General features: G+C 68.0%; 46 protein-coding genes and 3 pseudogenes (1 of these 49 running past the window's edge). 25 read left to right on the top strand and 24 right to left on the bottom strand.

Annotated features, from left to right (window positions below; genetic code table 11):
• Together OO70_RS38170 and OO70_RS38165 are read left to right on the top strand one after the other, a co-directional pair.
• Positions 1-1,014 carry the final stretch of a carbohydrate-binding module family 20 domain-containing protein gene (locus OO70_RS38170; RefSeq protein ID WP_043682170.1) on the top strand. The gene continues 1,065 nt to the left of window position 1, outside the view, so 1,014 of the gene's 2,079 nt are visible here — the last part of the coding sequence; its start codon lies beyond the left edge, outside the window; the stop codon is at positions 1,012-1,014.
• Positions 1,015-1,151: 137 nt separating this feature from the next.
• Positions 1,152-1,754, top strand: coding sequence for a DUF4232 domain-containing protein (locus OO70_RS38165; RefSeq protein ID WP_043682168.1), 603 nt, complete (start codon positions 1,152-1,154; stop codon positions 1,752-1,754).
• Positions 1,755-1,757: 3 nt separating this feature from the next.
• On the opposite strand, the gene OO70_RS38160 is transcribed toward OO70_RS38165, so the two are convergent.
• The 5 genes from OO70_RS38160 to OO70_RS38140 form a co-directional block, all read right to left on the bottom strand.
• Positions 1,758-3,134 (bottom strand): alpha-amylase, encoded by a 1,377-nt coding sequence (locus tag OO70_RS38160; RefSeq protein WP_043682166.1) that lies wholly within the window; start codon positions 3,132-3,134, stop codon positions 1,758-1,760.
• A 127-nt stretch (positions 3,135-3,261) separates the two neighbouring features.
• Positions 3,262-4,998 carry a glycoside hydrolase family 13 protein gene (locus tag OO70_RS38155; protein WP_043682164.1) on the bottom strand — a complete coding sequence of 579 codons (1,737 nt, stop codon included), beginning with the start codon at positions 4,996-4,998 and terminating at the stop codon, positions 3,262-3,264.
• Positions 4,999-5,170: 172 nt separating this feature from the next.
• Positions 5,171-6,037, bottom strand: a complete 867-nt coding sequence (locus OO70_RS38150; RefSeq protein ID WP_043682161.1) for a sugar ABC transporter permease — start codon at positions 6,035-6,037, stop codon at positions 5,171-5,173.
• A 13-nt stretch (positions 6,038-6,050) separates the two neighbouring features.
• Positions 6,051-7,055 carry a carbohydrate ABC transporter permease gene (locus tag OO70_RS38145; protein WP_043682158.1) on the bottom strand — a complete coding sequence of 335 codons (1,005 nt, stop codon included), beginning with the start codon at positions 7,053-7,055 and terminating at the stop codon, positions 6,051-6,053.
• Positions 7,056-7,182: 127 nt separating this feature from the next.
• Positions 7,183-8,457 carry an extracellular solute-binding protein gene (locus OO70_RS38140; RefSeq protein ID WP_043682156.1) on the bottom strand — a complete coding sequence of 425 codons (1,275 nt, stop codon included), beginning with the start codon at positions 8,455-8,457 and terminating at the stop codon, positions 7,183-7,185.
• A gap of 362 nt (positions 8,458-8,819) precedes the next feature.
• On the opposite strand from OO70_RS38140, the gene OO70_RS38135 reads away from it, so the two are divergent.
• Positions 8,820-9,854, top strand: a complete 1,035-nt coding sequence (locus OO70_RS38135) for a LacI family DNA-binding transcriptional regulator (RefSeq protein WP_043682393.1) — start codon at positions 8,820-8,822, stop codon at positions 9,852-9,854.
• Between the two features lie 131 nt (positions 9,855-9,985).
• Entirely contained in the window at positions 9,986-10,846 is an 861-nt protein-coding gene (locus tag OO70_RS38130; RefSeq protein ID WP_043682154.1) for a phosphatase PAP2 family protein, read from the top strand.
• On the opposite strand, the gene OO70_RS38125 is transcribed toward OO70_RS38130, so the two are convergent.
• Complete coding sequence (locus OO70_RS38125; RefSeq protein WP_043682151.1) at positions 10,843-11,733, bottom strand: LysR family transcriptional regulator; 891 nt, start codon at positions 11,731-11,733, stop codon at positions 10,843-10,845. The genes OO70_RS38130 and OO70_RS38125 overlap by 4 nt on opposite strands.
• Before the next feature lie 71 nt (positions 11,734-11,804).
• Here OO70_RS38125 and OO70_RS38120 point away from each other — a divergent pair, with 71 nt between their 5' ends.
• On the top strand, positions 11,805-12,737 hold the full coding sequence (locus OO70_RS38120) for a DMT family transporter (protein WP_043682148.1): 933 nt from the start codon (positions 11,805-11,807) through the stop codon (positions 12,735-12,737).
• Here OO70_RS38120 and OO70_RS38115 read toward each other — a convergent pair.
• Complete coding sequence (locus tag OO70_RS38115; RefSeq protein ID WP_043682146.1) at positions 12,734-15,736, bottom strand: bifunctional [glutamine synthetase] adenylyltransferase/[glutamine synthetase]-adenylyl-L-tyrosine phosphorylase; 3,003 nt, start codon at positions 15,734-15,736, stop codon at positions 12,734-12,736. The genes OO70_RS38120 and OO70_RS38115 overlap by 4 nt on opposite strands.
• Before the next feature lie 171 nt (positions 15,737-15,907).
• Between OO70_RS38115 and OO70_RS38110 the strand changes: the two genes are divergently transcribed.
• The 4 genes from OO70_RS38110 (at position 15,908) to OO70_RS38095 (ending at position 19,049) form a co-directional block, all read left to right on the top strand.
• Positions 15,908-16,420: a pyridoxamine 5'-phosphate oxidase family protein gene (locus OO70_RS38110; RefSeq protein ID WP_043682143.1), complete on the top strand. Its 513-nt coding sequence runs from the start codon at positions 15,908-15,910 to the stop codon at positions 16,418-16,420.
• A gap of 45 nt (positions 16,421-16,465) precedes the next feature.
• On the top strand, positions 16,466-16,906 hold the full coding sequence (locus OO70_RS38105) for a VOC family protein (protein WP_043682140.1): 441 nt from the start codon (positions 16,466-16,468) through the stop codon (positions 16,904-16,906).
• Between the two features lie 130 nt (positions 16,907-17,036).
• Positions 17,037-17,963: an alkaline phosphatase family protein gene (locus OO70_RS38100; protein WP_043682137.1), complete on the top strand. Its 927-nt coding sequence runs from the start codon at positions 17,037-17,039 to the stop codon at positions 17,961-17,963.
• A gap of 66 nt (positions 17,964-18,029) precedes the next feature.
• Positions 18,030-19,049: a TolB family protein gene (locus tag OO70_RS38095; protein ID WP_043682135.1), complete on the top strand. Its 1,020-nt coding sequence runs from the start codon at positions 18,030-18,032 to the stop codon at positions 19,047-19,049.
• A 48-nt stretch (positions 19,050-19,097) separates the two neighbouring features.
• Here the strand turns inward: OO70_RS38095 and OO70_RS38090 are convergent, their stop codons facing one another.
• Positions 19,098-19,466 (bottom strand): VOC family protein, encoded by a 369-nt coding sequence (locus OO70_RS38090; protein ID WP_043682133.1) that lies wholly within the window; start codon positions 19,464-19,466, stop codon positions 19,098-19,100.
• A gap of 63 nt (positions 19,467-19,529) precedes the next feature.
• On the opposite strand from OO70_RS38090, the gene OO70_RS38085 reads away from it, so the two are divergent.
• Positions 19,530-19,988: a MarR family winged helix-turn-helix transcriptional regulator gene (locus OO70_RS38085; protein WP_043682130.1), complete on the top strand. Its 459-nt coding sequence runs from the start codon at positions 19,530-19,532 to the stop codon at positions 19,986-19,988.
• 115 nt (positions 19,989-20,103) lie between these two features.
• Here OO70_RS38085 and OO70_RS57130 read toward each other — a convergent pair.
• Positions 20,104-20,193, bottom strand: a pseudogene (locus OO70_RS57130) (glutamine synthetase); the annotation flags it as partial.
• A gap of 391 nt (positions 20,194-20,584) precedes the next feature.
• Between OO70_RS57130 and OO70_RS38080 the strand changes: the two are divergent.
• Positions 20,585-21,097 carry a hypothetical protein gene (locus tag OO70_RS38080; protein WP_158711568.1) on the top strand — a complete coding sequence of 171 codons (513 nt, stop codon included), beginning with the start codon at positions 20,585-20,587 and terminating at the stop codon, positions 21,095-21,097.
• Positions 21,094-24,624: a tetratricopeptide repeat protein gene (locus OO70_RS38075; RefSeq protein WP_051742012.1), complete on the top strand. Its 3,531-nt coding sequence runs from the start codon at positions 21,094-21,096 to the stop codon at positions 24,622-24,624. Before OO70_RS38080 ends, OO70_RS38075 begins: the two co-directional genes overlap by 4 nt.
• A 1,684-nt stretch (positions 24,625-26,308) precedes the next feature.
• Here the strand turns inward: OO70_RS38075 and OO70_RS54835 are convergent.
• Complete coding sequence (locus OO70_RS54835; RefSeq protein WP_158711567.1) at positions 26,309-26,932, bottom strand: hypothetical protein; 624 nt, start codon at positions 26,930-26,932, stop codon at positions 26,309-26,311.
• 245 nt (positions 26,933-27,177) lie between these two features.
• Here OO70_RS54835 and OO70_RS56280 point away from each other — a divergent pair.
• Together OO70_RS56280 and OO70_RS38070 are read left to right on the top strand one after the other, a co-directional pair.
• A pseudogene (locus OO70_RS56280) lies at positions 27,178-27,441 on the top strand (GntR family transcriptional regulator); the annotation flags it as partial.
• A 120-nt stretch (positions 27,442-27,561) separates the two neighbouring features.
• Positions 27,562-28,128 carry an HD domain-containing protein gene (locus tag OO70_RS38070; protein WP_043682125.1) on the top strand — a complete coding sequence of 189 codons (567 nt, stop codon included), beginning with the start codon at positions 27,562-27,564 and terminating at the stop codon, positions 28,126-28,128.
• On the opposite strand, the gene OO70_RS38065 is transcribed toward OO70_RS38070, so the two are convergent.
• From OO70_RS38065 to OO70_RS38050, 4 genes and pseudogenes are all read right to left on the bottom strand, one after another.
• A complete protein-coding gene (locus OO70_RS38065; RefSeq protein WP_043682123.1) occupies positions 28,116-28,589 on the bottom strand; it encodes an NUDIX domain-containing protein in 474 nt (157 codons plus the stop codon). The two genes, OO70_RS38070 and OO70_RS38065, sit on opposite strands and share 13 nt — an antisense overlap.
• Positions 28,590-28,591: 2 nt before the next feature.
• Positions 28,592-29,350 (bottom strand): XRE family transcriptional regulator, encoded by a 759-nt coding sequence (locus tag OO70_RS38060; RefSeq protein ID WP_043682120.1) that lies wholly within the window; start codon positions 29,348-29,350, stop codon positions 28,592-28,594.
• Positions 29,351-29,547: 197 nt separating this feature from the next.
• Positions 29,548-30,923: pseudogene (locus tag OO70_RS38055) on the bottom strand (IS1380 family transposase).
• A 118-nt stretch (positions 30,924-31,041) separates the two neighbouring features.
• Positions 31,042-31,482 carry a hypothetical protein gene (locus tag OO70_RS38050; protein ID WP_158711566.1) on the bottom strand — a complete coding sequence of 147 codons (441 nt, stop codon included), beginning with the start codon at positions 31,480-31,482 and terminating at the stop codon, positions 31,042-31,044.
• A gap of 262 nt (positions 31,483-31,744) precedes the next feature.
• Between OO70_RS38050 and OO70_RS53000 the strand changes: the two genes are divergently transcribed.
• Positions 31,745-32,914: a restriction endonuclease gene (locus OO70_RS53000; RefSeq protein ID WP_199827493.1), complete on the top strand. Its 1,170-nt coding sequence runs from the start codon at positions 31,745-31,747 to the stop codon at positions 32,912-32,914.
• A gap of 141 nt (positions 32,915-33,055) precedes the next feature.
• Entirely contained in the window at positions 33,056-33,652 is a 597-nt protein-coding gene (locus tag OO70_RS54830; RefSeq protein WP_158711565.1) for a hypothetical protein, read from the top strand.
• A gap of 89 nt (positions 33,653-33,741) precedes the next feature.
• Here OO70_RS54830 and OO70_RS38045 read toward each other — a convergent pair whose 3' ends face one another.
• Together OO70_RS38045 and glnA are read right to left on the bottom strand one after the other, a co-directional pair.
• Entirely contained in the window at positions 33,742-34,020 is a 279-nt protein-coding gene (locus OO70_RS38045) for a hypothetical protein (RefSeq protein ID WP_158711564.1), read from the bottom strand.
• A 558-nt stretch (positions 34,021-34,578) separates the two neighbouring features.
• Complete coding sequence (glnA, locus tag OO70_RS38040) at positions 34,579-35,940, bottom strand: type I glutamate--ammonia ligase (protein ID WP_043682384.1); 1,362 nt, start codon at positions 35,938-35,940, stop codon at positions 34,579-34,581.
• A gap of 364 nt (positions 35,941-36,304) precedes the next feature.
• Between glnA and OO70_RS38035 the strand changes: the two genes are divergently transcribed.
• The 4 genes from OO70_RS38035 to OO70_RS38020 all read left to right on the top strand — a co-directional run bounded on the left by OO70_RS38035 (position 36,305) and on the right by OO70_RS38020 (position 41,942).
• Positions 36,305-36,976, top strand: coding sequence for a DUF3105 domain-containing protein (locus OO70_RS38035; protein ID WP_043682110.1), 672 nt, complete (start codon positions 36,305-36,307; stop codon positions 36,974-36,976).
• Positions 36,973-37,602, top strand: coding sequence for a DUF305 domain-containing protein (locus OO70_RS38030; protein ID WP_043682107.1), 630 nt, complete (start codon positions 36,973-36,975; stop codon positions 37,600-37,602). Before OO70_RS38035 ends, OO70_RS38030 begins: the two co-directional genes overlap by 4 nt.
• Before the next feature lie 226 nt (positions 37,603-37,828).
• Complete coding sequence (locus OO70_RS38025; protein WP_043682104.1) at positions 37,829-39,805, top strand: S53 family peptidase; 1,977 nt, start codon at positions 37,829-37,831, stop codon at positions 39,803-39,805.
• A 100-nt stretch (positions 39,806-39,905) separates the two neighbouring features.
• Positions 39,906-41,942: an NAD(+) synthase gene (locus OO70_RS38020; RefSeq protein ID WP_234337033.1), complete on the top strand. Its 2,037-nt coding sequence runs from the start codon at positions 39,906-39,908 to the stop codon at positions 41,940-41,942.
• Between the two features lie 138 nt (positions 41,943-42,080).
• Here OO70_RS38020 and OO70_RS38015 read toward each other — a convergent pair whose 3' ends face one another.
• From OO70_RS38015 to OO70_RS38000, 4 genes are all read right to left on the bottom strand, one after another.
• Positions 42,081-43,295 carry an MFS transporter gene (locus OO70_RS38015; RefSeq protein ID WP_043682100.1) on the bottom strand — a complete coding sequence of 405 codons (1,215 nt, stop codon included), beginning with the start codon at positions 43,293-43,295 and terminating at the stop codon, positions 42,081-42,083.
• A gap of 104 nt (positions 43,296-43,399) precedes the next feature.
• Positions 43,400-44,452, bottom strand: a complete 1,053-nt coding sequence (locus OO70_RS38010; protein WP_043682098.1) for an endonuclease/exonuclease/phosphatase family protein — start codon at positions 44,450-44,452, stop codon at positions 43,400-43,402.
• Between the two features lie 188 nt (positions 44,453-44,640).
• Entirely contained in the window at positions 44,641-45,267 is a 627-nt protein-coding gene (locus OO70_RS38005) for a TetR/AcrR family transcriptional regulator (protein WP_043682095.1), read from the bottom strand.
• Positions 45,268-45,321: 54 nt separating this feature from the next.
• Complete coding sequence (locus OO70_RS38000; protein WP_043682092.1) at positions 45,322-46,911, bottom strand: MFS transporter; 1,590 nt, start codon at positions 46,909-46,911, stop codon at positions 45,322-45,324.
• Between the two features lie 202 nt (positions 46,912-47,113).
• On the opposite strand from OO70_RS38000, the gene panB reads away from it, so the two are divergent.
• The 3 genes from panB (at position 47,114) to OO70_RS37985 (ending at position 50,123) form a co-directional block, all read left to right on the top strand.
• On the top strand, positions 47,114-47,989 hold the full coding sequence (gene panB / locus OO70_RS37995; RefSeq protein WP_043682089.1) for a 3-methyl-2-oxobutanoate hydroxymethyltransferase: 876 nt from the start codon (positions 47,114-47,116) through the stop codon (positions 47,987-47,989).
• A gap of 296 nt (positions 47,990-48,285) precedes the next feature.
• A complete protein-coding gene (locus tag OO70_RS37990; RefSeq protein WP_043682087.1) occupies positions 48,286-49,305 on the top strand; it encodes an ATP-binding cassette domain-containing protein in 1,020 nt (339 codons plus the stop codon).
• Positions 49,302-50,123, top strand: a complete 822-nt coding sequence (locus tag OO70_RS37985) for an ABC transporter permease (protein WP_043682084.1) — start codon at positions 49,302-49,304, stop codon at positions 50,121-50,123. Before OO70_RS37990 ends, OO70_RS37985 begins: the two co-directional genes overlap by 4 nt.
• A gap of 37 nt (positions 50,124-50,160) precedes the next feature.
• Here the strand turns inward: OO70_RS37985 and OO70_RS37980 are convergent, their stop codons facing one another.
• Positions 50,161-53,541 (bottom strand): AfsR/SARP family transcriptional regulator, encoded by a 3,381-nt coding sequence (locus OO70_RS37980; RefSeq protein WP_043682081.1) that lies wholly within the window; start codon positions 53,539-53,541, stop codon positions 50,161-50,163.
• Between the two features lie 223 nt (positions 53,542-53,764).
• Here OO70_RS37980 and OO70_RS37975 point away from each other — a divergent pair, with 223 nt between their 5' ends.
• Complete coding sequence (locus OO70_RS37975) at positions 53,765-54,565, top strand: site-2 protease family protein (RefSeq protein WP_043682078.1); 801 nt, start codon at positions 53,765-53,767, stop codon at positions 54,563-54,565.
• Here OO70_RS37975 and OO70_RS55545 read toward each other — a convergent pair.
• The 3 genes from OO70_RS55545 to OO70_RS37965 form a co-directional block, all read right to left on the bottom strand.
• A complete protein-coding gene (locus OO70_RS55545) occupies positions 54,555-54,725 on the bottom strand; it encodes a hypothetical protein (RefSeq protein WP_199827492.1) in 171 nt (56 codons plus the stop codon). The genes OO70_RS37975 and OO70_RS55545 overlap by 11 nt on opposite strands.
• Positions 54,726-54,812: 87 nt before the next feature.
• Positions 54,813-55,553, bottom strand: a complete 741-nt coding sequence (gene npdG / locus OO70_RS37970) for an NADPH-dependent F420 reductase (RefSeq protein WP_043682075.1) — start codon at positions 55,551-55,553, stop codon at positions 54,813-54,815.
• A 79-nt stretch (positions 55,554-55,632) separates the two neighbouring features.
• On the bottom strand, positions 55,633-56,706 hold the full coding sequence (locus OO70_RS37965; RefSeq protein WP_043682072.1) for a sialidase family protein: 1,074 nt from the start codon (positions 56,704-56,706) through the stop codon (positions 55,633-55,635).
• 105 nt (positions 56,707-56,811) lie between these two features.
• Between OO70_RS37965 and OO70_RS37960 the strand changes: the two genes are divergently transcribed.
• Positions 56,812-57,414, top strand: coding sequence for a hypothetical protein (locus OO70_RS37960; RefSeq protein WP_043682069.1), 603 nt, complete (start codon positions 56,812-56,814; stop codon positions 57,412-57,414).
• Positions 57,415-57,536 lie beyond the last annotated feature (122 nt).

The following is a 57,536-nucleotide window of genomic DNA, read 5'->3' as shown; positions in this document are numbered from 1 at the left end:
CAGAGCGACCAGGCCCCGCCGAACTCCTCCGGCTTCGTCAGCAACACAGACTGCTCCAGCGGCAGTTGGTACTGCCTGGACCGGGACACCGGGGTCGTCGGCATGGTGGCCTGGCACAACGCGGTGGACACGGCGGCGGTCTCCAACTGGCAGACCAAGTCGTCGAGCGTGATCGGCTTCGGCCGTAGCGGAGCGGGGTTCTTCGCCCTCAACAACGGTTCCTCGTCGGCGACTTACAGCTTCACCACGGGCATGGCCGACGGCACGTACTCGAATGTCGTCGACGGTGGCGCGTCCACGGTGACGGTCTCGGGCGGCAGCGCGTCCCTCACCATCCCGGCGAAGAGCGCCATCGCCTTCTACAACTCCTCCTACACCTGCACGGTCGGCTGCGACGACACGGGCGGCGGTTCGTCCGGTTCCACGGTGACCGCGACCTTCAACGAGTACGCGTCCACATCGTCCGGCACGAGCGTCTACGTCGTCGGCTCCATCGACGCGCTCGGTGCCTGGGACACGTCGAAGGCGGTCGCGCTGTCGTCGTCCGGGTACCCGGTCTGGTCCGGGGCGGTGAGCGTGCCGACCAACACGTCCTTCACGTTCAAGTACATCAAGAAGGACTCGTCCGGAAACGTCACGTGGGAGTCGAACGCCAACAGGTCGGCCACGACGACCACTTCGGCGGTGTCACTCAACAACTCCTGGAACGTGGCGGACAGTGACTCCACCGACGTCACCTTCAACGAGTACGCGACCACCGACTACGGCACCAACGTCTACGTCGTCGGCTCCGTCGCGTCGCTCGGCTCATGGAACACGAGCGACGCGATCCCGCTGTCGTCGGAGTCGTACCCGACGTGGAGCAAGCTCGTCATCGTCCCCAAGAGCACGACCTTCACGTACAAGTACATCAAGAAGGACAGCGCTGGGACCGTGACCTGGGAGTCCGGCACGAACCGCTCGTACACGACGGGAACGGCGTCGGGTTACACGGCGAGCGACACCTGGAAGTAGCTCTCTCTCGATCTCCTGCGCATTTCTCCGAACAAATCCGCGGTAGCGCGCATCGGACTCAGTGCACGACACCAAAGGAGGGCGCGGGGCGCACACAGCGGCCCGCGCCGCGGAGCAGGAGTGGGAGCACCATCACCGTGAACGAGGACCTGAACACCACCGGCCGGCCCGGCACCACCAAGCCCCGGCACCGCGCCGACCGACGCTTCGGGCGTACGGTCATCGGTCTGGCCGCCGTCGCCGGGCTGGGGCTGGCGGCCTGGGCGACCACCGCCAACGCCGCGACCACCACGAGCGCCGCGAGGGCGACGCCGACCTGCTCCGCCGCCGCGCTCAAGGCCGGCTTCGGCCGCCGGCTCGCGGGCGGCATGAACCACCAGGGTGTCGTCATCACGCTGCGCAACCTGAGCGGCAAGACATGCGCGCTGCGCGGCTACCCCGGCCTCGGCCTGGAGAACTCCGCGCACAAGAAGCTCACGACCCACACCCACTGGGGCAACACCTGGTACGCGCACAACCCCGGCAAGAAGACTCTCATCCTCAAGGACGGGCAGAGCGCCGAGGCCGTCGTCGCCTGGACCCACGCCAACACGGGCACGTCGGGCGCGGTGCGTGCCTCCTTCCTGGAGATCACCCCGCCCGGCTCCACTCAGCACAAGACGCTGGCCTTCCCCCAGTGGGTCGACCACGGCGACCTGTCCGTCACCGCGCTGGCGAGGCACATCACGATCACTTCCTGACGGTCAGCAGGACGTCTTGCCCGTGTAGATCGCCAGTGCCGTGTTGGAGCCCAAGGTGGCCGTGAACTGCCCGCTGGAGTTCACGGTCACCGTCGTGCTGTTCTGGACGTTGCAGTACGTGCCCGCGGCCATCGACGTCTGGTACGTCTGCGTCAGCGAGCTGGACTCGTGGTTGATGGCCACATAGCCCTTGCTGCCCCGGCCGAACGCGATCGCGTCGTTGCCGTCGTCCCACCAGTTGGTGAGGGACTGGCCGCTCGTCGCGTTGCGGAAGGCCACCATGGACTTGATCTCCGGCCAGGCGTGCTGGCACTTCCAGCCGTCCTGCCAACAGGCGGTCACCGCACCGTTGTTGGGCGGTCCGGCGTCCGCGTCCGACCACTCGTAGCCGGAGTTGATGTCCGGGGCGCCGTAGGGGTAGGCGAGCATGAAGACGTTGGCCAGCGTGTAGTTGGCGCCGTCCTTGTAGTTCAACGTGCTGCCGTTGCGCTCGGTGTCGTGGTTGTCGACGAAGACTCCGGCGACCGAGCTGCTCATGTAGCCCCAGCCCTCGCCGTAGTTCTTCAGGTAGGCGAGGTTCTCGTTGTTGAAGACGCGCTTGAGGTCGTAGGCGTAGCGGAACTCCTGGACGTCGCCGTTGCCGGTGTACTCGGTGGGCTGGACGGCCTCGCCGGCGCCGTAGATGACCTCCTGCTTCCAGTACACGGAGGGGTTGCTCAGGCGCGTCTTGATGTTCGCGAGGTCGGTCGCCGGTATGTGCTTGGCCGCGTCGATGCGGAAGCCGTCGGCGCCGTAGCCGAGGAGGGTGTTCATGTAGCCGGCGATGGTGGCGCGGACGTACTCCTCGCCGGTGTCCAGGTCGGCCAGGCCGACGAGTTCGCAGTTCTGGACGTTGGCGCGGTTGGTGTAGTCGCTGACCAGCGACGTGCAGTCGTCCATGTCGTACGAGGAGTACAGGCCGGGGTAGTTGTACTTCGTGTACGACGAACCGCCGGTGCCGGTGCCGCTGCCCGCCGACATGTGGTTGATGACGGTGTCGACGACGACCTTCACGCCCGCCGTGTGGCAGGTGCTGATCATGTTCTGGAAGGCGGTCGCGTCGCCGAGCCGCCCGGCGATCTTGTAACTCACCGGCTGGTACGACGTCCACCACTGCGAGCCCTGTATGTGCTCGGCGGGCGGGGAGACCTGGACGTAGCCGTAACCGGCCGGGCCGAGGGTGTTGGTGCACTCCTTGGCGACCGAGGCGAAGTTCCACTCGAAGAGGACCGCGGTGACGTCCTTGGTGCCGGGTGGGGAGGCATGTGCGGTGCCGGGCACCAGGACGGCCGTCGCGGCGGCGAGGGCGAAGGCTCCTGCAAGTGATCTGCTGCTGGCCATGTGGGGGTTCCTTCTCCGTTGAAGGTTCTTGCTGAAATGCGATGGAAATCTTGCGGTGGCCAGATGTTAAAGGCCCGCCGCCCAAAAGGGCAGCGGGCCGTGTGAAGTTGATGCAAGAACTTTCGCGCTACGGGGTGGTGGTCCACCAGACCGTCGTGTCGGCCGGCAGCTTCGCCTCGCCGTCCGCCTCGGTCACCTCACCGCTGGCGAGCAGGAGACGGCCGTACGCCGACGTCGTCACCGACTCCCCACTGGTGTTCGCGACACACACGAACTCCCCACGCCGGAAGGCGAGTACGCCCTCGGGCGCCCGCAGCCACTCCACCGAGTCGCCCGCGCCGAGGTCGGGCTGGTTACGGCGGGCGGCGAGCGCGGCGCGGTACAGCTCGAGCGTCGAGCCGGCTGCCCCGGTCTGCGCCTCGATGCTCAACTCGCCCCAGCCGTCCGGCTGCGGCAGCCAACTCCCGCCGTTCCCGAAGCCGTACGACGAGCCCTCGCGCGTCCACGGGATCGGCACCCGGCACCCGTCACGGAAGCCGTCCTGGCCCGCGCCCCTGAAGTAGGCGGGGTCCTGGCGGACTTCGTCCGGAAGGTCGACGACGTCGGGCAGGCCCAGTTCCTCGCCCTGGTAGACGTACGCCGAGCCGGGCAGCGCCAGCATCAGCAGCGAGGCCGCGCGGGCCCGGCGCAGGCCCAGCTCCCGGTCCCCGGCCGTGCGGATCTGGGTGCCGAGGCCGGGCGGGTTGGCGAAGCGGGTGGCGTGCCGGGTGACGTCGTGGTTGGAGAGGACCCAGGTGGCCGGGGCGCCGACCGGACGCATGGCTTCCAGCGTCCGGTCGATGACCGTACGGAGCTCCTCGGCGTCCCAATCGGTCGACAGGTACTGGAAGTTGAAGGCCTGGTGGAGTTCGTCGGGACGGACGTAGTTGGCCGTCCGCTCCACGGTGGGCGTCCATGCCTCGGCCACGAAGATACGCCCGCCCGTCTCCCGCCCCCGCCCTTCCAAGGAAGGCCCTTCAGGCCCCAACTTATTGCCCGCGTACTCGTCCAGGACCGTGCGCCACTGGCGGTACACGTCGTGCACGCCGTCCTGGTCGAAGAACGGCATGACATCGTTGCCCAGGAGCTTGAGTTGGTCGTGCGAGCCGAGGTCGGGCAGCCCCTCCGCCTTGACGAGGCCGTGGGCCACGTCGATCCGGAAACCGTCGACGCCGATGTCCAGCCAGAAGCGGAGGATCGAGCGGAACTCGTCGCCGACCGCCGGGTGTTCCCAGTTGAAGTCCGGCTGCTCGGGGGCGAAGAGGTGCAGGTACCACTCCCCCGGCGAGCCGTCCGGTTCGGTGACCCGCGTCCAGGCCGGGCCGCCGAAGATGGACTCCCAGTCGTTGGGCGGGAGTTCGCCGTGCTCGCCCTTTCCTGGGCGGAAGTGGTAGCGCTCCCGCAGCGGCGAGCCGGGGCCTTCGCGCAACGCCCGCTTGAACCACTCGTGTTGGTCCGAGGAGTGGTTCGGGACGAGGTCGACGATGATGCGCAGGCCGAGTCCGTGGGCGTCACGGATCAGCGCGTCGGCGTCGAGCAGGTTGCCGAACATGGGGTCCACGGCACGGTAGTCGGCGACGTCGTAGCCCGCGTCCGCCTGCGGGGAGGCGTAGAACGGGCTGAGCCAGACGGCGTCGATGCCGAGGTCACGCAGATACGGGAGGCGGCCGCGTACGCCCTCCAGGTCGCCCATACCGTCGCCGTTGCTGTCGGCGAAACTGCGCGGATAGACCTGGTAGATCACCGCGTCCCTCCACCAGTCGCCGCGCTTGGCTTGGGCGGGGGTTTTCGGTGCCGGGGCGATGGCCGAGTGCTGCTGGGTCATGGCGTCCTTGGTACGTAACGGGGGTCTGGTTGTGGGGAGTTGGTGACGAGGCGGCCGTGAGGTCAGCGGGGTCGGATGGACGTCACGGCCGCCTCGAGTTTTGGGTGCGGCTTCGTGGGGGCTGGGCGCGCAGTTCCCCGCGCCCCTTTGGGGCGCCCCCGTCACCGGCGATCTATCCCTTGGTTCCGCCTGACGTCAGGCCGCTGACCAAGTTCTTCTGCACCAGGTAGAAGAACGCGGCCACGGGTATCGCGATCAACACCGCCGTCGCCGCCATCAGGTTGCGTTGTGCGTCGTGTTCGCTGACGAAGGTCTGAAGCCCGACCGCGAACGTGTACTTCGTGTCGGACAGCATGAACGTCGAGGCGAACGCGACCTCGCCGAAGGCCGTGAGGAAGCTGTAGAACGCGGCGACCGCCAGACCCGGCTTGGCGAGCGGCAGGATCAGTCGCGCGAACGTGCCGAAGGGGTTCAGCCCGTCGACGCGTCCGGCCTCGTCGATCTCGAACGAGATCGTGTCGAAGTAGCCCTTGAGCAGCCAGGCGCAGTAGGGCACCGCAGTGGAGCAGTAGACGAGGATGAGACCAAGGTAGCTGTCGATGAGCTGGAGGTCGGCCAGAATCTGGTACATCGGCACGATGAGTACCGCTATCGGGAACATCTGGGTGACCAGCAGCACCCACATGAACTTCCGGTAGCCGGGGAAGCGCATGCGCGAGACGGCGTAGCCGGTGGTGGCCGCGATGGTGACGCCGATGACCGTGGTGCCGAGCGAGACGATCAGCGAACTCTTCAACCAGTCGAAGAACTCGGTGTGTTGGAGGACGAACGAGTAGTTGCCGAACGTCATCTTCTTCCAGATGCCGGCCGGGTGGAGGTAGTCGTCCGAGTCCGGGCCGAGGGAGAGGAAGACCAGCCAGGCGATCGGGAAGAGGGCGATCAGGCTCGCGACGATCAGGATGCCGTGGGAGGTGAGGGAGCCTGCTCGGCTCAACTCGCCCCGGCGGCGGGTCCGTTGCGGTGTGGTCGTGGTGCTCATGGGGACTCCTGCCTCAGATCGCGAGCTGTTGGTCATTGCGGTTCAGCCAGCGGCGGTAGAAGGAGGTGAAGACGATCAGGATGGCCAGCAGCAGGATGCCGTAGGCGGCCGACTGGGCGAAGTCGCGCGGCTGTTGGCCGAAGCCGAGGAAGTACGACCAGGTGACGAGGATCTGCGCGTCGGGGGCGGTGTTGCCGAACAGCAGGAAGATCACGGCGAACTGGTTGAACGTCCAGATGATGCCGAGGAGTACGACGGTGGAGCTGACCGACCTCAGGCCCGGCAGGGTGACGTAGCGGAAGCGCTGCCAGGGGCTCGCGCCGTCCATCTCGGCGGCCTCGTAGAGCGAGGTGTCGATGGACTGGAGGCCGCCGAGCAGCGAGACCATCATGAAGGGCACACCGCACCAGGTGTTGACCATGATGGCGGCGAACCGCTGCCAGAACGTGCTCTCCAGCCAGTCCGGTTGGGGCAGATGCAGGCTGTGCAGCGCGGAGTTGATGATGCCGCCGTCGGCGAGCATGAAGCGCCAGCCGAAGACCGTGACGAAGGTGGGGACGGCCCACGGCAGGATGAGGATCAGCCGGTAGAAGGTGCGGGCGCGCAGCTTCTGGTTGAGCAGCAGGGCGAGCGCGAGTCCGACCGTGTAGTGGAGGGCGACACAGAGCGCGGTCCAGACGATCGTCCAGATGAAGTGCGACCAGAAGCGGTCGTACGACGTCGGGCCGAACAGGATGTCCTTGTAGTTGTCGAGCCCGATGAACTTGTAGGTGGCGTCGATGTGGTTGACGCCGATCGTGCGCGCGGTGTTGAGGCTGTTGGCGTCGGTGAGCGTCAGGTAGAGGCCGTACGCCAGGGGGTAGAGCACGAGGACGCCGAGCACGACGACCACGGGGATGATCATCGCGTACGCGTACCAGTGCTTCTGGTAGCCGCGCCTGAGGCGCCCGCCGGGGCCGGGTCGGGGTGCGCGGTCACCGTGGCGCTTGCCGGTCGCGCGGTCGATGGCGACTGTCATGGTTCGTTCGACACCTTCTGGAAGTTCAAGCGGGTACGGCAAGTTCGAGGCCTACGGCGGCGCAGGCCGATGGCCGCCGGATCTGTCCCCCCACGCTCTCGCTGGCAGATCCGGCGGCCACTCATGGCTACTTGCTGAAGTCCGGGACCAGCTTGGCGATCGCCAGCTCGGCGTTGCTCAGGCCCTTGTCGAGGGACTCCTTGCCACCGGCGACCTTGGGCAGTTCGGTGTCCAGCGGGCCCCACAGCGAGCTGTACTCGGCGAGCGCCGGGCGCGGCTGGGCGGCGCCGAGGACGCTCTGGAAGCCGGCGATGCCCGGGTCGGCCTTGACGGCGGCGGTGTAGGCGTCGTCCCGGGTCGGCAGCGTCGAGTTCTTCAGCGCGATCGTCGACTGGGAGGCGGCCGAGGTCATGAAGTTCAGGAACTTCAGGGACGCCTTCTGGTGCGCGGAGTCCGAGCCGGCGTAGACCGAGAGGTTGTGACCGCCGGTCGGGGCACCGGACTTGCCGGTGGAGCCGGCCGGGATCTGCGCGATGCCGAGGTTGGACTTGTCCTTGAAGGCCGAGCCCTTGTAGAAGTTCGTGATCTCCCAGGGGCCCTGGATGATCGCGGCGACCTTGCCGGTGACGAACGCGTCCTGGATGTGGGCGTAGGCGTCGGCGGTGGTGTCGGCCTTGTGCAGGCCGGTGCCGGAGAAGAGGCTCAGCCAGGTGCCGTAGGCCTTCTTCGCGGCGGCGGAGTCCACGGTGATCTTCTTGGCGGAGGCGTCGACGGTGTCGGTGCCCTCACCGTAGAGGAAGGTCTGCGCGTAGTAGGCCTGGGTGGAGCCCCAGTAGCCGTCGACCTTGGCCTTGGCCTTGATCTTCGCGGCGTCGGCCTTCAACTCGTCCCAGGTGGTGGGCGCGGCGGTGATGCCGGCCTGCGCGAAGAGCGCCTTGTTGTAGACGAGGGCGAGGGTGTCGGTGACCAGCGGCACGCCGTACGTCTTGCCCTCGTACTGGGCCTGCGTGATCAGGTTCGACTTGAACTTGGCCTGGTCCGCGAGGGCTTCGGTGCCGTCGAGCGGCAGGAAGTAGCCCTTCTTCGCGAAGGCGGGGGTCCAGCCGACCTCCGAACGCAGCACGTCCGGGGCGCCCTTGGAGCCGGCGGCGGTGTCGAACTTGTTCTGCGCCTGGTCGAAGGGCACGTTGACGTACTTGACCTTGATGTTCTTGTTGGCCGCCTCGAACTTGGCGACGAGGGCCTTGTACGTCGGTGCCTCATTGGTGGCGTTGGAGGTGTCCCACCAGGTGATGGTGACCGGCCCGTCCGACTTGCCGCTGTCACTGTCGCTGCTGCCGCAGGCCGTCGCCGCGAGGGCGAGGGACGCCACCAGCGCGGTGGCCGCTATGCCACGCCGCATGAGTTCTCCTTGAGGGTGAAAGCCCGTGAGGTGCAGGGCAGCGGTCCCGTCCGCCACCCTGTCGACTTGCCGACTGCGCCGTTGCGTCCGCCGGGCGTCGCCGAACGTAACAGCGATGCAAGCGTGGCGAAAGTCCTTGCTGCAAAAAACTGCAAGACGGCGGGAGAGTTACCCGCCTGTGACCTCTCCTCGACCCTCGCGAAACCCAGTACTGGTGCGGCTGAGCGGGCAAGGGGACACTTGTGCAAGACTCTGCAAGCTCTTGCCGCATGCCGTACGTCGACCATCGGCCGACCAGAACACGAGGGATCGCGATGACGCAGCAACCCGCAGCGCGCCGACGGCCGGTACAGTCCACTCCCGTGACCACACGGCTTGCCGACATCGCCGCGCAGGCGGGGGTGAGCGAAGCGACCGTCAGCCGCGTCCTCAACGGCAAGCCTGGCGTCGCCGCCACCACCCGTCAGTCCGTCCTCGCCGCGCTCGACGTGCTCGGCTACGAGCGTCCGGTGCGGCTGCGGCAGCGCAGCGAGGGTCTGGTCGGTCTCATCACGCCGGAGCTGGAGAACCCCATATTTCCCGCCCTGGCGCAGGTCATAGGGCAGGCGTTGACGCGGCAGGGCTACACACCGGTGCTCGCCACCCAGACCCCGGGCGGGTCGACGGAGGACGAGCTGACCGAGATGCTCGTCGACCGCGGGGTCGCGGGCATCATCTTCGTCTCCGGGCTGCACGCGGACACCTCCGCCGACATGCAGCGCTACGAGCAACTGCGGGCGCAGGGCGTGCCGTTCGTGCTCGTGGACGGCTTCTCGCCCAAGGTGCAGGCGCCGTTCATCTCCCCGGACGACCGCGCGGCGATGACCCTCGCGGTCACGCATCTCGTCTCGCTCGGCCACACCCGCATCGGTCTGGCGCTGGGTCCCAAGCGCTTCGTCCCCGTACAACGCAAGATCGAGGGCTTCGTCCGCACGATGCAGGACCAACTGGCCCTGACCGCCGAGGACGTGGAGACCCGGCTCGTCCAGCACTCGCTGTACACGCTGGAGGGCGGGCAGGCCGCCGCCGCCGCGTTGATCGACCGCGAGTGCACGGCGATCGTGTGCGCGAGCGACATGATGGCGCTCGGCGCGATACGGGCGGCCCGGCAGCGGGGTCTCGAGGTGCCCCGGGACGTCTCTGTCGTGGGCTTCGACGACTCCCCGCTGATCGCGTTCACCGACCCGCCGCTGACGACGATCCGCAAGCCGGTGCCGGCGATGGGGCAGGCGGCGGTACGGACGTTGCTGGAGGAGATCGGCGGGACGCCCGCGCCGCACAGTGAGTTCGTGTTCATGCCGGAGCTGGTGGTGCGGGGTTCGACGGCTTCGGCGCCCGGGGAGCGGAATCGTCCCTAAGGGGGAGGAAACGCGGCGACATCCCCTGCGCTGGTAGTAGTACGGGGACTCTTCTCGTCGTAGAACATGCGAGCCGGACCCGACCAGGGGATGATCGGTCGCGGAAGCCTTTTCTGGCAGACTTCGTGTCTATGGGTGAGACCACCGTGACGACATTGGAAGGCCGTGAAGAAGCCGTTCCGAGCCCCGTCGCGGACGCCGCGGGGCCGGGCTTTCTGCGCCGGCTGCGGACCCCGCGCCGCCCCCGGTTGTGGTTCGAGATCCTGCTGATCGCGGTGAGTTACTGGACGTACTCACTGATCCGCAACGCGGTTCCGGAACAGCGGTCCGAGGCACTGCGCAACGCCGACTGGATCTGGCGCGTCGAGAACGATCTCGGGATCGCCGTCGAGCAGTCGGTCAACCACGCGCTCAACTCGGTGACTTGGCTGATCGTCGGCATGAACTACTACTACGCGACACTGCACTTCGTGGTAACGCTGGGTGTCCTGGTGTGGCTGTACCGCAGTCATCCGGGCCGCTATGCGGCGACGCGCCTGGTGCTGTTCGCGACTACGGCTGTGGCCCTGGTCGGTTACTACCTGTTCCCCCTGGCTCCGCCCCGCCTCATGAACGGCAGCCACTTCGTCGACACCGTCATGGTCCACCAGACCTGGGGTTCGATGGCGTCCGGCGACCTGAAACACGTGTCGAACCAGTACGCCGCGATGCCGTCCATGCACATCGGCTGGTCCCTGTGGTGCGGCCTGACGATCTTCGCGCTGGCCAAGCTCCCCTGGGTCCGCATCCTCGGCCTCCTCTACCCGGCCGTGACCCTGACGGTCATCGTCGCCACCGCCAACCACTTCTGGCTCGACGCGGTGGGCGGCATGATCTGCCTGGCCTTCGGCTTCACGGTGGCCCGCCTCTGGTACGGCACGTTCCCGTACGCCCTGCCGAGGACGGTGGCGGTACGGGGAGCGGGCGGCTCCTTGCTGCCCACCAGGGCCTAACCCTCGCCCGCCGCGTCCCGCAGTGCCGCCAGAAACGCCCGCAGGGCCGGCTGCGGCGGCGCGGTCTCCCGTACGGCCGCGTAGATGCTCCGCACCGGCTCCGGATCCCGTACGACCCGTACGACCACGTCCGGATGCCGGCTCCCGAGCCCCAGCCGGGGAATCAGGCTCACCCCGAGGCCCGCCGCGACAAACCCCTGCGCGGTCACGTAGTCCTCGCTCTGGACGGCGAACCTCGGCCGGAACCCCGCCGCCTCGCACGCGTCGAGCTGAGCGTCGAGGCAAGGCCCCGGCCACTCACTGCCGACCCAGGTCTCCCCCGCCAGCTCCCGCAGCTCCACGCTCCGCCGCGCGGCCAGCCGATGCCCCTTCGGCAGTACGGCGAGATACGGATCGTCGAGCAGCTTCACCAGCCGTACGCCGTCATGGCCGCCGGACGCCCCGACCACCAGCGCGACATCCGCGCGCCCCTCCTTCACCTCCGGCAGCGGATCCTCCGGGTCGGACAGCCTCAACTCCAGCTGCACGCCCGGGTGTTCGACGCGGAGCCGGGCCACGGCGGGGGCGACCAGGGCGGCGCCGGCGGTGGCGAAGTAGCGGACCGTGAGCCGTCCCGTGCGCCCGGCCACCAGGTCCGCCAGCGCCGTCTCCGCCTCGGCGACCTGCCCGGCGATCGCGTCCGCGTACCCGGTGAGCAGCAGTCCCGCCGCCGTGGGCCGCACCCCGCGCCCGACCCGCTCCAGCAGCGCGGTCCCGGCCTCCTTCTCCAGCGCCCCGATCTGCTGACTCACGGCCGACGGGGTGTAACCGAGCCGGGCCGCCGCCGCGGTCACCGACCCGCTGCCCACCACCGCCCGCAGGACCTGCATGCGCCGCACATCAAGCATGTAGCCGAGGTTAACAGTGACTGTAGAATCTTTCACTTGTCCTCACACGTCCCCTGCCCGACCGTAGACCCATGCAGCCCGCCTCCACACTCCGCATGGCCGCGCTCGCCCTCCTGTGGGGCTCGGGCTTCCTGTGGATCAAACTCGCCCTGAACCACGGCCTCTCCCCCGCCCAGATCACCATCACCCGCTGCGCCCTGGGCACGGCCGTGCTCCTGGCACTGGCCCGCGCGGCAGGCCAACGCCTGCCCCGCGACCGCACGACCTGGGCCCGGCTCGCGGTGGCCGCCCTGTTCTGCAACGCCATCCCCTTCGCCCTGTTCAGCGTGGGCGAGCAGACCGTCGACTCCGGCGTCGCGGGCGTCCTGAACGCCACAACTCCCTTGTGGTCCCTGCTGATCGGCATCACCCTGGGCACCGACCGCGGCCTGAGCCGAGCCCGCCTGACCGGACTCCTCCTCGGCTTCGCCGGTACGGTCCTGATCTTCGCCCCGTGGCACCGCTCGGGCCTGCTGAGCTGGGGCGCGCTCGCTCTCCTGGGCGCCGCCGCGAGCTACGCCGTGGCCTTCGCGTACATGGCCCGCAAACTCACCACGGGCCAGGCCCCGTTGGCGATGTCGGCGGCCCAACTGATGGCGGCAACGGCCTGGACCACGCTCGCCGTACCAGCCTCCGGCCCGGTACACCCCGACCTCACGGCCCTGCTCGCGGTGACCACCCTGGGCATCCTGGGCACCGGCGTCACCTTCTACCTCAACTACCGCCTGATAGCCGACGAGGGCGCGACGAGCGCGGCAACGGTCGGTTATCTACTGCCAGTTGTGTCGGTATCACTGGGTGCGGTGCTGCTGGACGAGAAGGTGGGGTTGCGGATGGTGACGGGCATGACGGTAGTCCTGGTGGGCGTAGCCCTGACAAGACACCGCTCAGTGAAGGCTTTTAGGGGCGCGGGGAACTGCGCGCCCAGCCCCCACCGGCCCGCAGCCAAAAACCAACCCGCTTAAGCCGCCCCGTAAAACAGCAGATCCACCACACCCCGAGCCCGACGAGTCGTACGCCGATAGTCATCGAGCATGTCCCCCACATGCCCCGGCCCATACCCCAAGTACCGCCCCACCGCAGCAAGTTCACGCGGCTCAGACGGAAACGTATCCCCCGCCCGCCCCCGCACCAACATCACCGCGTTACGAACCCGCGTGGCCAACACCCACGCCTCGTCCAACGTCGACGCATCCTCCACCGAGATCAGCTCGGCCGCACACGCCGCGGCAAGAGCCTCCCGCGTACGAGTGGTCCGCAACCCCGGCTCGCTCCAGCCATGCTGCAACTGCATCAGCTGCACGGTCCACTCGACGTCCGAGAGCCCCCCACGCCCCAGCTTGGTGTGCAGCGTCGAGTCCGCGCCGCGAGGCATCCGCTCGGACTCCATACGGGCCTTCAGCCGCCGAATCTCCCGTACGGCGTCGTCCCCGAGCCCCTCCGCCGGATACCGCAGAGGATCGATCAGCTCGATGAAGCGCCGCCCCAACTCCTCGTCCCCGGCAACAGGTTCCGCCCGCAACAACGCCTGGGACTCCCAAACCAGCGACCACCGGCGGTAGTAGGCCTCGTAGGAGTTCAACGACCGCACGAGCGGCCCCGATTTACCCTCCGGCCGGAGATCCGCGTCGATCAGCAGGGGCGGGTCAGAACTGGCGACCTGGAGCAGTCGGCGCATCTCGGAGACGACCTTGTTGGCCGCCTCGGAGGCCTCACGCTCCGGCACGCCCTCGCGGGGTTCGTGCACGAACAGGACGTCCGCGTCGGAGCCGTAGCCCAGTTCGTGGCCGCCGAAGCGGCCCATGCCGATGACGGCGAAGCGGGTGGGGAGGGTGTCGCCCCAGCCCTCGCGGACCACCGCGCGCAGGGTGCCGGCGAGGGTCGCGGCGGTCAGGTCGGAGACGGCGCCGCCGACCCGGTCGACGAGGGCGCCCTGATCCGCTTCGACGGGCTGGGTCTCGGTGCCGTAGGAGCCGACGATGTCGAAGGCGGCCGTACGGAAGAGTTCGCGGCGGCGGACGCCCCGGGCGAAGGTGACCGCCTGGACGGCGTCGTCGGCACGGCCCACCGCGGCCAGTATCTCCTGCTCCAGGTGGGCGCGGTCGCGGGGTTCGAGGCCGCTGCCGCCGTCGCCGTCGCCGAGGAGGGCGACCGCTTCGGGGGCGCGCATGAGGAGGTCGGGGGCGAGGCGGCCGGCGGACAGGACGCGGGCGAGGTTCTCGGCGGCGGCGCCCTCGTCCCTCAACAGCCGTAGGTACCAAGGGGTCTTGCCGAGGGCGTCGGACACCTTGCGGAAGTTGAGCAGGCCCGCGTCCGGGTCGGCGGAGTCCGCGAACCAGCCCAACAGGACGGGCAGCAGGGTGCGTTGGATGGCGGCCTTGCGGGTGACGCCGGAGGCGAGGGCCTCCAGGTGACGCAGGGCGGCGGCGGGGTCGTGGTAGCCGAGCGCGACCATGCGCTCGCGGGCCGCCTTGGGACTCAACCTGGTCTCGCCGGGGGCGAGTTGGGCGACCGCGTCGAGCAGCGGACGGTAGAAGAGCTTCTCGTGCAGGCGTCGTACGACGGTGGCGTGGCGCTTCCACTCGCGGTTCAGCTCGGCGACCGGGTCGGTGCGCAGGCCCAGCGAGCGGCCGAGGCGGCGCTGGTCGGCCTCCTCGACGGGGACCAGGTGGGTGCGGCGCAACCGGTAGAGCTGGATGCGGTGTTCCATCGTGCGCAGGAAGCGGTAGGCGTCGTCGAGCCGGGCGGCGTCCTCGCGGCCGACGTAGCCGCCGGCGGCGAGGGCCTCCAGCGCGACGAGCGTGGTGCCGCTGCGCAGCGAGGTGTCGGCGCGGCCGTGCACCAACTGCAGGAGCTGGACAGCGAATTCGACGTCCCGGAGGCCGCCGGGGGCGAGCTTGAGTTCGCGGTCGATCTCGGCGGCGGGGATGTTCTCGATGACGCGACGGCGCATCTTCTGCACGTCGGTGACGAAGTTCTCGCGCTCGGCCGCCGTCCACACGAGGGGTTCGAGGGCGGTGACGTACTCCTCGCCGAGCGCGAGGTCGCCGGCCACCGGGCGGGCCTTGAGCAGGGCCTGGAACTCCCAGGTCTTGGCCCAGCGTTGGTAGTAGGCGAGGTGGCTGGCGAGGGTGCGGACCAGCGGGCCGTTGCGGCCCTCGGGGCGGAGGTTGGCGTCGACGGGCCAGATGGACCCCTCGACGGTGGTCTCGGAGCAGATCCGCATCATGTGCGCGGCGAGCTTGGTGGCCGCGCGCAGCGCCTTGCCCTCGTCGGCACCGTCGACGGCCTCGCCGACGAAGATGACGTCGACGTCGGAGACGTAGTTCAGCTCGTGGCCGCCGCACTTGCCCATCGCGATCACCGCGAGCCGGCACAGCGCGGCGTCCTCGGGCGCGGCGGCACCGGCGATGGCGAGCGCGGCGCGCAGGGTGGCGGTCGCGAGGTCGGCGAGTTCGGCGGCGGTCTGCGCGAGGTCGGTGGTGCCGCACACGTCACGGGCGGCGATGGAGAGCAGGCAGCGGCGGTAGGCGACACGGAGGGCGACGGGGTCGGTGGCCTCGGCGAGCCCGCGCTCGAACTCCTCCACCCCGGGGTGGAGGTCGCGCGGCTCGTACATCACGAGGGCGTGCCAGTCGCGCGGGTGCCGGGCGAGATGGTCGCCGAGGGCGGCGGAGGCGCCGAGCACCCCGAGCAGCCGGTCCCGTAGGGGTTTCGCCGCGATCAGCGTGTCCAGCAGCTCACGGCGCGGGGTGTCCTCGGGCTGCGCCTCCAGGAGTCGTACGAGACCCTGAAGGGCCAGGTCGGGGTCGGCGGTGGCGCCGAGGGCCTCCAGCAGGACCGGGTCGTTCCTTATCGGCGCCAGCTCCGCGCTCTCCAGGAGCCGCTCGGCCGCCGAGGGATCGGTGAAGCCGTGCCGCAGCAGTCGCGAGAAGGTGCTGCTTCTGCGCCCCGGCGCCGTCATCCTCGGCCTCCCTCGGATCAAGGTCGTGCGGATCTAGGTCGTAACGTCCCGAGCCTAACCGCAGGTACGGGCGGTGGCCCCGGGGCGTGCGGCGATGAGTTCCGGCGCGGTACGGGGTCTGTCCTGTGGGAACCACTGAAACCACCGACAGGCAGAAACAGGGAGTAGCCGATGACCCACAAGGAACCGCGAACCCGTCTCGACCCCCGCTACAGCGACCCGGCGGCCACCGCGACCGACTGGGCCACGGCCGAGGCACACCTGGAGGCGGCCGAGCTGTTCTGGATCTCGACGGTACGGCCGGACGGGCGGCCGCATGTGACGCCCTTGCCGGCGGTGTGGGCGGACGGGGCACTGCACTTCTGCACCGGCCCCGAGGAACGCAAGGCGCTCAACCTCGCCGGCAACCCGCACGTCGTGCTGACGACCGGCACGAGCACCATCGACAAGGGGTACGACCTGGTCGTCGAGGGCGCGGCGGTGCGGGTCGTGGACGAGGGCAGGCTGCGGGAGCTGGCCGCCGCATGGGAGGCCAAGTACGGCAGTTTCTGGCACTTCGAGGTGCGGGACGGAGCCTTCCACCACGGTTCCGGGCACGCGTTGGTGTTCGCTGTGGCGCCCCGCACGGTTTTCGGCTTCGGTAAGGGGGAGCCGTTCAGCCAGACGCGGTGGCGGTTCGAGTGATGCCTGACAGACGGTTCGTGTGATGCCTGACAAAGGAGTCAAGCCATGGACATGACCCTCGAAGTGATCCTTCTCCCCGTCTCCGACGTGGACCGGGCCAAGGAGTTCTACCGCGACAAGGTCGGCTTCCATGTCGATCTCGACGGCGAGGTGATGGAGGGCGTACGGATCGTGCAGCTCACGCCGCCCGGGTCCGGATGTTCCATCGCTCTGGTGGACGGGCTGCAGATCCCCACCGGGACCCCGCAGCCGGGGACGTACCACGGCATGCAGTTGTGCGTGCAGGACGCGAAGGCGGCGTACGACGAGCTCACCGCGCGCGGGCTCGACGTCAGTGAGCCGGTGCAGTTCGCGCCGCAGGACGGTGCCACCTTCATGTACTTCAAGGACCCGGACGGGAACGGCTGGGCGATCCAGGAGTACCGGAAGCGGGCCGCCGAGCCGCTGCACCAGGTGCTGGCTCAACTGGCCGCGCCGCCGCACTAGTTCATCGTCGGCGGCATTAGTTCACCACTTCTTCATCCATCGGGTTGAGCATGGTGGGATGCGGGCATTTTGGCGTGTGCATGCTCTGTCCGCACCGTCACCCCCGTCCTCCCCCCACCCGGAGGTAGAAGTGTCCGGCAGTGAAGAAGTCTCCGGCAGTTCCAGCGGTTCCGTTGGTTCCGTATATCGCCGCAGCCGCGCCGTCGTGGCGTCCGCGCTCGCCTTCTCGGCAGCCGCCGTCGGGGTCTGGACCGGTTTCGGAGGCACCTCGACCGCGCACGCCGCGACCGGGGTGCCGACCCCGGACCACGTCGTCGTCGTGGTCATGGAGAACCACGCCTACAGCCAGGTGATCGGCTCCTCCAGTGCCCCCTACATCAACTCGCTCGCGTCCGGCGGCGCCGCCCTCACCCAGTCGTACGGGATCACCCACCCGAGCCAGCCGAACTACTTCGCCCTGTTCTCCGGCTCCACCCAGGGCATCACCAGCGACAGTTGCTACACGGCCGGCTTCTCCTCGGCCGCGAACCTCGCCTCCGAGGTGACGGCGGCGGGCGGCACATGGGCCAGCTACAACGAGACACTGCCGAGCCAGGGTTCGACCACGTGCAGCAGCGGCACCTACGCGCGCAAGCACAACCCGTGGTTCGGCTTCTCCAACGTCGCGACGTCGACCGCGAAGACCTTCGCGCAGTTCCCGACGGACTACACGACCCTCCCCGACATCTCCTTCGTCACCCCGAACCTGTGCAGCGACATGCACGACTGCTCGGTGGCGACCGGCGACACCTGGCTGAAGAACAACCTCGGCGCGTACGCCACTTGGGCAAAGACCCACAACAGCCTGCTCGTCGTCACGTTCGACGAGGACAACCTGCTCAGCGGCAACCGCATCCCGACGGTCCTCTACGGCCAGCCGGTGACCGCGGGCGCCACGTCCTCGACCACGTACAACCACTACAACCTGCTGCGGACCCTGGAGGACACCCAGGGCCTGTCCACCCACGCGGGCAACGCGGCGTCGGCCGCCGACATCACCGGAATCTGGGCGTCCTGAGGTGTACGGGGCGGACAGCCGCGCCGGTGCGGGTGCCGGTGCCGGGCCAGTTCCGGAGCCTGTCTCATGACCCTGCGCAACCGCATCCTGGTGCTCCTCGCCGCCGTCGCCGCACTCGCCGCGGTGGCGGTGGCCTCGGTCCTGCACGCGTCCGCACGCGCCGAGCGACGCAACGAGGCGCAGCCCGGCGGCCCGAAGATCACTACGGGCCAGGTCATGCTGACGACCCCTTCCCGGATGGTGTTCCGCAACATGGCATGGGGCCCGCACCGAGACGAACTGACCACGGTCCCGGCCGCCGACCCCTCCGGCCCCCGCACGGCCTCGGGCCTCAAGTGCCTCCGCTTCTACGCCAGTTCGGGCACGGGAGTCTGCCTCCAGGCGGTCCACGGCACGGTCACGGACACCTACCGCGCCCTGATCCTCGACGCCCACCTCAAGGAGACGGCCCACTACGACGTCCCCGGCATCCCCTCCCGCGCCCGCGTCTCCCCTACGGGGCACTACGCGGCCTGGACGGCATTCGTCGGCGGCGACTCGTACGCGGGCACGAACTTCTCGACGCGGGCGGCGATCGTGGACACCCGCACGGGCCGGTTGACCCCGACCCTGGAGTCGTTCCGCATCCTCAAGGACGGCCACGTCTACCACGCGGCGGACGTCAACTTCTGGGGCGTGACCTTCGCGGCGGACGACCGCACGTTCTACGCGACGCTGGCGACGAAGGGCAGGACGTACCTGGTCAGGGGCGACCTGCGCGCCCACACGGTCACCACCGTGCACACGAACGTGGAATGCCCGTCCCTGTCCCCCGACGGCACACGCATCGCCTTCAAGAAACGGGTACCGGGCCTCCCGAAGGACGCCCCCTGGCACCTCTACGTCCTCGACCTCCGCACGATGCGCGAAACGCCGCTGGCGGAGCCCCGGAGCGTGGACGACCAGGCGGTGTGGAGGGACGACCACACGATCGTCTACGCACTGCCGGGCGACTACGGAGCGGACCTGTACGAGGTACCGGCGGACGGCACGGGGAGGGCCCGGCGGATCAGTACGGCGGCGGTGTCGCCGGCGTACGTCAACTGAGGCGCGCGCTCGAAGGGGCGCGGGGGGGCGTCGGCAGCGTTCGGCTTGTCAGGCGCGGTCGTGGAGAGTGACGTGGTAGCCGTCGGGGTCGGCGAAGGTGAATGTCCGGCCGAACGGGCCGTCGATCGGTGCGGAGACGATCGTGTGACCGTCGGCGACGAGAGCATCGTGGATGGCCTGGACGTCGGTGGCATGGAGCCAGATCGCGGCACCGATGCCGGGCCGGGCGACGGATGCGAGATCGGTGCCGGGAACGACGTCACGGAGTGCGAACGCGATCGGCTTCGTCTCGAAGACGACGGCGTGCGGAGGTCCGGCCTGCGAACGGACGAGGCCGAGGTACTGCTCGTAGAACGCCTGCGAAGCGTCGAGGTCGCGTGCCTGGAGCGAGAGGAAGTCGGGGCCGGTGACGGGCATGATGAAGCTCCTTCTCTTCGTGTCAGCTTCCTGACACAGGCCAATGTATGTCAGAATGCTGACATGAGTCAAAACGGCGCCGGCATCGACCTGGACAAATCGCTGGGCTACCTGCTGAAAGAGGCCTCCAGCGCCCTGCGCGCAGCCATGGAGGAGGTGCTGCGGCCACTCGGGATGACCGTGACGCACTACTCCTGCCTCGAACTGCTGGCTCAACGGCCGGGCTTGTCGAACTCCGAGCTCGCGCGCGGCGCGTTCGTGACCCGGCAGTCGATGAACGTGCTGCTCCAGGCCCTGGAACGGGACGGCTACGTGACCAGGCCCGCGGCGGCGCCCGTCGGGAAGGTCCTTCCCGCACGGCTCACGCCTCGCGGCCGACGAAGCCTGGAGAAGGCGACCGTGGCGGTCCGGTCCGTCGAGGTCAGAATGCTGGCCGGCCTGACCGAGACCGAGCAGTCAGGCGCGTTCCGGATCCTGCAGAGCATGATTCATTCCCTGCGCGACGACAACGCCGGCGCATAGCCCGTTCCCCGACCACACCGATCTCCATGACGAACCCCCAAAACGTGATGGGGCCGACGGTCCATGACCGTCGGCCCCACCCACCGAATCAGCGGGAAACCTCGCTGACCTGCCCCTACAGCACCGGCAAGTTCTTCCGAAGCTCGAACGCCGTGACCTCGCTGCGGTACTCCTCCCACTCCTGGCGCTTGTTGCGCAGGAAGTGACGTCGGCTTGGAGCGATCTCGGACGACCGACGTCGATGCAGCGCTGGCCGTTGGCTGAGCAGTCGTCGTTGGTCGTCGTTGGTCGCCTTGGGCCGCCCTTCGACGGCCCACAGACGGCCCCGCTCATACGCAACGGCAGATCTACAGACCGCGCGAAGTTCGTCTCGCTACCTGCACACTTTCGCCTACGAGTATCCCACTGCCCCCCGAGTACCCCAGAGACTGCCCACGCGTTAGCTCCGTTCGCACCGCCGCCACTGCTGCTCGCCCACCAGCTATACGCTCGCGGGGCCGGTGATATGCCTGCCCCTCCTGCCATTCTGGGTCCAGGTGGGCGTAGTAGGCGGGAACCGGGCACCCACACCTGGTCGTATATCAGGCAAATACGCCGTGTCCGCACCGATTGAGCGCTACGGTCTCTGTCCGACCACATGCAACGAGGCACAGCAGGGGGACGGGATGTTGCCTGAGGCGTTCACGGCATTGGCCGCGGCAGGGGGCGCTGCGGTGGTACAGGCGGCGGGCACCGATGCATGGGAAGGACTGCGCAACCGGCTGGCGCAATGGTTCGGACGCGGCGATCCGGAGCGTGAACGCGGCGAGCTGGAGCGGCTCGACCGTAGCGCTGCCGATCTTGCCGACGCCGATCCCGGCACAACCGAGCGGATCAGGTCACGGCAGGAGTCCGTCTGGCAGACCCGCATCGAAACCCTGCTCGAAGGCCTGGACGATGATGAGCAGCGCGCCCAGGCCACCGACGCCCTAAAGCGATTGCTGGAGGAGGCCGCACCAGCCGCTTCCGGTGAGATCGGGCTGGTATCCGGCAACACCTTCAACGGAGACACCGCCGTCCAGGCTGGTAATCGCAACCAGCAGTATGTCCGCTTCGACCCTCAGTCATGACCAACTCCGGCGCCGTCCCGCCCGACAAGCCCGATGTCCGCGACAATACGTTCAACGGACCCACCGCCATCCAGGTCGGCCCAAACACCACTCAGCGTGTTCAGTTCATCTACCAGTGGAAGCCCGCTTACCGGGTTGAGGGCTTTCCCGCCCAGCCGCGGCCGGTCTTTGCCCGAACGCTGGCGCAGCAGCCCTCCCGGCTGCTTCGTGCGGCGCATCAGGTGGTGCCCTTCAGCGGCCGCCGTCACGACCTCGACAAACTGGCCCGCTGGCGTGACGATCCAGAGCCGGGGCTGTCCATCCGGTTGGTAAATGGCCCCGGCGGGCAAGGCAAGACCCGACTCGCCAGCCACTTCGTCGGCCTGAGCGACGCAGAGGGATGGACGGTGTGGCAAGCAACCATCAATGAGACCGGCACCGACCCCATCGCCACCAGCCCGCCACCCAAGACTGGAACCGGCGTCTTGCTGGTAATCGACTACGCCGAACGGTGGCCCATACCCGACCTGCACAAACTCCTGCAGGAACCGCTCTTACACGGCGCCGGTCTTCCCGTGCGCATCCTGTTGCTGGCCCGCCCCGCAGGTATCTGGTGGGAGAGCCTAGAAACCTGGATCAGTGACACGCTCGACGCCCTGACCGTGGCTCATCCCCTGCTGCCGCTGGCCTCCGACCCAACCGCACGCGCCCACTCATTCCGCCAGGCTCGCGACCGCTTCGCCGACTACCTCGGTCTGGCCTCTGGCCACGCCAGTCGTATCGACCCGCCCCCAGACTTGGGCACCAACGAGGACTATGCCCAGATCCTGACCATTCACATCGCCGCCCTCGCTGCCGTCGATGCTCACCTGCACCACGAAGGCGCCCCCACCAACCCCGCACGTGCCAGCGCCTACCTCCTCAAGCGCGAACGCCTCCATTGGAGTGCCCTGCATCAGCGCCCGGCCCAGCAGCTATCCACATCCCCGGAGGCAATGGGCCGCACCGTACTGACTGCCACCCTTACGCGCCCCTTGGCCCGAGCCCACGGCCAGACCGCCCTCAGATGGATCGGGCTCGCCGACTCCACCGCCGATGCCAACACCATCCTGGACGATCACCGTTACTGCTATCCCCCGCCCCACGCCGAACCAGCCCACACCGTCACCGTGTTGGAACCGCTCTATCCTGACCGCCTCGGTGAGGACTTCCTCGGCCTGATCACCCCGGCCAGCCCGAATGACACCGGCATGTCCCACCCAGTGCCCGGGGCCATAACCGACGACTGGGCCCACCAGGCCGCCGAGCGCCTCCTTTTCAACCCCACAGACTCCAACTCGGTCGCACCTTGGACCCGCGACGCCCTGACTATCCTGATCGAAACCGCCCGCCGCTGGCCCCACATCGCCACCGGCCAGCTCTACCCCCTACTCAGGAGACATCCCGAACTCGCCCTCCATGCCGGTAGTACCGCGCTGGCCACCCTGGCCAGCCTCAAAACCATCGACCCCACCATCCTGGAAGCCATCGAGCCGCACCTCCCTCCAGGCCGACACACCGACCTGGACGTCGGCATCGCGGCCATCACCGCGCGTCTGGCCCGTCACCGCCTTGCCGCCACGGACGACCCCGCCACTTGCGGTCGCATCCGCGACAGACTCGCGATACGCCAGTCCCACGCCGGACTTCGCGATGAAGCCGTTACCACCGGTGAAGCGGCTCTTCGGGCCTGGCGCGACCTCACCCGCGCCAACCCCGCCAACGAACCCGACCTCGCCGCCTCACTGACCAACCTCGGCGGTTCCCTGTCGGCGGTGGGGCGGCACGACGAAGCCCTCACCACCACCGAAGAGGCCGTCGACACCTACCGTCGGCTGGCGGCGAGAAACCCAGCCGCCCACCAATCCAACCTCGCCGCCTCGCTGATCAACCTCGGCGTTCACCTATCGGCGGTGGGGCGGTACGACGAAGCCCTCACCACCGCCCAAGAGGCCGTCGACACCTACCGTCGGCTGGCGGCGAGAAACCCAGCCGCCCACCAATCCAACTTCGCCTCCGCGCTGATCAACCTCGGTAACTGGCTTTCGGCAGTGGGGCGGGAGGAAGACGCTCTCATCGCTACCCAGGAGGCTGTGCGGATCCGGCGTCGGCTGACGGCGAGCAACCCCGCCGCCCACGAACCCGACCTCGCCGGCTCGCTTAACAACCTCGGCAACCGGCTGTCGGCGGTGGGACGAAGGGAGGACGCTCTCACCGCCGCCGAGGAATCGGTGCAGATTCAACGTCGGCTGACGGCGATCAACCCAGCCGCCCACGAACCCGACCTCGGCGAGTCGCTGACCAACATGGGCAACCTGCTGGCGATGGTGGGACGACTGGGGCAAGCCCTCACGACCAGCGAGGAGGCTGTGCAGATCCGGCGTCGGTTGGCGGCGAGCAACCCAGCCGCCCACGAACCCGACCTCGCCGCCTCGCTGTCCAACCTCGGCTTACGGCTAGCTGAGATGGGACGGCGGGAGCAAGCCCTCGCCGCCGAACAGGGGGCACTAGACATCCGGCGTCGGCTGGCGGCGAGAAACCCAGCCACCCACGAACGCACCCTCGCCGCCTCGCTAACCAACCTCGGCGCTCTCCTGTCGGCGGTGGGACGAAGGGAGGACGCTCTCAACGCCGCCGAGGAATCGGTGCGGATCCGGCGTCGGCTGACAGCCAGCAACCCCGCCGCCCACGAAGACGACCTCGCCGCCTCGCTGAACAACCTCGGCATACGGCTATGGAAAGTCGGGCGGAGGGAGGAGGCTCTCACCGCCACCGAGGAATCGGTGCGGATCCGGCGTCGGCTGACGGCGAGCACCCCCGCCGCCCACGAACCCGACCTCGCCGACTCCCTGACCAACCTCGGTGCTTTCCTGGCGCAGGTGGGAAGGCACGAGGAAGCCCTCACCACCGGCGAAGAGGCTGTCGACGTCTACCATCGGCTGGCGGCGATCAACCCAGGCGCCCACGAACACGACGTCGCCGACTCCCTGACCAACCTCGGTGCTTTCCTGGCGCAGGTGGGAAGGCACGAGGAAGCCCTCACCACCGGCGAAGAGGCGGTGCGGATCCGGCGTCGGCTGACGGCGAGCACCCCCGCCGCCCACGAACCCGACCTCGCTGGCTCCCTGAACAACCTCGGTGCTTTCCTGGCGCAGGTGGGAAGGCACGAGGAAGCCCTCACCGCCACCGAAGAGGCGGTGCGGATCCGGCGTCGGCTGACGGCGAGCACCCCCGCCGCCCACGAACCCGACCTCGCCGACTCCCTGACCGGTTGGGCAAGGCGTTGTGCCGTGCAGCAGGATCTGCCTGGGGCGCTTCGGGCAACGGGGGAAGCAGTTGAGATCTACCGCAAGCTCATGACAGTCGCACCTGCACGGTTTCTTTCACCGCTGCGCTCTGCGTTGAGCCTGCAGGAAGACGTACTTCTGAAGCTCGGACGCGTGCAGGAGGCTCAAGAAATCTCAGCATGGCTCACTGTGAATGCCTCTCTTCCTGGTTCGCTGAAATAACAGCCCATCACCAGGCATGGACGACACCGACATGTCGCAGACCGGGGGGGGTACCGTCGGTCACACGCATCTCGGCGACGCCATGCACTTGAGCAGCGAAGCGGCCGCCGGTCCCAACGCTGGGCGGGACTAGGAACACTCCCTGCCCATGTGCCCAGCCTTGGCGACTCGCCAACCGGCGCATACGCGGCGTCGACGAGTACGCCAACACCGCCAGACGCGGAGGTTTGACAGGCAGATTTACAGCGGGCTGACTCATCCGCTGCTGACCAGCCACTTCTCCTTCGTCAACTCAACTCGGGGGGCCTGGAAGATGCCTCCCGTGCGATCATCCGCTGACGCCGAGCGGGCACCCGGCGGCTGCGGTAGGTCGGCAACACGGAGCTGCGCATGCCGTACACGGACACCCACACACCGAGAATCGACGGCAGTCGCCTGCTTCCCTGACCAAGAGGCCGACTTCACCCGTTACTTCCAATCCGACCCGAAGCTCAAGGCACGACTGTCATGATCTGACGGTGATAGCGGCGACGCGACGGCAAGTGCGGCGGAAGCGCCGCGAAGCAGGGGACAAGGTCATCGAGAGCCTGGAGAGCGACCTTCTCACCCTGAGGGCGCCACGCCCTTCCCTGCGGGTCAGAGTAGCCCTGCGGACCTGCACACTGGGAAGAATTACAGTCCCACTCATATCGATCGGATGGGCCTTCTTCGCTTCCACGTGGTGCGACGCATTGATACACGAGATAGCCACAGGGGACATGCGTGATACGTACTCGAATTTCACCAATGAACCCCGCCGCGACTGGGAATCAGTTCGTGGCAGTCATTTCAACGACGCGATTGGCAGCCTAGTTCCACCCACTATATTGGCAATTGCTATCGCCTTGTTTTTTACCATCTTCCTTCTGGCGCCACCCTTTTTCGCTTTTGAAACAATCATGGGACTGAGATGGTCGCTCTCTAGGACGACACGCATGCGACGCCGATACGACGTAGCAAATTGCGCAGCACGAGCAATTTCCGCATGCGCCAAGGCTCACGCGACCAATTGGAGAAATCGACCTCGCACCCTGCTTCACCTAGCGGAAGCGTTGAGACCAGTGGAGGCCGCCATCATGAGGCTGCGCCGCACTAGCGGACACTTGCCTGCGCGATCACATCGAAACCATCAACTGAGGCTTCACGCTGGCCTTGTTGTAGCCGCTCTCCGCTCGGCCGAGGCTCGCATAGACAGCGAAGCTGACGCTGCCTTGATCGAACTGGCGCACCTACTCGTGAAAATATCAGAGAGAGCCACTGACGGACGAATTGGCGCACTTCTCGATCCTGAAAATATAGACGAGAACCTTACGCCGGCACGCGATTGGGAACCTTTTCGGCTCGCAACAGCCGCAATCCTAGTAGCCGCATCTGGCGTGGGGGTTGGGCTTCTCAACCTCCCCGAGGGCGCCGACACTTATGTTATCGGAGGGTGCGGCGTTGCTATCCTCACTCTTCTTTACGGGCGCAGAGCGCACCAATTCATTGATATATTGAGCAAAATTCGCGGTGGTTGAGTTCCCATCTACCCAAGCCGCTTGAGGCAAGAATACTGATTTACTCGGCAGTCCGAGTTGCCCCCCCCAAGGCGGGAGAGCTTCCTTGCTCAGTCCAGCATCCCCAAGGCCGTCGCTTGCAGGGAACATCACGAGGACCTCGGCTCGCACACCTTCTCGTCTTTGCCATTTCGAATTACTTCTACAGGATCCGATCGCTTGCCGGGTAGGTCCGCATACTCGATCCGCCACCTCGCCTCTCCGGGGGCGGGAGTTACCTTCTTATCGTAGTCAGTCACATTGACGGCCGAATTTACTACTATCGAATTAACCTCGTCGGACAGAAGGATTGCGAACAGCCGGTAATGGTAATTGATCCGTGTAGCACCCCCGACGTTGACCTGGACGGCCTTCCACTGGCCACTCCCCCTCATGCTCGTTTGTACAGCCTCACCCTTGCCCACGAGAGTGATGCGCTTCTCCCCTTCTGCGCTTGATCCAGTCATGAGAGCGACCCAGAGGTGTTTTCCTTTCGGGATGATTCCATGACCCGAAACGAATTCGACACAGCGAGGGATGGTTGAGCTATCTTTAGGTGTATCGAGCGTAATCGATCTATCCGGCTTACCCGTCTCGGGGAAAAGGGTCTGCCAATTTACTGCGAGCGTGCTACCCCCCAACAGGACAGCGACTACCGCCGTGGTCACCTTGCGGACGGCAGTTCCCGTCAGGAACCGCCATACATCCCGTATCCGCTGCTGGAAGCTTGACATGTCGCAAAGCATGGCGGTTTACGGTGATCGACAAACTCTCGCATCTTGCGCTGTGACAGTCTCGTGACACTCGGCAACAAGCGGAGCTCGAAGAGTGGTTGGGGCCCATCGCACCTCCGCGCCGACATGGGAAGATTGAAACCGGCGAACAGAGGTGGGAGCGGGTGTCTCAACAGTCCAGTCCACGGGGGACCTTCCTGAAGGTCGCGGACGCAGTGAAGGCTCGAATCTTGGCTGACCCAGACATGGCGGAGCTTCGGTCTCTGGCTGAGGTCATGCGCGACCACAAGGTCTCACGTGGGGTCGCCCTTCGTGCGTTCGGCGTACTACGGCAGGAAGGTCTGGCCGAGCCAGCGCCGGGCGAACGGTGGCGCGTCGTGCGCGCAGGTGCACCAATCGACCGGCGTCCGCTTGAACAGCAGATCGCAGACATCATCACGGCTGACGGGCTTGAACCGGGGGCAGCGTTCCCGAGTGCCTCCTCGCTGGCCGAACAGTTCGGGGTCTCGCGTCCCACGGTGACCAAAGCGCTGGAGAAGTTGGAGACCGCCGGCGTGCTGGCGGGGGGGGAGGACAAGGCAGGGTGCGGACCGTCCGCGCTGTGCCAACGCGAGAGGAGCGTTTGTAGGTTGCCGACGTTGACGGAGTGGGCCTATCCCCTGGCTGAGTCCCTGCTCGCCGAGCCGCTGCCCCGGCGCTGGGAGCACTGCCTGGGAGTTGCCGAGAGGGCACGTACGATCGCCCTCATTCTTGGCCAGAACGCGGACCTGTTGGAGGCCGCAGCGGTGCTGCACGACATCGGCTACGCGCCGAAGTTGGCCAAGACGGGCTTTCACCCGCTGGACGGTGCGCGCTACCTCCGGGAGGTGGCCGACGCAGATGCGCGGGTCATCAACCTGGTCGCCCATCACTCCTGTTCCTGGCTGGAGGCCGATGCGCGCGGCCTGCGTGAGGAGTTGGAGGGCGAGTTCCCGCGCGAGAGTGCGGACCTGAACGACGCGCTCTGCTACTGCGACATGAACACCACACCGGACGGGATTCCCACGAACCCGATCGACCGAATCAACGAGATCACCGGACGGTACGGGCCGGACAGTCTGATCGGTAAGTTCATCCGGCGGGCCGAACCCGAGATCCTCGGCTGCACGTCTCGCGTCTTCGAACGCGTCGCCGCCGCGAAGCGTCAGCCGATGTAGGGAGCGGTACGCGTTTGGTCCATGGCGTGCTCGATACGGAGCCGCATCGTGGGGTGGACGTCCAGCTCCCGCAGGTCCGTTGGGTCAGCCCAACGGACCTGCGTCGTCTCGTTGCTCGTACGCAGCTCGCCGCCGACAGGCCGCGCCCGGAAGCAGATGCTGAACTGCTGGCGGATCTCTCCATCGTCGTACTGCATGACGTGCCCAGGGTCTGTGTAGATGCCGGACAGGTCGAGGACTTCGGCCTTGATCCCCGTCTCTTCCCAGACCTCACGGATCACCGTGTCACTAATCGACTCGCCGACGTCGTGGCCACCGCCGGGTAGCGCCCAACGTCCGTTGTCGGAGCGCTGAATCATGAGCACCTGACCCGCGTCGTTCTGGACGAACGCCACGACCGAGGGCACAACCGAGTTGGCCGGCGGGGCGTCCGGATCGTGCAAGTAGTCGATGCGTCCCATGCTCAAGCTCCCGCGATGTCGTGTTCGGTCACTGGCCTCGCGCCTTCCCAGGTCTGCTGAACGCTATTGGCGAAAGTGTCGAACAGACCGCCTCCGGGGAGCCTCCGCAGGTGAAACACGGGCGCCATGTAGGCGCCGATGCCGTACACGTGCGTGTTGGCCAACATCTCGTCATCAGCGCAGTAGATCGAGTTGTAGAGCACGGTGTCGTGCAGGCGGAAAGCAATCTCGGGGTGGCTGGTGAACAGCGGGCGGTAGTTGACCAGCGCATTGCGGATCTTGCCGCCCATGATGCGATGCCCTTCATCGACGCCACGTCGTATGACGGCTTCGCACTCTGGATCGCCCATGAGTACTCGGATGCGGACGCCGCTCTCAGCCTTCTCCTTCAGCGTCGGGAAGAAGCGAGGATCCTCGGCCAGGTAAATGCCGGCGTACACGAGGATGTCGATGCGCTCCGTGGCGCGCTCACACATCTCGCGCCATAGGTCCGACGGCACCGTGTGACGATGCGGGTAGACAGTGACGATCTCGGCCTTCGACAGATCCGCTGCACTCTCGGCATTGCGGTCGTCGTCCCACAGCATCGTCACGTCGACCTTGAGCGCTGCCGCCGTTGCGTACTGATGCCGCCGGTACGGCGGTTTGCCTTGCGTGATCCAGCGCTCAACGGTCTTCGGGTTGACCTTGATCTCCTCAGCGAGGCTCTGGACGGTCATGCCTCGCGCCAACAGGGCTGATCGCAAACGATCGTTGGACATCCGTCCCCTCCGTTGGACATCTAGCCTCGATCTTGCATGAGCCCTCGTTGGACGTTGACGGGGGCTTTTTGCTTGCCGGGTATCAGGTCGTTCTGGGGATGGGCAGGCCAGTGACCCGCCTGTCGTGGCGGGCGGGCGCCGGGTTCCACGGGTCCGGAGGCATTCGGGTGCTTGTCGGGATGGGCTGGTCCTGCTGGTCAGTCGGGGTTCGGTAGGGCTTGCAACCGGGTGACGGCGCTGGTGATCGTGCTGGTCCAGGGCCAGTGGCGATCGAGGCGGAGGATGTGCCGACGGCCGGTGGTGACGAGGCGGGCGGCTGCTGAGAACAGTCTGAGGCGGAGCTTTTTGGGTTCCCAGCGGCGGGCTTGGCCGGTCAGGGCGAGCATCGGCATCCAGCGAGCAGGTCCAGGGCGAGCTGGACGATCTCCAGCCAGAGCTGGTTGCTCGCCGTGTGGCGCAGGGGAAGGTTACGCAGTCCGGTGGAGCGGGCGGCACGGATGCGGTCCTCGGCTCGGGCGCGCTGGCGGTGCCGCAGTTCCAGGGCGGCGATCGTGGCGCCGGTGGTGTTGGTCGCGAAGCACGTCAAACGCATGCCGTCGGCATCGGTGAACCGCAACTGCGCACCGGGGTGCGGGCGTTCTTTGCGGACGATAAGCCCCATCCCGTTCGGCCAGGCCTTCAGAACGTCACCGGCCAGCTCGGCGACCCAGGCACCGTCGCGGACCTGGTCGTCGGGTTGGACAGCCGGGCACCAGGCCGAGTCCGGGACCTGCAGCACGGCGTGATGGACGGCGTCGGTGATGGTCATCCCGACCGAATAGGACAGCCACCGGCCTCGCGCGGTGAGCCAGTTCAGGAACTCGTGGGTGCCGCCTGCGGAATCGGTTCGGATCAGGGTCGAGCGGCCCCGGCGGTACTGCTTGGGCAGTTGGGCCAGCGCCAGCTTCGTGGTGGTGATGTGGTCGGCCGCGGTATTGCTGCCCGCATTGCCGGGCCGCAGCAAGGCGGCCACCGGCTCCCCGGACCCGTCCGGGCCGTGGTCGACGAACGCGACCAGCGGATGATGCCCGAAGGTACGCTTCCACGTCGCGGTCGCGTCCTGCTTCTCGGAGTGTGCCAGGACCAGCACCCCGTCGACGTCCACGATCACTTGCCCGTTCGCGCCGGGGGCATCGACGCCGGCCAACCCCCACACCCGCTCGCGGACTTCGGCCCTGGCCCGGCGGATTGCGGTCAGCGCGCGGGGACCGGCCCCGGCCAGGGTGTGCACGAGTCTGGAGACGGTGGGATCGGAGGCCACCTGCCCGAACAGGCCGGGTTCGGCCCGCAGTACAGCCACGTCCGCCAGGCAGTCCCCGCCCATCGCCACCGCCAGCGCGAGGTCCAGCAGCACCTTGTCCGGGTTGTGCACCGCCCGGGACTTGCGCCACGGCGCCAGCGCCGCCGATATCGCCGTGTCCAGTCCCGTCTTGCGGAGCGTTTCCACCAGCAGTACCCCACCAGCATGCGAGACCACCCCGCCCCCGTTGCCCTGGACGCGGACAAGAGGGTACGACCCGATACGCTTGCTCACCTGGAGAGTGCTACTTCCGTGCAGCTGACAGGACCCTAAACAAGTCCCATCGTTGCAGTTCAGCGGCACTCTCCATCTATTTGATCAAGGGTCGGACAACCCCGGTCCCGGCAGCGTGTCACTCGGTATGACTCCTGGGCTCCGGCGACCAGGACAGCGGCAACGGGATCTCCTCGTCGTGGTCGATCAGCAGCGGGAAGCGGTCGTGCCACCACCTGCCCTGCGTCGGCGACCGGCTGGTCTGAGGGCCCTGCGGTTTGATCAGCCCTGTCGCCGCGAGATACCGGGCATCCCACCTCTCAATCACGGGCTGACACAGCGCCCGCAGCGTGGGAGTGAGCAGAGGCAGTGCCTCGTCCAGCCAATCACGGCAGCTGAGACCGCTGTGGTATTCCCAGATCCATGTCGTATCGAAGCCTGCCTCAACGCCGACGACGAAGTCCTGCCAGGACCTCATCTGACGGAAGAGAGTAGGGGAGCAACCGAACGAGCCTGCAAGCAGCCGTTGGGCACGATCGGCGGACGCATAGTCCTCGGCCCTGAGTAGAGAGACGTCCACACTGCGCAGCGTTGCAGACGCATCCCCCCGCGTCACGGCGTTTCATCTTGTCCACCATCGGCTTACTCTGCACCCACGAGGTGCAGAGTAAGAAACGACGGCCACCGGAAAGCAGCAGCGCATCGTGCCTGGTGAGCGGTAGACGTCAGCCCCTCAGCTACAAACGTCCTGCACCCCTCGTGAAAGCCCGAGGCTAGGGTCTGCTGAGCTGGTCATCCGCGGCTCGGCGTCCCTGATGCGGAGACTTGTGTCAGCCTGAAGTGTGGACCTCGAAGAGTTGCTGAGCATCATGGACCGCGCTGCCGCCAACTTGGCCAAGCTAGAAGCCGTGTGGGCGCGTGCGTCGGCCTTCGTCCCCAATAGCCCCGCACGGGGATCCAACCCCGAATACGATGATCACTGCCGAGCGTGGACTGACCTTCTCCCGGGCCTGCCGCGGATTGACGGTTGGACAATCACCGACCAGCTACCCGACATTGACGAAATGGGTCAGAGTTTTATCGACTACGCCGACATTGGCGAGCTTCCGGTAGCTGTTTGGGAAGCTGGCGAGAAGCCAGCCAAAGACCTTGCCGATTACAGGTATCGTCTACATCGGGCTCGGCGGAAGGCAGTCGCAGGACGATTGCAGCAACTTCAGGCGCAAGTGGAAGTAGCACTGCCAAACATTATTCAAGATGTTCCACGCGCATCTCGGGAACGACTCGCCGACCCTTCGGTCAAAATCGTCACGTCTGCGGTGAGCGAGATTGAGAGGCTCCTGGGGGATACAGCGGAGAGGAAAGGGCGCTGGGCAGACCTTCACCGGCATATTTCCTTCGGCGAGGGCCATGACTGGCACGATATCGCGGAGTTTGATTGGCCCAGCATCCAACCCGATATCGACAGCGGCTCCTTGTCCGATTCTGATCCACTCCCTGTGCCGGACCTAGATCTTGGAAGCGCAGCAGCCGGAAGCCTGACGGGTAAAGCTACGATTGCTCTACCCTGGGACCGTCTGAATGATGACAAGTTCGAAAGACTTCTATACGACCTCCTGCGCGACTTTGCCGAACACGAGAACGTTCAGTGGTTGATGCACACGCGTGCACCCGATCGTGGACGTGATCTATCTTTGGACCGCGTCATCAGAGATAGCACTGGCGGTGTGCGAAGCGAGCGGGTCATCGTCCAAGCCAAGCACTGGCAGAAGAGATCGGTGGACATGCCTGCCGTGGCGGCGACCGTCGCAGCCGTGAAGTTGTGGGAGCCGCCCCTCGTGCGCGGACTCGTTATAGCAACCTCCGGACGCTTCACCGCCGATGCAGTTGCCTGGGCGGAGCAACACAACGAGAGTGGCTCCGCTCCGCACATAGAGTTGTGGCCCGACAGCCGCTTGGAAAGCATGCTGGCGCAGAAGCCGCACCTTGCGGCAGCCCATGGTCTGCGTTGACCTGCCTGCCGCTGGCAGCGGCGGACAAGCGGGTAGTGGCAGCTACGGGCCACCCATAGGGAAGGTCGCGTAACCGGATCCAGGCCGATCCAGGGAAGCAGCGAGCCTGAGAATTCCCAGCATTCCACCAAGGGGGGGGAATTGATTCACAATCATCTGGCAGCGGCAGCGCAGGGAAAGAGTACCGACTGGCGAATTTCGCTAGCAGTTGCAGCCGTTCCGGCATTGGCAGCCATTATGGCCGCTATCATTTCAGCCCACTCAGCGAGGAGCGCGAAGAAGTCGGAGATTGCCGCTCAGCATCTTAGAGATCTCGAAGCGAGAATCTCGGAAAAAAAGTACGAAGTATACAAACCCATGATCAACCTCCTTAAGGACATTCTAGACCAGCACTCAATGCCGGAGGATGAATTCAAGAGTCGAATCTCGGAATTCTCGGCATGGGTTACGATCTTCGGTTCGGATGGGGCGGTTAGGGCATTCCATCATTTCATGCAGTCGGCGTACGCGGGTAACACGCCTCCTATCATCTTGATGAAACTCTATGCCGAATTTGTGCTATCTGCCCGTCGGGATTTGGGGTATCCAGATACGACTATCGACGCCAGGCACTTCCTTGGTATGCGTATCAGCGACCTATACACTGACGAATCGTTCTCCAAGGTCGACTTGCCGCTAGCTGATCTTTGTAGCGAAGTCAGCTGGACACCTCCCTGGGAGCAGGCGCCAGCTCCGTGATCTCGGTATCCACGGTTCCGTTAACGAGAACCGTAGGGCGGCGGAGTCTTAATGGCCGAGTCAAGGGCCTCTGCTGGGCCGTTGTGCTGTCAGGCGTCGAGGTCGGCGGCCTCTTCGAGTAGGTCCATGGCGTGGTTGTGGAAGCGGCGTTCGGCGTCGCGGCAGGGGGCGTTGAAGAATGCTCGTTGGGTTTCGGCAAGATCGCAGCTCAGCAGGCCCATGGCCACGAATACCGCTTCCACGCCGTGGCACCCGTTGTCCTTGAGAAACTGTTGGAGCGCGTTCCTGTCGCCGGTTGCCTGCCAGATGGGCCGGGCGGTTTCCTGCATGGCGGCGATGCGCACTGATCGTTCTGCGCCGAAGCCCACTGAACCCACCTTCCTGCTTTGGCCCGCAGGCTATCGCCAGGTGGGCGGGATGTGCTGGCCCGTTTAATCGGCTTGGGCAGCGACCGGCCGGTGCCGCGCTTGGCGCGGCCCTCGGTTTGATCCGACCTGCCGGTGTCGGCAACCGGGTGGAGAGAGGTACGGCGTGTCCTCTGAAGCGAGAGCGTTGGGGTCTAGCTGCTGTTGATCTTTTGACCGGATCGTGGTGGCGGTGGCGGTGGCATGCGGGCCAGAGCGGCCGTTGATGTGCTTGGGCAGATCATGCAGCCCGAAGATCGACAAGCGTCATCGGCCACCGGACGAGCGAGCCTTGATCGTTGTAGGGAAAGTTGAGTGTCCTGCCGTCGTCGAGAACGCTATTCAGTTCACCGATACACCGAGCCAACCCTGATGACGGGCGCCGAGGGCAGCCACAGCGCGTCGGGGATTCGTTCGGACGGCCCAGAGACGGCCCAGGGCCCACGAGACGCAGTGGGGCTGACGGTCCGCGACCGTCAGCCCCACTCGCCGAAAAGGCAGGAAACCTGCTCCAACCTGCGCCTACAGCACCGGCAGGTTCTTCCGCAGCTCGAACGCCGTGACCTCGCTGCGGTACTCCTCCCACTCCTGGCGCTTGTTGCGCAGGAAGAAGTCGAAGACGTGCTCGCCCAGTGTCTCGGCGACGAGGTCGCTGCGCTCCATCAGGGTGAGGGCCTCGCCCAGGTTCTGGGGCAGCGGCTCGATGCCCATCGCGCGGCGTTCCGCGTCGGAGAGGGCCCAGACGTCGTCCTCGGCGCCCGGGGGGAGTTCGTAGCCCTCTTCGATGCCCTTGAGGCCCGAGGCCAGGAGGAGGGCGTAGGCCAGGTACGGGTTCGCGCCCGAGTCCAGGGAGCGGACCTCGACGCGCGCGGAGCCGGTCTTGCCAGGCTTGTACATCGGGACGCGGACCAGGGCGCTGCGGTTGTTGTGGCCCCAGCAGATGTACGAGGGGGCCTCGCCGCCGGCGCCGGCCGTGCGCTCGGAGCCGCCCCAGATGCGCTTGTAGGAGTTGACCCACTGGTTCGTGACGGCGGAGACCTCCGCCGCGTGCTTCAGCAGGCCCGCGATGAAGGAGCGGCCGACCTTCGAGAGCTGGTACTCCGAGCCGGACTCGTAGAAGGCGTTGCGGTCGCCCTCGAAGAGGGAGAGGTGCGTGTGCATGCCGCTGCCCGGGTGTTCCGAGAACGGCTTCGGCATGAATGTCGCCTGTACGCCCTGCTCCAGCGCCACCTGCTTCATGACCAGGCGGAACGTCATGATGTTGTCCGCCGTGGAGAGCGCGTCCGCGTAGCGGAGGTCGATCTCCTGCTGGCCCGGGGCGCCCTCGTGGTGGGAGAACTCGACCGAGATGCCCATCGACTCCAGCATGGTGATCGCCTGGCGGCGGAAGTCCATGCCCACGTTCTGCGGGGTGTGGTCGAAGTAGCCGGAGTTGTCGGCGGGGGTGGGGCGGGAGCCGTCCAGGGGGCGGTCCTTCAGGAGGAAGAACTCGATCTCCGGGTGGGTGTAGAAGGTGAAGCCCAGGTCGGAGGTCTTGGCGAGGGCTCGCTTCAGCACGTACCGCGGATCCGCGAAGGACGGGGAGCCGTCCGGCATGAGGATGTCGCAGAACATGCGGGCCGTACCGGGGGCCTCCGCGCGCCACGGCAGGACCTGGAAGGTGGAGGGGTCCGGCTTGGCGATCATGTCGGACTCGTAGACCCGGGCGAAGCCCTCGATCGCGGAGCCGTCGAAGCCGATGCCCTCGTCGAAGGCCTGTTCCAGCTCGGCGGGGGCCACGGCGACGGACTTGAGGAAGCCCAGCACGTCCGTGAACCACAGCCGTACGAACCGGATGTCGCGCTCCTCCAACGTCCGGAGCACGAACTCCTGCTGCTTGTCCATCTTCCGCTTCCCCATCCTTGCTGGTCAGGCCGCCTGTCCTCGTACCGCAGGAGGCGGTCGGGCACCTGAGCATCCCACCACAACACCATTTCGTGCGCGTTGCCGACCTTGATCGGCCGGCCGTCCTCGGGCTGAACGGCTCACGAACGGCAGGTGTCCCGCGCTGATGCCCGCGTGATGCCCATCTGCTGACCATCTTGCCTGCTCGGACTGACATTCGTAATGCCTGACCGGGGGGTATCCCGCTCTTCTGCGGTCTTTGCTGTGGGCGCCCTACGGGAACTCTTTCCTCCCCACTACGATCTGCAGGGCCCGACCTTCCTGTCCCTTCCCCGTCCCTTCCCCCAAAAAGGACACATACCTCATGGGTTCCGCCAAGAAGACCGGTTCCGCGGCGCGCAAGGCCCGCATCGAGGAGATGCGGCGCGCCGAGCAGGCCCGCGAGCGACGCACCCGGATCGTCAAGATCGCGGCGAGCGCGGTGGTCGTCGCCGGTCTCGTCGTCGGCGGGGTCGCCGTCGTGCACGCGCAGTCCGGCAAGAAGGACAGCTCCGCGAGCGACTCCAAGAACTCCGCTTCGGGGCACTTCGTCGCCGGCGCGGACGGGGTGAACACCTGGAAGGGGACGCTGGGCCGTACCCACGTCACCAGCACGGTGAACTACCCGATGCATCCTCCGGTGGGCGGCAACCACAACCCGGTCTGGCTGAACTGCAACGGCGACGTCTACACCAAGGCCGTCAAGGACGAGAACGCGGTGCACGCGCTGGAGCACGGCGCGGTCTGGGTGACGTACAACAAGAAGGCCTCGGCCGCCGACGTCAAGGCGCTCGCGACGAAGGTGAAGTCGACCCCGTACTCGCTGATGAGTCCTTACGACAGCCAGAAGGACCCGATCATGCTGTCGGCGTGGGGGCACCAGCGCACGGTGAAGAGCGCGAGCGACCCGGACGTGAACAAGTTCTTCGCCGAGTTCGTGCAGGGCAAGCAGACGCCCGAGCCGGGTGCGGCCTGCACGGGCGGGCTGTCGCAGTGAGGCAGGTGGGACTGATCGCGGGGGCCGCGGCGACGGCGCTCGTCGCGGCCGGCGCGATCACGTACGCGGTCGCCGAGGACGGTGGCGGGTCCAGCAACTCCCCTACTCCTACGGCCGATTCGGCCGACGCGGGCTTCGCGCGGGACATGGCGGTCCATCACCAGCAGGCCGTCGAGATGTCGTACATCGTGCGGGACCGCACGAAGAACGTGGAAGTACGGCGCCTCGCATACGACATCGCGCAGACGCAGGCCAATCAACGGGGCATGCTGCTCGGGTGGTTGGACCTGTGGAACCTTCCGAAGGTGTCGGCGGACCCGCCGATGACCTGGATGGGCATGGGTGACATGGCGTCCGGGAAGGACGGGGCGCTGATGCCCGGGATGGCGACCAACACCGAGCTGAAGAAGCTGAATTCGCTGAGCGGCAAGCCCGCCGAGGTGTTCTTCCTGCAGCTCATGACGGACCATCACAAGGGCGGTATCCACATGGCGGAGGGGTGTGTGGAGAAGTGCCGGGTGGGGGTGGAGAAGCGGCTGGCGCAGGGGATGGTCGACGCGCAGCAGTCGGAGATCCAGTTGATGGCGGACATGCTCAAGGAGCGTGGCGCAAAAGCGCGTTCGTAAAGCATCCACAGTCGTTCGTTACACGCCCGTAAGGAAAAAAGCCCCCAATTCGCCCTGGGTGACGGTTCCTTGGGTTTCTCTTGACTTTCGCGTTCCCCTGGCATGAACGGTTCATCGAAAGAGTGGCCCCCACGTGTGATCCATCCCGGACCCTCCCGCCGCGGGTTCCGTACGGATCGACGACGACCAACCACTCCATGCGTCGAACCGCATAGCAGGGGGTTTTATGAGATCCAATCGCGCCACCGTGCGCGCCGGCGTGAGCATGGCAGCGACACTGCCCATGATCGCCGGTGCGCTGGCGCTCGGCATACCCGCGGCGCACGCCGCGGACAGCCCGGGCCGGGACACGCTCGCGGGCACCAAGCCCGCGTGGGCGACGGCCAAGGCGGACAAGGGAGCGACCTCCGACAGCTCCAAGGTCTCCGCCCGGGTCTACCTCGCCGGCCGGAACGCCTCCGGTCTCGCGGCGTACGCGAAGGCCGTCTCGGACCCGAGCTCGGCCCTGTACGGCAAGTACCTGAGCGCCACTCAGGTGCAGCAGCGCTTCGGCGCCACGACGGCCCAGGTGAGCGCCGTCAAGTCCTGGCTGAAGTCCGCCGGGCTGAAGATCACCGGCACCACGCAGCACTACGTCACCGTCTCCGGTGACGTGGCGGCGGTCGAGAAGGCGTTCAGCACCTCGCTGCACAACTACTCGAAGGGCTCGAAGACCTACCGCGCCCCGTCGAAGACGGCCTCCGCGCCGGACAGCCTCAACGGAGCCGTCCTGACCGTCACCGGTCTCGACAACGCCCCGCACAAGGCGAACCACGACGACACGCTGCCGGGTCCGACCGCGGTGTTCAAGAACTCGGGACCGTTCTCCTCGTACTACGGCTCCAACACCGCGACCACCCTGCCCTCGGCGTACGGCCAGAAGATCCCGTACGCGATCGAGGGCTACACGGGCAAGCAGCTGCGGGCCGCCTACGGCGCCGGCAAGTACACGGGCAAGGGCGTGCGCGTCGCCATCACCGACGCCTTCGCCTCGCCGACCATCGCCTTCGACGCGGCCACCTACGCGAAGAAGCACGGCGACGCCACCTGGAAGACCAGTCAGCTGAAGCAGGTTCTGCCCAGCGACTACCGGTACACCGGCGCCGACGAGTGCGACGCCTCGGGCTGGTACGGCGAGGAGACCCTCGACGTCGAGGCCGTGCACGCGGTGGCTCCGGACGCGAACGTCACGTACGTGGGCGCCGCCTCCTGCGTGGACGACGACCTGCTCGACGCGCTGAGCAAGGTCGTCGACAACCACCTGGCCGACATCGTCTCCAACTCGTGGGGCGACATCGAGGCCAACCAGACCCCGGACCTCGCGGCCGCCTACGACCAGGTGTTCCAGCTGGGCGCGGTCGAGGGCATCGGCTTCTACTTCTCCTCGGGTGACAACGGCGACGAGGTGGCCAACACCACCACGCCGACGCAGCCCGGCGTCAAGCAGGTCGACACCCCGGCCAACTCGGCGTGGGTGACGGCGGTCGGCGGTACTTCCCTCGCCGTCGGCAAGGGCGACAAGTACCTGTGGGAGACCGGCTGGGGCACCGAGAAGGCCCTGCTGTCCGCGGACGGCAAGAGCTGGACCAGCTTCCCCGGCGCCTTCACCTCGGGCGCGGGCGGCGGCACCAGCAAGACCGTGGCCGAGCCCTTCTACCAGAAGGGTGTCGTCCCGGACGCGCTCGCCAAGGCCAACAGCGCCACCGGCAACCGCGTCGTCCCGGACATCTCGGCGATCGCCGACCCGAACACCGGCTTCAAGGTCGGCCAGACGCAGACCCAGTCGGACGGGTCGGAGTCGTACAGCGAGTACCGGATCGGCGGCACCTCGCTCGCCTCCCCGGTGATCGCGGCGGTCCAGGCCCTGGCCCAGGAGGCGCGCGGCGGCAAGGCGATCGGTTTCGCCAACCCGTCGATCTACGCCAAGTACGGCACGAAGGTCTACCACGACGTGACCGACAAGCCGACCGGCACGGACCTCGCGGTCGCCCGCGTGGACTTCGCCAACGGCTTCGACGCCACCAACGGCCTGCTGACCTCGGTCCGCAGCCTCGGCAAGGACAGCTCGCTGTCCGCGGTCAAGGGCTACGACGACGTGACCGGCGTGGGCACGCCCGCGAACGGCTACGTCGAGTCGTTCATCGCCCCCAAGGGTCACCACTGACCCGGTAGGCGGTAGGCGAGTCACCTGTTGATGGGGTGGCGTGGGGTATTCGACACCCCGCGCCACCCCATCGCGTCTCACTGACGATTACAGTGGACCCGTGCCTCCACTGAACTTCTGGTCGATCTATCAGCACGGCTTCGCCCGCGTCGCCGCCTGCACGGGCCACACCGTGATCGCGGACCCGCACGCCAACGCCGAAGCGGTCCTGCGCCACGCGCGCCGCTGCGACGAGGAGGGCGTCGCCGTCGCCGTCTTCGCGGAGATGGGCCTGTGCGGCTACTCCATCGAGGACCTGCTGCTCCAGGACGTACTGCTCGACCAGGTCGAGGAGGCGCTGCGGGACGTGGTGACGGGGTCCGCGGACCTGCTCCCGGTGCTGGTCGTCGGCGCTCCGCTGCGGCACCGCAACCGGATCTACAACTGCGCGGTGCTGGTGCACCGAGGGCGCGTGCTGGGCGTCGTACCGAAGTCGTACCCGCCGAACTACCGCGAGTTCTACGAGCGCCGCCAGATCGCCGACGGCGCGGACGAACGCGGCGGGTCGATCCGCGTCGGCGGGGAGGAAGTCCCGTTCGGCGTGGACCTGTTGTTCGCGGCCCAGGACGTCCCGTCCCTCGTACTCCACGCGGAGATCTGCGAGGACATGTGGGTGCCGGTGCCGCCCAGCGCCGAGGCGGCCCTCGCGGGCGCGACCGTCCTCGTCAACCTCTCCGGCAGCCCGATCACGGTCGGCCGCGCCGAGGACCGCAAGCTGCTCTGCCGCTCGGCGTCCGCGCGCTGCCTCGCCGCGTACGTCTACGCGGCGGCCGGCCTCGGCGAGTCGACCACGGACCTGTCCTGGGACGGCCAGGCGATGATCTACGAGAACGGCGCACTGCTGGCCGAGACCGACCGCTTCCCGCTGGGCGACGAGTACGCGGTGGCCGACATCGACCTCGACCTGCTGCGGCAGGAACGGCAGCGGATGGGCACGTTCGACGACAACCGCCGTACACACCGGGCGCGGACGTCGGACTTCCGCACGGTGGGCTTCGAACTCGCGCCCCCGCTGGGCGACTTGGGGCTGCGTCGGCGCCTGGAACGCTTCCCGTTCGTCCCGGCCGACGCGGAGCGGCTCGCGCAGGACTGCTACGAGGCGTACAACATCCAGGTCGAGGGCCTGCAACAGCGGCTCGCGGCGATCGGCGGCCCGAAGGTCGTCATCGGGGTGTCGGGCGGCCTGGACTCGACGCACGCGCTGATCGTCGCCGCCCGCGCGATGGACCGCGCGGGCCGTCCGCGCAGCGACATCCTGGCCTGGACGCTGCCCGGCTTCGCAACCAGCGACCACACGAAGGACAACGCGCACGCCCTGATGCGGGCGATCGGCGTCACGGCGGCGGAACTCGACATCACGCCCACGGCACGCCTGATGCTGAAGGAGATGGACCACCCCTTCGCCTCCGGCGAGCCGGTCTACGACATCACCTTCGAGAACGTCCAGGCGGGCCTGCGCACCGACTACCTGTTCCGCCTCGCCAACCAGCGCAACGGCATCGTGCTCGGCACCGGTGACCTCTCGGAGCTGGCCCTCGGCTGGTCCACGTACGGCGTCGGCGACCAGATGAGCCACTACAACGTCAACTCCGGCGTGCCGAAGACCCTGATCCAGCACCTGATCCGCTGGGTGGTGAGCAGCGACCAGTTCGACGAGGAGACCGGCAAGATCCTCACCGCGATCCTCGACACGGAGATCAGCCCTGAGCTGGTACCGGGCGAGGAGATGCAGTCGACGGAGTCGAAGATCGGCCCGTACGCGCTGCACGACTTCACGCTGTTCCACGTGCTGCGGTACGGGTTCCGGCCGTCGAAGATCGCGTTCCTCGCGTGGCATGCGTGGCACGAGGTGGGGGCGGGGGCGTGGCCGCCGGGATTCCCGGAGGCGAAGAGGGTTGCCTACGACTTGCCGGAGATCCGGTCCTGGCTCGAGGTGTTCTGTCGGCGGTTCTTCGGGTTCGCGCAGTTCAAGCGGTCGGCGATGCCCAATGGGCCGAAGGTTTCGGCGGGGGGGTCGTTGTCGCCTCGGGGGGATTGGCGGGCGCCTTCGGATGGGTCGGCGGTGGCTTGGTTGCGGGACTTGGAGCGGTTCGACTAGGGCGGTGCGGGTGGGGTGGGGGTGCGGCCCTGGGGGCTCTGCCCCCAGACCCCCGTTTCCCACCCAGCCCGCCCGTCTCGGTCGCCTGGAAGGTGAACCCCTGCACCGACCGTGACTGGTGGGTGGGCGGGCGAAAGGTCAGGGGTGCAACGCCGGTGCCTGTTCGGGGACGTGACCTGCGACCAGGCGCTCGCGGCCCGGTACTGCTCGGCGCCGGTCCACGCTCCACGCCGTACCCGCGACTCCCAACCCCAGTACCGCCAGCACCGCTCCGGCCAGCGCCGGCGACGTCGCTCCGAAGCCTGCTGCCAAGGCGAGCCCGCCGATCCAAGCGCCGCCCGCGTTCGCCAAGTTGAAGGCTGCCTGGTTCGCGGAGGAGGCCAGGGACGGGCCTGCGGCCGCCTTCTCCATCACCATCAGCTGGAGCGGGGAGCCCGTCACGAACGCCGCTACGCCCAGGAGGACTACCGCCAGCGCTGCAGTCCATTCCGTCGTCATCAGGAGCGGGAACAGGGCCAGTACCGCCGCCAGCGACACCAGGCCGCCGAACAGCGTCCCCCGCATCGAGTGGTCCGCCAGGCGGCCGCCGACCAGGTTGCCCGCCGTTGCGCCTACGCCGAACAGGGCCAGCAGCAGTGTCACGCTGCCCTCCGCGAAGCCTGCCGCGTCCGTGAGCATCGGGGTGATGTAGCTGTAGGCCGAGAAGAGCGCGCCGAAGCCGGCCACCGTGGTGCCGAGGGCCAGCCATACCGGGAGGGACCGGAGAGCCGCCAGTTCGCGGCGCAGGCCCACCGCCGGTGCGTGTGCGTGGTCGTGCGGGATCAGCAGGGCCAGTGACGCTATCGCCGCCAGGCCGATCGCGCTCACCGCGAGGAACGTGGCACGCCAGCCCAGGTGCTGGCCCATCAGCGTGGCCGCCGGTACGCCCACGATGTTGGCGACCGTGAGGCCCAGGAACATCAAAGAGACGGAGCGGGCCTTGCGTTCGGGCGCCACCATCGTCGTAGCGACTACTGCTCCTACGCCGAAGAAGGCGCCGTGCGGCAGGCCGCTCAGGAAGCGGGCTGCCAGGAGGTAGTCGTAGTTCGCGGCGAGGGCCGAGAGGGCGTTGCCCGCCACGAACAGCGCCATCAGGCCGATGAGGACCGTGCGGCGGGACAGCCGGGCCGTGACGGCCGCCAGCAGGGGGGCGCCGATCACCACGCCCAGCGCGTACGCCGAGACCAGGTGGCCCGCCGTGGGGATCGAGACGTGCAGGTCGTCCGCGACCTCGGGCAGCAGGCCCATGATCACGAATTCGGTGGTGCCGATACCAAAAGCGCCGACGGCCAGGGCGAGCAGGGCCAGGGGCATGGGAGGTGCCTGTGCCTTTCAAGGGAGATCGGAGTTCCGTGCAGCTGAGCTTCACTTAAGTTCAGTTACGGAACAAAGACTCCCAGGCCCGCTATTCCACGAGGTTAAGAGCTCGTGTCGAGGTTCACACGAGCCGCGATCGGGAGGTGGTCGCTGCCCGTCTTGGGGAGGGTCCACGACGTCACCGGTTCGACTCCCTGGACCATGATCTGGTCGATCCGCGCCATCGGGAACGACGCCGGCCAGCTGAACCCGAAGCCGTCGCCCGCCGCGCCCTGCGTGGAACGCATCTGGGAGGTGACGGCGTTCAGCGAGCGGTCGTTCATCGTGCCGTTGAGGTCGCCGAGGAGGATCTTCCGCTTGAGCGGCTCGGCGGCGATGGCCTCACCCAGCGCGTCGGCGCTCGTGTCGCGCTGCCGGGCCGTGAACCCGGCCTCGAGCTTCACCCGCACCGAGGGGAGGTGGGCGACGTAGACCGCGATCCGCCCCTCGGGGGTGGTGACGGTGGCGCGCATCGCGCGCGTCCAGCCCAGCTTGATGTCGACGGCCTTCACGGCGGTCATCGGGTACTTGCTCCACAGGCCGACCGTGCCCTCGACCGCGTGGTACTTGTACGTCGAGGAGAGGGCCTTCTCGTACGTCGGGACCGCCGACGCCGTCAGCTCCTCCAGGGCGAGGACGTCCGCGCCGGACGCGGCCACGTCGCGGGCCGTACCGGCCGGGTCGGGGTTGTCGGCGTTGACGTTGTGCGTGGCCACTGTCAGGTCGCCGCCGGTGCCGGTCTTGTCGCTGAGCAGCAGCCCGCCGAAGAGGTTCAGCCATACGACCGCCGGGAGGACGACGGCGATGAGCGCGGTCGCCGACCTGCGGACCAGGCCGAGGATCAGGAGCACCGGGATCATCAGCCCGAACCAGGGCAGGAACGTCTCCGTGAGGCTGCCCAGGTTGCCGATCCGGTTCGGGATGCGGGAGTGCAGCAGCATGACCAGGGCCAGGAGGATCGCCAGCGCGGCGAGGATCAGACCGCGGCGCCAGATCCTCGGATCACCGCGCCAGCCGTCGAGCAGTCTGTTCCGCAGGCGCCGAAGTCGGTTTCCCCGCTGCTCGTCGCCCGAGCCGCCGTCGTCCGTCTCCGCCACATACGCCTGCTGTGCCATACCGTCGCCTCACTACCTGCCGTGCACACCATCGTCCCCGCGCCTACGACCCTAGGGGATGATCGGTTCCGATCCGCCGTCACATGACGGCCGTACGGGCACGAGGACGAACAAGTCGCTGTCCGGAGTTCCGAACACGCGCGACGGCGGCGGCTTCTGTGACGGAACGCGCACATTCCGACGGAGGCTCAGTCGGCGGGCCTGACGGGCCGTAGGGCCACCAGCACGGTGTCCACGAGCAGTTCCGACAGGCCCTCGGGGAGGTCTGCGTCGGCGCGCATGACGGTGCGCAGGAGCATCGGGCCGACCAGCATGTCGTTCATCAGCTCGGGGTCGAGGTCGGTGCGGAGTTCGCCGTTCTCCTGGCCCCGGCGCAGGATGTCCACCTGCTTGCGGCGACGGGGTTCCACGACGGTCGCGTGGTAGGCGGCCCAGACCTTCGGGCTGCTCTTCATCTGGGCGAACACGTTGTGCAGGAGCGCCGAGGAGCGGGTCATCAGGCCGCGCTGGCGCAGCTGTTCCATCATGGCGACGAGGTCGTCGCGCAGGGAGACGCCGGGCAGTTCGGGGTCCTGCGGCTCGGCCTCGCGGACGACGTCGACGAACAGTTCCTCCTTGCCCGGCCAGCGGCGGTAGATGGTGGCCTTGCCGACACCGGCGGTGCGGGCGATGCGCTCGATGGAGAGTTCGGCCAGCGGCACGCCTTCCTCCAGGAGCTTCATCACACCCTCCGTGATGGCGCGTTCGACGGCCTCGCTGCGCGGGCGTCCCCTGGTGGGGGCGTCCTGCCGAGTCCCGTTGCCGGCAAGGCTCACTTCACTTCGTCCCTTCGCTCTCCCCCCGGTTCCCGTCTCGGACGATTGTCGTCGCTACTCCCCCACGACGACCAACTCCGGCTCCTCCTTGCCCTCCTGAGCCACCGGCGGCTTCCCGGGCAGGAAGAGGAACGCCACGACCGCGCCCACGACCGCCACGCCCGCGCCGCACAGGGCGGTGACGTGCATGGCGTGCAGGAACGCGTCGTTGGCCGGGGTGACGAGGGCCTTGCCCTTCTCGCCGAGCTTCGCGGCGACGCCGAGGGTGGCCTCGATGGACTCTCCCGCGGTGTCCCGCAGGGCGGGCGGTACGAGGCCGAGCTTGCCCTCGATGCCGTTGCGGTACGCCGTGGACAGCACCGAGCCGAGTACGGCGATGCCGAGGGCGCCGCCGACCTGGCGGAAGGTGTTGCTCAGCGCGGACGCGGAGCCCGCCTTCTCGCGCGGCAGCGCCTGCATGATGACGACGCTGGTCGGGGTCATGACGTGGGCCATGCCGGCGCCCATGAGGAAGAAGATGACCTCGAGGATCCAGATGGGCGTGTCCGCATCGAGAGTCGCGAAGGCGGCGAGCATCCCGGCGAGCAGCAGCAGGCCGACGCCGGTCGTGATCTTGTAGCCGAACCGGTCGACGACCAGCCGAGCCCGCGGTGCGAAGATCATCTGCGCGGCGGCCAGCGGCAGCATCAGCAGACCGGTCTGCAGCGGCGAGTAGCCGCGCACGCTCTGGGTGTAGAAGACCGAGAAGAAGGTCACGCCCATCAGCGCGAAGAAGACCAGCGCGATGGCGGCGATCGCGGCCGAGAACACCTTGTTCTTGAAGTACGTGACGTCGATGGACGGGTGGTCGCTGCGCTTCTCGAACCACACGAACCCGGCGAGGACCACGACACCGGCGATGATCGTCGACAGCACCTTGGGCGCCGTGAAGTCGGCGAGCTCGCCGCCCTCGATGATGCCGTAGACAAGAAGGACGAGGCCTACGACGGACAGGACGACGCCGACCGGGTCGAGGCGGCCGGGCTTCGGGTCGCGGGAGTCGGGCACCAGCCAGACCATCAGGGCGAGCGCGATCAGCACGATCGGCACGTTGATCAGGAAGACCGAGCCCCACCAGAAGTGGTCGAGGAGTACGCCGCCGGTGATCGGGCCGATGGCGATGGCGAGGCCGACGCCGCCGGCCCAGATGCCGATGGCCTTGGGCTGCTCGTCGCGCTCGAAGACGTTCATGAGGACGGCGAGGGTGGCGGGCATCACGAACGCGGCGCCGAGGGCCATCAGGGCGCGGAAGGCGATGAGTTGGGTCGGCGAGCCGGACTCGGCGGCCAGCGCGGAGCCGATGCCGAACACGACGAGCCCGCCGAGCAGGACCTTCTTGCGGCCGATCCGGTCGCCGAGGAGACCGGCGGTGAACAGCAGGCCGGCGAAGACGAGGGTGTAGGCGTTGATCGCCCACTCCAGCTCGCTCTGTGTCGCGCCCAGGCCGGTGGGGGCCGGGGTGGAGATGGTCTTGATGGCGACGTTGAGGATCGAGTTGTCGAGCACCACGATCAGCAGGCTCAGCATCAGCACGCCGAGGATGGCCCAGCGGCGACGGTGCACCGCTTCGGGTATCCGGGTGCCCGGGACGGGTGGAGTGGTCATGCGGTCCAGACTAGGGAACCGCGGGCCCATTCCGATACGAGACCGTGCCGTATCGTAAATGTTTTACTCAGACCTTACGCATGTCTCGTACGTGATGCGGGTGACGGGGGTCCCTCTGGCTCTCTGTGGCACGAGGTGCCACCATGGAGGGGATCCGGGGACGCCGTGAGGGTGCCTCGAGATGACTGAAGGAGCCGTTGCAATGACGCAGCTTTCGGCTGCCCAGACTGGGAAGACCAGCTCCTCCGACGGCAGCAAGGCGCTGTACGGGGGCAAGGGCACACGCCGTATCACCGTTCGCGACATCGCCCTCGCCAAGGAACGCGGCGAGAAGTGGCCCATGCTCACCGCCTACGACGCGATGACCGCGTCCGTCTTCGACGAGGCCGGTATCCCGGTCATGCTCGTCGGCGACTCGGCGGGCAACTGCCACCTCGGGTACGAGTCGACCGTGCCCGTCACGCTGGACGAGATGACCATGCTGTCCGCCGCGGTCGTGCGCGGCACGCAGCGTGCGCTGATCGTGGGCGACCTGCCCTTCGGGTCCTACCAGGAGGGTCCGGTGCAGGCGCTGCGCTCGGCGACCCGGCTGGTGAAGGAGGCGGGGGTCGGCGCGGTGAAGCTGGAGGGCGGTGAGCGGTCGCACGCTCAGATCCGGCTGCTGGTCGAGTCCGGTATCCCGGTCATGGCGCACATCGGTCTCACTCCGCAGTCCGTGAACGCGATGGGGTATCGCGTGCAGGGGCGTGGCGAGGAGGCGGCTCAGCAGTTGCTGCGGGACGCGAAGTCCGTGCAGGACGCGGGGGCGTTCGCCGTCGTACTCGAGCTGGTTCCGGCGGAGTTGGCGGCCGAGGTGACTCGGGTGCTGCACATTCCCACGGTGGGGATCGGGGCGGGGGCCGAGACCGATGCCCAAGTCCTGGTGTGGACCGACATGTTGGGGCTTACGGGCGGGAAGATGCCGAAGTTCGTGAAGCAGTACGCCGATCTGCGTCAGGTCATGGGCGACGCGGCGAAGGCGTTTGCGGAGGATGTCGTCGGCGGAACGTTCCCTCTTGAGGAGCACTCCGTTCACTGAGCCATCGCGGCACCATGGCAGCCCGCCGAACTTCCCCCGTCGGCGGGCTGCCTCTTTGTTGCCTGCCGCCCGCCCTGGGGGCTCCGCCCCCAGACCCCCGTTTCCCACCCACCCACCCGACTCGGGCGTTTTTGAGGGTCACCTTTTGAGAGGCAGTAAACGGGTGGTGGGTGGGCACAGGTCGGGGGTCTGGGGGCGGAGCCCCCAGGGGTCTGTGCACCGGCCGTCGGTCAGTTGTCGGTGGCTGTCGGTGGGATGTAGGCGTTCTGTCGGCAGGCCCTGGCACTGTCATCCCCATGACGCGAATCGACAAGAATTCCGGCGGCACGGCAGTGACCGTGCGGGGGCTGGTCAAGCACTACGGCGAGACCAAGGCGCTGGACGGCGTCGACCTGGACGTCCGGGAGGGCACCGTGATGGGTGTGCTCGGGCCGAACGGTGCCGGTAAGACCACCCTCGTACGCATCCTGTCCACGCTGCTCGCCCCGACCTCCGGCGAGGCCACCGTCGCCGGCTACGACGTCCTGCGCCAGCCCCGCCAGCTGCGCCGGGTGATAGGCCTCACCGGCCAGTACGCCTCCGTGGACGAGAAGCTCCCCGGCTGGGAGAACCTGTACATGATCGGGCGGCTGCTCGACCTGTCCCGCAAGGACTCCCGTGCCCGCGCCGACGAACTGCTGGAGCGGTTCTCGCTGACGGAGGCCGCCAAGCGGCCCGCCAGTACCTACTCCGGCGGTATGCGGCGGCGGCTCGACCTCGCCGCGTCGATGATCGGGCACCCGCAGGTGCTGTTCCTCGACGAACCGACCACCGGTCTCGACCCGCGCACCCGCATGGAGGTGTGGGACGAGGTCAAGTCCATGGTCGGCGACGGTGTGACCGTGCTGCTCACCACCCAGTACATGGAGGAGGCCGAGGCACTCGCCTCCGAGCTGACCGTCGTGGACCACGGCAAGGTCATCGCGAACGGCGGGATCGACGAGCTGAAGGCGAAGGTCGGCGGACGGGCGCTGCGCATCCGGCCCACCGATCCGCTGCAACTGCGTCCGCTGGCCCACGCGTTGGACGAGCTGGGCATCACCGGACTCGCCACCGTCACCGTCGACGTGGAGAGCGGCACGGTCCTGGTGCCGATCCTCAGCGACGAGCAACTGACCGCCGTGGTCGGCGCGGTGAGCGCCCGAGGACTCACCATCGCCTCCATCACCACCGAACTCCCCAGCCTGGACGAGGTGTTCCTGTCCCTCACCGGACACCGCGCCAGCGCCCCGCAGGACACCGTGCCCACCACCGACCGCGAGGAGGTCGCCGTATGAGCGCCGTCACCGTGAACTCCGCCGGCTCGCTGGCGGACCCCCGTATCCCGCTGCGCAACCATCTGCGCCACACCGGCGCCCTGATCCGCCGCAACCTGCTGTGGATCCGCCAGGACCCGGAGTCGATGTTCGACGCCGTCCTGTTCCCGGTCATCTTCACGCTGCTGTTCGTGTACGTCTTCGGCGGCTCGATCGGACAGTCCCTCGGCGGCGGGCAGGAGGCGTACGTGCAGTACGTCGTGCCCGGCCTGCTCGCCATGATGGGCATGAACATGGCCCAGGGGGTGGGCACCGGCTTCAACACCGACTTCCACACCGGGGTCATGGACCGGTTCCGGTCGCTGCCCATCGGGCGCGCTTCGGTGCTGATCGCCAAGATCTCGGTCGAGATGATGCGGATGCTGGTCGCGTCCGCCGTGTTGATGGTCGTCGGTGTCCTCGTCGGCTTCCACATCCACCACTGGCTCGGCATGTTCGCCGCGATCGGGCTGTCCGCGGTGTTCGGCTCGGCCCTGATGTGGGTGTTCCTCACCCTCGGCGTGACCATGAAGAGCGCGCAGTCCGTGCAGGCCATGGGCTTCCTGGTGCTGATGCCGCTGCAGTTCGGCTCGTCGATCTTCGCGCCGACCGGGTCGATGCCGGGCTGGCTGCAGAACTTCACCGACTACAACCCGCTGTCCGCCCTGGCGGACGCGGCCCGCGGGCTGATGGTGGGCGGCCCGGTCGCCCACGGCGTGTGGCTGACGCTCGCCTGGTCGGTGGGGCTCACCGCGGTGATGGCCCCGATCTCGATCTACAAGTTCCGCACCAAGACCTGACCGGGCCGCCGGGTTCGCCCCGTGCACCGGGTTCGCGTCAGCGTCGGATCAGGGCGGTGGCCTCCTCCACGGAGAGGCCGCCGCCTTCGGCGTACGCGGCCTCGTAGGCCTCGTCGCCGAGCGCACCGCGCGTGTGCCGCTCGGCCCGGACGTACACCTCGCGCTCCATGGACGCGGCGACATGTCCGGGGGGCAGCAGCGCCTGCGCGGCGCCGAGGCAGCGGGCGGCGTCACGGGCCCGGCTGCCGCCGTCGACCTCGGCCATGGTGATCGCGGCCATACCCAGGTACAGGGACCGCATGTGCGGGGCGATGGCCGCGGACAGCGGGTCGTCGGCCCGTGGCAGCCCCTGCAGGAGCTTGTCCATCGCGAGCTCGTGGTTGCCGTCGAGGGTCTCCACCCAGGCCTCCGCGCCGAGGATGAACGCGTCGAAGACCACGAAGTGGGAGATGTGGAACTCCTCGCGCAGCAACCGCAGTTGCTCGCGCGCCTCCGCGGAGCGGCCGCTCAGGCCGAGCCACCCCGCGAGGAACATCCGGGCGGCGGGCATCGCGTCGTTGCCCAGGCCGTGCGGCTGCTCGATCACCTCGCGCAGGATGCGCTCGCCCCGTTCGACCTCGCCCGCCTCGATGAGCGCGCTGCCGAGCCGGGCACCCAGCACGGCCGTCTGGGCACGGGCGCCGAGCCGCTCCGCGTGTGCGGTCGCGGCCTCGTAGTCGCGGGCGGCCAGGTGGTACTCGCCGACGCGTTCCCGGGCCTCGCCGCGGGCGGAGAGCGCCTCGGCGGTGCCCCAGGCGTCACCGAGGCGGTTGAAGATCGCCAGCGACTCGTCGGCGTCCCGGGTCGCGTCGCCCGCCCAGTCGCTGCGGTTGGCGAGGAGGTTGGCGCGCATCTGGAGGGTGGTCGCCAGCTCCCACTCCATGGCGGGAGTGGCACGGCAGGTCGCGACGCCGGCGTCGAGGATCACCGGCAGCAGCTCCGCCTTGCCGCTGAGCATCACGGCGTAGAACCAGAGCATGCCCGGGGAACGGCAGGTCTGGGGGAGGCCGGGTTCGTAGACCTCGGTGACGAGGCGCAGTTTCTCCTTCGCCTCCGGTGACTCCCAGGCCTCCAACTCCGTGTCCATGCAGGCCAGATGGGCGAGATGAACACCGCGCCGGGCCTCGGTGAGGAGTTCCCCGGTGAGCGGGGGCGGGACGTCGGTGGTGCGCTGCCAGACCGGGGCGGCACGCCGGGCGGGAGCGGTGAAGGGGTCGGGGCCCAGGGCCATGACCTCGGCGCACCAGTTGCGGGCCTCGATGCGGACGTCGCGCATCTGCCAGTACCAGGCCAGCGACAGGATCAGACACAGGCCCTCCTGCTCGTCGCGCTCGGCGACGGCGTGCCGCAGGGCGGTGCGGAGGTTCTCGTACTCGCGCTCCAGCGTCTCCACGGCGGCGAGTTGGCCGGGGCCGCGCAGCAACGGGTCGGTGGTGCGGGCGAGTTCGCGGTAGTAGGTCAGGTGGGCGCGCTCGGCACGGGGGCGGCGGCCGGACTCGTCGAGCCGTTCGGCGGCGTACTCGGCGACGGTCTCCAGGAGGCGGTAGCGCATCTCCCCGTCGCCCGAAGGAGCGGCCACCACAAGGGACTTGTCGACGAGGGAGCCGAGCGTCTCGAACGCGACGGGCCCGCACACGGCCTCGGCGGCGGCGAGGTCGCAGCCGCCGGCGAAGACGGACAGCGTGGTCAGCACCTCCCGTTCGTCGGCGTCGAGCAGGTCCCAGGACCAGTCGACGACGGCCCGCAATGTCTGCTGGCGGGGCAGGAGCGTACGACTGCCGGAGGTGAGGAGCCGGAAGCGGTCGTCGAGCCGGTCGGCGATCTGACGCGGCGTCAACATCCTCAGCCGGGCTGCCGCCAGCTCGATCGCCAGGGGCAGCCCGTCGAGCCGCCGGCAGATCTCGGCACAGGCCTCCGGGTCGTCCTCGACCGTGAACCCCGGCCGGGCCGCGGCCCCTCGGTCGGCGAGCAGTCGTAGCGCGACGGGGTCGGGCAGTGGCTCCACCGGGCGCAGCAACTCCCCCGGTACGCCCAGGGGTTCACGGCTGGTGGCGAGCACGGTGAGCTCGGGGCAGCGCTCCAGCAGCGCCTCCACGAGCCGGGCGGCGGCGTCGACGACGTGCTCGCAGTTGTCGAGGATGAGCAACATCCGGCGTCGGCCGCAGTGTTCGGCGAGCCGCTCGACGGGGTCGTCGTGCCGCTCTCCCCCGGCGGCCCGGATCGCCTCGGCGCCGGCGCCGTACATCACGGTCTCGCGCGCCCCGACCGCGGTGAGCACGGCCGTCGGTACGGCGTCGGGGTCGTCGACGGGGGCGAGTTCGGCCAGCCACACGCCGTCCCGCGACGCGTACCGCACCCGCTCGGCGGCCTCCTGCGACAGCCGCGTCTTCCCGGCCCCACCGGGCCCGAGCAGCGTCACCAAGCGGGCCGCGGCGATGTCACCCCGGATGACGTCGATGTCGGCTTCCCGGCCGACGAAGGAGGTGAGGCGGGCACGGAGGTTGCCGGGGGGTGGGGTTGCGGGTCGGGGGGAGGGGGTGGGGGTGTTGTGGGTGGAGGTGCTGCGGGCAAGGGCGAGGGTGTCGGCGTCGGTCCCGATTCCGCCGTGCTCGGCATCACTGACGGATTCGGGTGCGCCATACCCCCCGTCCCCCGGGCTGAGCAACTCCCCGTGCAGCGCCCGCAGTTCAGGACCGGGGTCGGAGCCGAGGCGGTCCGCGAGCAGCTGTCGTACGTCCTCGTACGCGGCCAGGGCCTCCGCTGTGCGGCCCGTGGCGCGGAGGGCCCGGAGGCGGAGGGACTGGAGGGGTTCGTCGAGGGGGTGGGTGTCGCAGAGGGCGGTCAGTTCGGGGAGGGCTGTGTCCGCTTCGCCGAGGGACAGGGCCGCCGTGAGGCGGGCACGGCGGGCGTCGAGGTGGCGGGTTTCCCAGCGGGACGCCTCCGCCGTGCGGTCGGGGAGGTCGGCGAGGGCCGGGCCGGTCCACAGGGCCAGCGCGTCGTCCAGGGCGTCCGCCGCCTTCGCGGGGTTGCCGTCGGCCAGCGCCCGCAGCCCCTCCCCCGTCAGCCGCTCGAAACGGTGCAGGTCGATGTCGTCGGGGGCGGCGGCGAGCCGGTAGCCGCTCTCCGACGAGGTGATCGCGTCGGCGCCGAGCACCCGGCGCAGCCTGCCCACCAGCGCCTGCAGCGCGCCCGTCGCGTCCGCGGGCGGGTCACCGGACCACACCTCGTCCACCAGGAGGCTCGCCGGCACGGCCCTGCCGGGACGCAGGGCGAGCACGGTGAGCAGGGCGCGCAGCCGCGCCCCGCCGACCGGGACGGGCGTGCCGTCGGGGCGTAGTGCCTGGGTGGTGCCGAGGATGCGATAGCGCACGGGGTCCATTGTCTCCGGTGGCGTGGAAGGCGGTCACGGGGTTACGGCGGCGCGGCGCCGGGCACGGCGTACGAGGGCCGTCACCCCCGAGGGGTGACGGGGTCGTAGAACGCGTGCCAGAGTCCCATGTCCCCACCTTCCCCGGAACCGACGACCGCTCGCGAGACGTTTTCCCGTACGCCCGGTACCGTCGGGCTTCGCGTCCACCGACCCCAGCAGGGAGCCCGACCCCATGACCGCCACCACCACCCGCCCCAGCGACCGGCGGATCAGTCCCGTCTTCGTCGGGATCCTGGCCGTCACGGCGGTGACCGGCTGGGCCACCTGGACCGGGTTCGCCGAGCAGCCGGGCGTCGCCGTGTTCCTGTTCGTGACGGCCGCCTGGATCGTCTCCCTGTGTCTGCACGAGTACGCGCACGCGCGCACCGCCCTGCACAGCGGTGACATCTCGGTCGGCTCGAAGGGCTATCTCACCCTCAACCCGCTGAAGTACACGCACGCGCTGCTCAGCATCGTGCTCCCGGTGATCTTCGTCATCATGGGCGGCATCGGTCTGCCCGGCGGCGCGGTGTTCATCGAGCGCAACCGGATCCAGGGCAGGTGGAAGCACAGTCTGATCTCGGCGGCGGGTCCGCTGACGAACGTGCTGTTCGCGGCCGTCTGCACCGCGCCGTTCTGGCTGCACTCCCTCGACGGGGTGCCGCGTGACTTCCGGTTCGCGCTGGCGTTCCTCGCACTGCTCCAGGTCACGGCCGCGCTGCTGAACTTCCTGCCGGTGCCGGGCCTGGACGGCTACGGCGTGATCGAGCCCTGGCTGTCGTACAACATCAAGCGGCAGGTGGAGCCGTTCGCGCCGTTCGGCCTGCTGTTCGTGTTCGCGCTGCTGTGGGTGCCGTCGATCAACACGTACTTCTTCGATGTGATCGACGCGATCCTGCGGGGGCTGGGGATCAGCGACTTCGAGACCTACTGCGGGCAGAACCTGTACCGCTTCTGGCAGGGCAGCAACGAGTTCTGCTCGATCAGCGGGTGACCGACCGGCCGCGCTTCAGGTAGTACCAGCACATGTTGGACGAGAGCCCCGCGAGCAGTACCCATACGATCCCGAGCCAGCTGCCCTGCACGAAGGAGACGACCGCCGCCGCCACGGCGAGCAGGCAGACGGCAAGGGCGTAGACGGCGAGGCGGGGCATGGGATCGGCTCCTGTCGACAGAACAAAGGCAGAACGAGGGGGGACGCTGGTGGCTGCTGTTGGCCGCCTCCAGTGTCCCCCACCCGCTCAGACGTCCGTGACGCGCAGGCCCGCGTGTGCCTTGTAGCGGCGGTTGACCGAGATCAGGTTCGCGACCAGGGACTCCACCTGGTGGGCGTTGCGCAGCCGTCCGGCGAAGACTCCGCGCATGCCGGGGATACGGCCGGCCAGCGCCTGCACGATCTCGACGTCGGCGCGCTCCTCGCCGAGCACCATGACATCCGTGTCGATCTCGGCGATCTCCGTGTCCATGAGCAGCACCGCCGACAGGTGGTGGAAGGCGGCGGCGACCCGCGAGTCGGGCAGCAGGGCGGCGGCCTGTTCGGCGGCGCTGCCCTCCTCCGGCTTCAGCGCGTAGGCGCCCTTCTTGTCGAAGCCGAGCGGGTTGACGCAGTCGACGACGAGCTTGCCCGCCAGTTCCTCGCGCAGCGACTCCAGGGTCTTGCCGTGGCCGTCCCAGGGCACGGCGACGATCACGATGTCGCTGCGGCGCGCGGTCTCCGCGTTGTCGGCGCCCTCGACTCCGTGGCCGAGTTCGTCGGCGGCGGTCTGCGCGCGGTCGGCGGCGCGGGAACCGATGATCACCTTCTGGCCGGCCTTGGCGAGCCGGTAGGCGAGGCCCTTGCCCTGCGGCCCGGTCCCGCCGAGCACGCCGACGACCAGTCCGGAGACGTCGGGGAGGTCCCACGGGTCCTTGGCGGGGGCCTTCGCGGGGGCGGTCCCGGAGGCCGTCGCGGGGGTCTGTGCAGCACTGTCGGTAGAGGTCATGGGCCGACTTTACGTCCGGCTCGGCGCCCGGATCGGCTCAGGTGAGGTCCGTCACGGATCAGGCAAAGGACATCAGGGGTCAGCTGAGGTCCGTCACGGGCACCCGTCGGAACGTGATCGTCTCGTACGGTCCGAAGTCCCCCGTCTCGTAGAGGAGTCCGACCGTGTCGTCGTCGATCCGTACGAGGTCGGAGTAGGCCGCGGGCAGGCCGTCGACCGTGTGCACCGGGCGCCAGGTGGTGCCGGCGTCGGTCGAGGCGCGCAGGGTCATCAGGGCGCGGGCGGCGGGGTCGCCGGGGCCGGAGTACAGGAGGACGTCGGGGTCGCGGAGTTGGAGGACGCTCGCCTCGCAGACGGGGGCGGTCAGGCCGGCCTGCGGGCGGAAGGGCTTCACGAGGGTCTTCCCGCCGTCCTCCGAGTACGCGTCGGCGCGGTTGCCGGGGGACGGGGAGTCGTTGCGGGTGTTGAAGTAGACGCGCCCGTCCGGGAGTTCGGCGGCGGTGGTCTCGTTGCAGTTGATGTAGCCGTCGGTGTTCTCGTCGACGTAGCCGAGGTACCAGGTCTCGCCCTTGTCGTCGCTCAGCAGGCAGTGGCCGCTGTTGTACTTGGCCTCGTTGCCGACGTCGGTGCCGGTCGGCGGGATCGTGTGGTTGGCGGCGACGACCACGCGCCCGGTGCTCAACTGGATCGCGTGGCCCGGCGTGGTGGCGTACCAGCGCCAGTCCGGCTTCTTCACCTGCTCGGTGATCTCCTGCGAACTCGACCAGGTGACACCGTCGTCGTCGCTGTACCGCACCCAGACCCGCCGTCCGTCGGCCGGCGTCACCTGGCCACGCAGGATGGCGTCCTCGGTGGCGCCGGCGGTCGAGCGGACGTAGACGAGCAGGACGCGGCCGGTGTCGAGGACGACGGGGGCCGGGTTGCCCGCGAGGTGTTCGCCGTTGGTGGCGGCGTTGGCGAGCGGGCCCCAGGTCCGGCCGCCGTCGGTGGAGCGCCGTAGGACGATGTCGATGTTGCCGTGGTCGCTCGCGGAGTCGACCCGCCCCTCGCAGAACGCCAGGAGGGTACCGGCGCGGGACACCACGATCGCCGGGATCCGGTAACTCGCGTAGCCCCCCTCACCCGCGCGGAAGGGAACGGTGACTTCTGTCATGAGTTGACTCCTTGTGTGGCCTATGGGCCCGCACCTTCCCCAAGTTGGGCGAATTCGTGGTGAACTCCGCGTCACGAGTGGCCCGTTGCGGCAGGATGCGCGGACATGGACGCCGTACGGGTCGCGTTGTTGCGTGAAGTGCTCGCCGGGACCGAGTGGTTGGGGGCCACGCGACGGTTCGCGGGGGTGCTGCGCGGGTCCGTGGTGTCGCACGGCGGCGGGCTGCTGCTGGTGGGCACGCCCGCGTACGAGCCGTGGCATCTCGCGGCGCATCTGGTCGACGAGGCCGCCTGGTCGGGTACGCCGGAGTTGGCTCCGACTCTTGTACGGCATGACGCGCGGCCCTCCGATCCTGCCCATCTGGCCGTCGGGCTGGGGCGGATCGAGGCGGCCCGGCGCGGTGAGACGCTGTTGGTCGTGTCGCCGGAGGGGCCCGGTGATCCGCTGCTGGAGCGTGTCCACGACGCCCGGCGGGCCGGGGCCACCGTCCTCTCGCTCGGCTCCGAGGACCGTGAACTGGCGTCCCTGGCCCACGAGTCGCTCGCCGTACCGGAGGGCACGGATCTGGACCTGGACACCGTGCAGCATCTGGTGAGCGCGGCGGCCGGGGAGAATGTGTTGCCGGCGGCGCGGGGGCGGCGGCGATTCCGGGACCGGGTGTCGTGGCTGACCGAACAGTTGACGGCACCGCCGCCTGCGCGTTGGTAATTGGTTTCCCACCCACCCACCCGTCTCGGTCGGTCGAGAGGTGGACGAGAAAAGCAGGTGCCTTCCCACCCTGTCTCTTATACACATCTGACGCTGCCGACGACTCCTTACGTGTAGATTTC

The organism is Streptomyces xylophagus (assembly GCF_000716435.1).
GTDB classification, from domain to species: Bacteria; Actinomycetota; Actinomycetes; order Streptomycetales; family Streptomycetaceae; genus Streptomyces; species Streptomyces xylophagus.
This window is presented reverse-complemented; position numbering and strand designations above follow the sequence as displayed.

What these genes read in the sequence shown, in the direction of transcription:
- OO70_RS37975 (WP_043682078.1), top strand. Translation starts at nt 53,765, where the DNA reads ATGACCGCCACCACCACCCGCCCCAGCGACCGGCGGATCAGTCCCGTC.
- OO70_RS37985 (WP_043682084.1), top strand. Translation starts at nt 49,302, where the DNA reads ATGAGCGCCGTCACCGTGAACTCCGCCGGCTCGCTGGCGGACCCCCGT.
- OO70_RS38000 (WP_043682092.1), bottom strand. Translation starts at nt 46,911, where the DNA reads ATGACCACTCCACCCGTCCCGGGCACCCGGATACCCGAAGCGGTGCAC.
- OO70_RS55545 (WP_199827492.1), bottom strand. Translation starts at nt 54,725, where the DNA reads ATGCCCCGCCTCGCCGTCTACGCCCTTGCCGTCTGCCTGCTCGCCGTG.
- OO70_RS37960 (WP_043682069.1), top strand. Translation starts at nt 56,812, where the DNA reads ATGGACGCCGTACGGGTCGCGTTGTTGCGTGAAGTGCTCGCCGGGACC.
- OO70_RS38115 (WP_043682146.1), bottom strand. Translation starts at nt 15,736, where the DNA reads ATGACGGCGCCGGGGCGCAGAAGCAGCACCTTCTCGCGACTGCTGCGG.
- OO70_RS38125 (WP_043682151.1), bottom strand. Translation starts at nt 11,733, where the DNA reads ATGCTTGATGTGCGGCGCATGCAGGTCCTGCGGGCGGTGGTGGGCAGC.
- OO70_RS38075 (WP_051742012.1), top strand. Translation starts at nt 21,094, where the DNA reads ATGACCAACTCCGGCGCCGTCCCGCCCGACAAGCCCGATGTCCGCGAC.
- OO70_RS38060 (WP_043682120.1), bottom strand. Translation starts at nt 29,350, where the DNA reads ATGTCCAACGATCGTTTGCGATCAGCCCTGTTGGCGCGAGGCATGACC.
- OO70_RS38010 (WP_043682098.1), bottom strand. Translation starts at nt 44,452, where the DNA reads ATGGCACAGCAGGCGTATGTGGCGGAGACGGACGACGGCGGCTCGGGC.
- panB (WP_043682089.1), top strand. Translation starts at nt 47,114, where the DNA reads ATGACGCAGCTTTCGGCTGCCCAGACTGGGAAGACCAGCTCCTCCGAC.
- OO70_RS38155 (WP_043682164.1), bottom strand. Translation starts at nt 4,998, where the DNA reads ATGACCCAGCAGCACTCGGCCATCGCCCCGGCACCGAAAACCCCCGCC.
- OO70_RS37965 (WP_043682072.1), bottom strand. Translation starts at nt 56,706, where the DNA reads ATGACAGAAGTCACCGTTCCCTTCCGCGCGGGTGAGGGGGGCTACGCG.
- OO70_RS38145 (WP_043682158.1), bottom strand. Translation starts at nt 7,055, where the DNA reads ATGACAGTCGCCATCGACCGCGCGACCGGCAAGCGCCACGGTGACCGC.
- OO70_RS38105 (WP_043682140.1), top strand. Translation starts at nt 16,466, where the DNA reads ATGGACATGACCCTCGAAGTGATCCTTCTCCCCGTCTCCGACGTGGAC.
- OO70_RS54835 (WP_158711567.1), bottom strand. Translation starts at nt 26,932, where the DNA reads ATGTCAAGCTTCCAGCAGCGGATACGGGATGTATGGCGGTTCCTGACG.
- OO70_RS38095 (WP_043682135.1), top strand. Translation starts at nt 18,030, where the DNA reads ATGACCCTGCGCAACCGCATCCTGGTGCTCCTCGCCGCCGTCGCCGCA.
- OO70_RS38110 (WP_043682143.1), top strand. Translation starts at nt 15,908, where the DNA reads ATGACCCACAAGGAACCGCGAACCCGTCTCGACCCCCGCTACAGCGAC.
- OO70_RS37980 (WP_043682081.1), bottom strand. Translation starts at nt 53,541, where the DNA reads ATGGACCCCGTGCGCTATCGCATCCTCGGCACCACCCAGGCACTACGC.
- OO70_RS38025 (WP_043682104.1), top strand. Translation starts at nt 37,829, where the DNA reads ATGAGATCCAATCGCGCCACCGTGCGCGCCGGCGTGAGCATGGCAGCG.
- OO70_RS38120 (WP_043682148.1), top strand. Translation starts at nt 11,805, where the DNA reads ATGCAGCCCGCCTCCACACTCCGCATGGCCGCGCTCGCCCTCCTGTGG.
- OO70_RS38090 (WP_043682133.1), bottom strand. Translation starts at nt 19,466, where the DNA reads ATGCCCGTCACCGGCCCCGACTTCCTCTCGCTCCAGGCACGCGACCTC.
- OO70_RS38065 (WP_043682123.1), bottom strand. Translation starts at nt 28,589, where the DNA reads ATGGGACGCATCGACTACTTGCACGATCCGGACGCCCCGCCGGCCAAC.
- OO70_RS38160 (WP_043682166.1), bottom strand. Translation starts at nt 3,134, where the DNA reads ATGGCCAGCAGCAGATCACTTGCAGGAGCCTTCGCCCTCGCCGCCGCG.
- OO70_RS38150 (WP_043682161.1), bottom strand. Translation starts at nt 6,037, where the DNA reads ATGAGCACCACGACCACACCGCAACGGACCCGCCGCCGGGGCGAGTTG.
- npdG (WP_043682075.1), bottom strand. Translation starts at nt 55,553, where the DNA reads ATGACCTCTACCGACAGTGCTGCACAGACCCCCGCGACGGCCTCCGGG.
- glnA (WP_043682384.1), bottom strand. Translation starts at nt 35,940, where the DNA reads ATGGACAAGCAGCAGGAGTTCGTGCTCCGGACGTTGGAGGAGCGCGAC.
- OO70_RS38035 (WP_043682110.1), top strand. Translation starts at nt 36,305, where the DNA reads ATGGGTTCCGCCAAGAAGACCGGTTCCGCGGCGCGCAAGGCCCGCATC.
- OO70_RS38140 (WP_043682156.1), bottom strand. Translation starts at nt 8,457, where the DNA reads ATGCGGCGTGGCATAGCGGCCACCGCGCTGGTGGCGTCCCTCGCCCTC.
- OO70_RS38085 (WP_043682130.1), top strand. Translation starts at nt 19,530, where the DNA reads ATGAGTCAAAACGGCGCCGGCATCGACCTGGACAAATCGCTGGGCTAC.
- OO70_RS37990 (WP_043682087.1), top strand. Translation starts at nt 48,286, where the DNA reads ATGACGCGAATCGACAAGAATTCCGGCGGCACGGCAGTGACCGTGCGG.
- OO70_RS38015 (WP_043682100.1), bottom strand. Translation starts at nt 43,295, where the DNA reads ATGCCCCTGGCCCTGCTCGCCCTGGCCGTCGGCGCTTTTGGTATCGGC.
- OO70_RS38130 (WP_043682154.1), top strand. Translation starts at nt 9,986, where the DNA reads ATGGGTGAGACCACCGTGACGACATTGGAAGGCCGTGAAGAAGCCGTT.